The following is a 49,001-nucleotide window of genomic DNA, read 5'->3' as shown; positions in this document are numbered from 1 at the left end:
GTCCTCGAAGGCCTGGATGATCTCCTCGCGGGTGTTCATCACGAACGGGCCGTAGCGGGCGACCGGCTCCCGGATCGGCAGCCCGCCCAGGACCAGCACCTCCCAGCCGTTCTTGCCGGCCAGCGGCTGCGCGTCGGCGGCGCGCAGCAGGATGCCGTCCTGCTCGCCCTGGAAGTGCGAGCCGCCCAGCATCGCGAACTGCCCCTCGCCCAGGCCGATCTCCTCGCGACCGACGACGCCGTCGCCGGACAGCACGTAGACCATCGCGTTGAACTCGCGCGGCCACGGCAGCGCCAGCCGCGCGCCGGGCGCGACGGTGGCGTGCACGTAGTTGATCGGCGTGTGGGTCATGCCGGGGCCCTGGTGCTCGCCCAGCGCACCGGCGATGATCCGGACGACCGACGAGCCGTCCTCGGCGGTGACCAGCGCGACGTCACGCGGGCCGATGTCCTGGTAGCGGGGCTCCAGCCACTTCTTGGAGCGCGGCAGGTTCACCCACAGCTGCACGCCGTGGAACAGGCCGCCCTTGGCGACCAGCTCGGGCGTGGGCTGCTCGATGTGCTGGATGCCGGAGGCGGCCGTCATCCACTGGGTGCCGCCGTCGGTGATCACTCCGCCGCCGCCGGTGGTGTCCTGGTGCTGGAACGCGCCGTCGATCATGTAGGTGACGGTCTCGAAGCCGCGGTGCGGGTGCCAGGGCGTTCCCATGGCCTCGCCGGGCGCGTACTCGACCGCGCCCATGTGGTCCAGCAGCAGGAACGGGTCGGCCAGCGCCAGGCTCGCGGTCGGGAACGGGCGGCGGACCTGGAAGCCCTCGCCCTCCACGTGCCGTTCGGCGGTGACCACCTTGGCGACGCGCCGCCAGCCGGTGGTCGACTCGGGCAGCCGCGGCAGCCGCGGCAGGGTCAGCGGGTTCGCGGTGACGGCGGGCATCGGTGCCTCCTGGGTCTTCGGGGACCGGCCCCCGATCGGGCCGGTCGCCCCGCACAACATTCTTGAAACTTCAACTATTCCCGGAGACGGATCCCCCGTCCGCGACCGGTGTGACCGACTCTAACCCCACATAGTTGAAAGTTCAACAGAAGGCTCTATACTGGGCGACATGACCGAACCGCGCTGGCTCGATGCCACACAGCAACTCCACTGGCGCGCCTTCGTGGACGGTAACATCCGGCTCACCGAACTGCTCGACCGCGACCTCAAATCCAAGCACGGCCTGTCCCTGCCGGAGTACGAGATCCTCGTCCGCCTCTCCGAGGCGCCCGAGCGGCGACTCCGCATGGCCGAACTCGCCGCCAACGCCAGCCAGTCCCGCAGCCGCCTGTCACACACCTGCTCCCGCCTGGAGAGCAAGGGCCTGGTCTTCCGCGGCGGCTGCCCCAGCGACAAGCGCGGCGTCTACGCCCACCTCACCGAGGAGGGCTTCGCCGCCCTCGACCGCGCCGCCCGCGACCACGTCGAGACCGTCCGCGAGTACTTCATCGACGTGATCGACCCCGGCGACCTGGAGGCGATCGGCCGCGCGTTCACCGCCGTGATCAACCGGCTGAACGCCGACTGATCACCACCCCACACCCGTCAGGAACCCGAGCGAGATCAGGGTCAGGAACAGCCACCCGGCCATCATCCCGACCCCGAACGGCCGCCACCCCCCACCGACCTGCCACGCCAGCAGCCCGCCCAGCCCGAACGCCAGCACCAGCAACGTCACCATCTGCGGCAGCAGGCTCCCGCGATCGCTGGACATCAACGGCGCCCACATCATCACCGCGTCCACCAGCAGGAAGGTCGCGAACCCCGCCAGCCCCGCGCCGAACGTCCGCGGCTTCAACTCCGGGACCCGCTCCCAGCGCAGCAACGGCGGCCGCCGCACCGCGGCCTCCTCCACCCGGGACGCCACGGAGAAGATCTCATCCTCCAGGCTGGGCACATCCCGCTCCTGAGGCTCCGCCATACCGGCCCCCAGTGATCGACATCGGGACGGTCCTCCACCGGACACGTCGCTCCACCGCACCGTAGCGAATCCATGTCCAACACGCAGGCCCCCACCCGTGCCATCCTGCTGTTATGCGAGGTAGAGGGCTGAAACACGGCGCCGCGCTCCTGACCGCGTTCACCGCGGCGACCGCCGTCACGACCGGATGCGGCCAGGGCTCCGACGACAAGGGCACCGGCACGGCCACCCCGCCCCGGACCACCACGACGACCACGCCGCCGCCCACCACCACGACCACACCCGCCGTCCAACGCTTCGAGGCCCGCGTCACCAAGGTGACCGCCGCCGACCTCAAGCACTCCTGGCGCGAGGGCTGCCCCGTCCCCCCGTCCGGCCTCCGCATGATCCAGATGACCTACTGGGGCATGGACGAGCGCCCCCACCCCGACGGCCGCCTCGTCGTCAACGCCCAGGCCGCCGACGACCTGGTCAAGGTCTTCCGCAGGCTCTACGACATGCGCTACCCGATCCGCCGCATGGAACCGGTCGACGCCTACAAAGGCAGCGACTTCGACTCGATCGAGGCCAACAACACCTCGGCGTTCAACTGCCGCAACTCCACCGGCGGCACCCGCTGGTCCCAGCACGCCTACGGCCTGGCCGTCGACATCAACCCCTGCGAGAACCCCTACGTCTCCAGCTCAGGAGAGGTCGCCCACAAGGACTGCGTGAAGTTCCGCAACCGCCAGCGCCGCGACCCCGGCGTGATCCACGACGGCGACCGGGTCGTCAAGGCGTTCGCCTCCATCGGCTGGGAATGGGGCGGCCACTGGAGCGGCATCAAGGACTACCAGCACTTCTCCAGCACCGGCCGCTAGACCCGCGACGACCTCGTTCTCCAGCCACAGGGTCTACCCGGCGCGGGCGACCATGCCCCGGACCACCGCAGCGACCTCAGCGGGCCGATCGGCCGGACCGATCTCCTTGCAGGGACCGTCGGCCGGCACACAGATGTGCAGCGGCCCGTTCCAAGGCACAGGGTGGCAGGCAATGCTGAGGCCGTGCACACGGATCTCCGCCAACGAGACCAGCACGCCGGGATCAACCCGCGTGCCACCCCGACCCAGCTCCTCCGACAGACGCTCCAACGCAACCCACTCGGACCTCTTGAACGCCTCAGCCGCGCTCACGAGTGCATCCCTTCAACGCTGTACCAGGTCTCGGCCTCGCGCATCGCGGCCTCCAGGTCCTCCGGGCGGGCACGCTCCAGGACCGGAGCGGTCAGGCCCCGCGCGGGCAGAGCCCAGTAACGGCGGGTCTTCGGGCCCCACCAGACCGTCCACGCCGGATGGTTCCGGTCGAGCAGACGGGCTATGACGCGGCACCGCTCGTCGTCGGCGAGGCCGCCGACCCCCCACTGTCCGATCTCGTAGCTACCCTGCCCACTCCGGACTTCCTCGTTGAGCACCTGTGAGATCGGGTTACCGACGACCAACGAGTCATGCTGTGGCGCCGCCGACAGCCCCCGCTCCTTGCGGGTGGCAGGCTGGTGGAGTCCCTGCTCGCTCATGCCATCGAGTACAGCGATGATCATGATCGGTCGGGAGATGACATCTGGTGACATCGAAAGGGCCGCGATGCCGACGACCGTGACGATCACCGGCACCCGATCCACAGGACACCGCCCCCTCGCCGAGTACCGCGCCATCTTCGAGGAGTACGTACGCCCGTTCGCCACACCGGGCACGCGCTTCTACCTCGGTGGCGCAACCGGCATCGACTCGCTCGCGCTGCTGTGGCTGGCCGGAGAGACCACGGTGAAGCTGACCATCGCGGTCCCGGCCAAGCTCGGCGACCAGCCCGCTGACGCCCGCCGTGCCATCGCCACCACGCAGGACACCGGCCGCGTCGAACTGGTCGAGCTCGGCGGGGAAACCCGTACGCCGGGCTACCACGCCCGTAACCGCTGGATGGTCGATCGCAGCCAGTTCGTCATCGGCTTCCCGCGCGCCGGAACCACCACCAGCGGCACGCACTACACCCTCGGCTACGGAGCAGAGCAGGGAAAACCACGGCTCATAGTGCCGATCTAGAGTGACCAATGGTGTACTGCGAGTATGGACCGGCCGCCGTCCGCCTGCGCACGCACGCTCCGACGCCTACGCACCTCCCGCGGCTGGTCATGGTCCGATCTCGTCGGCCACCTCCAGACCGCCGCGCGAGCCCTGCGCATCACCCGCATCGCCGCCGCGCAGCCGGGCAGCATCCGCCGCACCGTCGCCCGTTGGGAATCCGGCAAGAGCACGCCCGACGAGCAGTACCAGCTACTCCTCGCCTACACGTACGCTCGCACCCCGACCGGTGCCGTCGCGCTCGGGCCCAGCTCGGATCTGGCCGAGCTGCTCGACGGCCTGGCCGCCGCAGGAGTCGAACCGACGCGGCTGGACGAGCTGACCACCACGGTCGCCGCGTCGATCACCAGCCACGGCATGTCGCTGCTGGCGTTCCTCGGCGGCGCGCTCCAGAACGATCTGACCGAGGCGCTCGCCGACCCCACTCGCGTGGATCTCCCCGTCCTGGAGGGGCTGGCCCACGCCAACAATGCCGTGAACGCCCAAATCGGCAGCGTTCCGTTCGTTCGCCTGCATCTCGCACAGGCCGCGATCGTGGACTCCTGCCGCCATCTGCTCCAGGGCACACAGCCGGACATCGTCCGTACGCGGCTGCGCGACGTCGCCAGCCGCTCCTACGCCCTCGCCGCGAGGATTGCATTTGAGACCCGCGACGACGCCGCCGCCCTCCGTCTTCACAGCGATGCCGTGGCCACCGCCGACCCGGCCGCGCCATCGCAGCGGGCGCTGATCCGCACAAGCCAGACGATGGTCGTCTACTACAGCACCGGCGACATCACCCGAGCCCGGCGCATCGCCGACGCCGCCGCGCAGGATGCCCGGCGCGGGCCGAGCGCACTGATGCGTGCCCGCGCGCATGCCCTACAGGCAGAGATGGCCGCCCGCGCCGCGCGGCAGCGCCACGCACAGGCAGCGCTGCACCTGGCGTGGCACGACCTGGAAGGAGATATCGGCGGCGACCCGATGCCGGGCGCGTTCTCGGCCGGGCGGCTGCGTGGGTTCGAGGGCGTCTGTGGAATCTTCCTCGGTGCCGCTGAGGCGGCCGAGCAGCAGCTCACGCAGGCCGCTGGGACGCTGACGCGCACCCGTGAATCCGTGCAGCGGTCCATCGTGCTGGCCGACCGCGCCCTGGCTCGCCTCCACACGCAGGGGGCAGGCGCGGCCGAGACCTCAGCGGAGCAGCTTCACGAATGCGTCGATCTGGTCGCCGCGACCCGCGCCCGCGTGCCCGCGCAGCGGCTCCGCCAAGCCCGCCTGGAACTCCGCCCCTGGAGGAGCGAAGGATTCGTGGGGGATCTGGACGACCACATTCACACAGCGCTGATCGGACTCTAACGACGCTTGGCACCCGTCAGTACCGCCAGGCCGTCGGACTTCATCCTCACGCCGAGCCACCTCCTCGGCGAGGCGTCGTCATGCCAGTCGGGCAGCGTGAGGCGAAGGCTCATCAAACACACGTGCCCTTCCAACAAGGCCCAACGCCGCCCACCTTGCTTAACGACGTTTCCGCAGGTGAGAGGCTATTCAGAGAGAACGTTGCGGGTCAGAGCGGGACCGCGCCGGAGGTCAGACCATCATGAAGGCGATCGCCGCGATGGCGACCACGGCCACGACGGCGACGACACCGATCACCAGCCCCATGTTGACCCCGGAGGTCTTCACGGGCTGCTGCGGAGTCTGCCGGGCGAAGTTCTCGAACTGCTGCGTGGTCCCGGCCGGGTCATTCGGAATCTGCGACATGCGGGTCAGAGTAGCGGACCAAATCCCCCCTCTTCATGCCAAATAGACACGCGCTCTCCGGGCCGGTCCACCCGGGCGCCGCCTGCGATCACGTTGTCGGCGGGCCCGCGTCAACGCCGGTGAACTTCGCGGCCGTGACCCGCTATCGTGGACGTGCTCGTTGGAGGCTTCGCATAGTGGACGAGTGCGCTGGTCTTGAAAACCAGAGAGTCGGTAGCCCCGGCTCCGTGGGTTCGAATCCCACAGCCTCCGCTTCTCGCGGCTCCTTCCGTTCTGTCGGGAGGGGCCGTTTTCGTTAGGGTCCGGGTATGGATCATGAGGAGAAGCTGCCGCGGTACCGGGTGCTGACCGGGCCGGACGACGCGACGTTCTGCTGGCGGGTCAGCGAGATGCTGGATCTGGGGTACGAGCTGCACGGGTCGCCCTCGGTCACCTTCAACGGGGATCGGGTGATCGTGGCGCAGGCTCTCGTCCGTCCGCAGTGACGATCTTGTGGCCGGGGACGGAGGGCCAGCGGACGGTCATCACCGTGGACTCCTCCTCGGCGCGCCAGGAGTGGTCGACCTGGTGCCAGAGGACGTAGTCGCCCTGTTCGGCGAGTTCCACGTCGCCGTCGGGGAACTCCAGGACGAACCGGCCGCTGATGAGGACGAGCAGGGCGGTGCGCTTGTCGTCGGTGGTCCACTCGGCGCGGCGGTCGCCCCTGCGGTGGACGCCCCATTTGATCTCGACCTCGGTGCTGTGGCGGAGGTCGTCCTCGGGTTTGAAGTGTCCGAGGAGCCAGCCGTGGTCGGCCGCGGCGTCCGGTCCCGCCTTGCCCGTGTAGACGTTCTTCACGGGGAGTGAATGTAGTGCGGCCGGTCCCGTCGGGCGAACGGGACCGGCCGTGGTGTCACTACTGGGGGCGCTGGTAGGCGAAGCCGTCGCCGACGTAGGCGGCGAGGGTCAGGTATGCCTCGCGGGTGGGGGAGGCGAGCTGTTCGAGGTCGACTTCGGCGCCTTCTTCGAGGTGGTCGTCGTAGGGGATGCGGACGACGGCGCGGCAGCGGCTCTCGAAGTGGGCCTGGAGTTTGTCCAGGTCGACCTGGCTGCGGGTGCGTTGGCGGACCATGGACAGGACGACGACGCCGTTGCGGACCAGGTGGCCGTGGTCGTGGGCCTCCAGCCAGTCGAGGGTGGCGCTGGCGGAGCGTGCGCCGTCGACGGACGGGGAGCTGACGAGGACGAGCTGGTCGGCGAGGGCGAGGACGCCGGACATGGCGGAGTGGAGCAGGCCGGTGCCGCAGTCGGTGATGCAGATGGAGTAGTGCTGTTCGAGGATCTCGGCGACGGCGGTGTAGTCCTCGGCGCTGAAGGCCTCGCTGACGGCGGGGTCGCGGTCGGAGGCGAGGATCTCCAGGCGGGCGTCGTTCTGTGAGGTGAAGCCGCGGATGTCGGCGTAGCGGCGGGTCCGCTCGGGGTTGTTGAGCAGGTCGCGGACGGTGGCGGCGGTCTCCAGGCGGACCTTGTCGGAGAGGGTGCCGCGGTCGGGGTTGGCGTCCACGGCGATGACGCGGTCGCCGCGCAGGGAGGCCAGCATGGAGCCGAGGCCGGTGGTGGTGGTCGTCTTGCCGACGCCGCCCTTGAGGGACATGACGGCGACGCGGTGGTGGCCGCCGGCGACGGGTCGGCGGGCGCGTTCGATGAGGTCCTTGCGGCGCAGTTCGGCCTGGGACTCGCCGGGGTGGATGTTGCCGCCGGTGGCCTTGTAGACGGCCTTGCGCCAGCCGGAGGAGGGCGCGATGCGGCGTTCGCCGAGGAGGTTCTCGGAGCTGAGGCTCTCGGCGGTCTGGGGCGGGGCTTCGGGGTGCTGAGGGGTGGGGGGCTGCGGGTAGCCGCCGGGGCCCGGCTGCGGGTAGCCGGGCTGTCCGTATCCCGGTTGCGGGTAGCCGGGCTGGGGGCCGTAGCCCTGAGGGGGTGCGTAGCCGTGCGGCTGCTGCGTCGCCGGGCCGTAACCGAGGAACGGGGGCTGGTCGGCGGGCGGCTGCGGCTGCGCGTCGTGCTGGGTCTGGTCGCCGCCTGCGAACGGGGGCTGCTGGTGGTCAGCGGCGGGTGGGAACGGCGCGTTCTCCTGGGGCGGGCCACCGGCGTTGTCGAACGGCGGCGGGGCGGGCGCGAACGGCGCACTCTCCTGCGGAGGCGCGGGCGGGAACGCGGCGTTCTCCTGCTGCGGTGCGCCAGACGGGTCGAACGGCTGCTGGCCAGGCGCGAAAGGCACACCCTGCTGCGGGGGCGCGGGCGGGAAGGCGGCGTTCTCCTGCGGCTGACCGCCAGCCGGATCGAACGGCGGAGCGGACGAGAAGGGCGCGCCTTCCTGCGGGGGCGCGGATGGGAACGGCGCACCCTCCTGGGGCTGGCCACCGGCGTTGTCGAACGGCGGCGGAGCAGGCGCGAACGGCACGTCCTCCTGCTGCGGCGCGGGCGGGAACGCGGCGTTCTCCTGCTGCTGGGCGCCTGCCGGGTCGAACGGCGGCTGGCCGCCGACGGCGAACGGCGGCTGGGCAGGCGCAAACGGCGCGCCTTCCTGCGGCTGGCCGCTGGCGGCATCGAACGGCGGCTGCGCGGGCGCGAAGGGCGCACCCTCCTGCGGAGGTGCGGGTGGGAACGGCGCACCCTCCTGGGGCGAGCCACCGGCGTTGTCGAACGGCGGCGGAGCAGGCGCGAACGGCACGTCCTCCTGCTGCGGCGCGGGCGGGAACGCGGCGCTCTCCTGCTGCGGTGCGCCAGAGGGGTCGAACGGCTGCTGGCCCGGCGGGAAGGGTGAACCCTCCTGGGGCTGGCCACCGGCGGCAGCGTACGGCGGCTGCGCGGGTGTGAAGGGCATGCCCTCCTGCGGAGGTGCGGGTGGGAACGGGTTGCTCCCCTGCGGGGGGTGGCCGTTGGCCGGGTCGATCGGGGGTTGGGCCTGGTTGCCCTCGAACGGCGGGAACTGCTGCGGCGGGAAGCCCTGCGGGTAGGGCGACTCGAACGGCGGCTGCATCGGGGCGCCGCCGTTGTAGGGCTGCTGGGGCAGTTCGAACGGCGGAGGCGCGGAGCTGTACGGCGGCGGGGGCGGGACGTCGCCGGGCTGGAAGGGGGGCGGCGGCTGGTCGAAGTCCTGCGGGGGCGGCGGGGCGGACCAGCCGTCCGGGGCGGGCGGCGGTGGGGCGCCGAACTCCTGGGGCGGGGCGGGCGGGGGCGCGGCCAGCCAGGGGTTGTCCTGGGGTTCGGCCGGCGCGGGGGGCCGTTCCTCCGCGGGAGTCGCGGACGGGCCGGAGGTCTCGCTGTTCATCTTGTCCAGCGAGGCCAGACGTTCTTCCAGGGAACGTCCCTCGTGCTCGTTCCTTGACACCCGTGTCTCCCCTCGGACCCGTGCAAAAAGGTACGGATCGGCCATGGTCCCAGGGCAGGATACCTGCCAATATCATGCGGCCCATCGGTAAAGCCACGTCCAACACTTCGACCTCGCCGGGGGAGGCTGTGGAGCGTCGGAAACCGTCGGGTGAGCGGCGGGTAGCGTGAGGCGTATGCATGCGATCGTGATCCGTGAGCCAGGGGATGCCGACGTTCTGGAGTGGACGGAGGTGCCCGATCCGGAGCCCCGTTCCGGCGAGGTGGTCGTCGAGGTCGTGGCGAGCGCGGTGAACCGGGCCGACGTCATGCAGCGGCTCGGGTTCTATCCGCCGCCGAAGGACGCTCCCCCGTATCCGGGGCTGGAGGTGTCGGGGCGGATCGTCGCGCTCGGTCCGGAGGTCGAGGGCTGGAGCGTCGGCGACGAGGTGTGCGCGCTGCTCGGCGGGGGCGGTTACGCCGAGCGGGTCGCCGTTCCGGCGGGGCAGTTGCTGCCGGTTCCCAAGGGTGTGGAGCTGGTGGACGCGGCCGGGTTGCCGGAGGTCGTCTGCACGGTGTGGTCGAACGTGTTCATGCGCGCCGGGCTGGGCGCCGGGGAGACGTTCCTGGTGCACGGCGGCGGCAGCGGGATCGGGACGATGGCGATCCAGCTGGCGCGGGCGTTCGGGGCGCGGGTGCTGTGCACGGTGGGGTCGGAGCGGAAGGCCGCGTTCTGCCGGGAGCTGGGCGCGGAGCCGGTCAACTACCGCGAGGACGACTTCGTGGCGCACGGCCCCTACGACGTGATCCTCGACAACATGGGCGCGAAGTACCTGGCGCGCAACGTGGAGGCGCTGGCGCCCGGGGGGCGGCTGGTCGTCATCGGGTTGCAGGGCGGGACGAGGGCCGAGCTGGACCTGAACGCGTTGCTGGTCAAGCGGGCCTCGGTGCACGCAACCTCGTTGCGGGCCCGTCCGTTGGAGGAGAAGGCGGAGATCGTCGCCGCCGTCCGTGAGCATGTGTGGCCGCTGGTGGAGTCGGGGGACGTGCGCCCGGTGGTGGACCGGAGGGTCCCGATGGCGCGTGCGGCCGAGGCGCACCGGCTGCTGGAGGACAGCGGCCATATCGGCAAGATCTTGCTGACCGTGTGAGACTGGAGTCACCATGAATGAGCCTCAGCAGCGTTCCGAGCAGGACCCGCAGGTCCTGGTGGTCGGCCCGAACGGCATCGCGATCAGCGGCCCCGGCGGGGGCGGCGGTGACGAGGGCGACCGGGAAGAGAAGTCGGTGGCCGAGATGGTCGAGCAGCCCGCGAAGGTGATGCGCATCGGCGGGATGATCCGGCAGCTTCTGGAGGAGGTGAAGGCGGCCCCGCTGGACGAGGCCAGCCGTGCCCGGCTGCGGGAGATCCACCAGTCCTCGATAAAGGAGCTGGAGGACGGTCTGGCGCCGGAGCTGGTCGAGGAGCTGGAGCGGCTGTCGTTGCCGTTCGCCGAGGGCGCGGTGCCGAGCGAGGCGGAGCTGCGGATCGCCCAGGCCCAGCTGGTCGGCTGGCTGGAGGGGTTGTTCCACGGCATACAGACCACGCTGTTCGCGCAGCAGATGGCGGCGCGGGCGCAGCTGGAGCAGATGCGGCGGGCGTTGCCGGCCGGGCTGGTGCAGCAGGGCGAGGCGGAGCAGCCGTCGCCGCGGCACTCGTCGGGTCCCTACCTGTAGGTCGGGAGGGCGGGTCCTCGGGCGGTCACGGGAAGAGCCGTTCGAGGACCCGTGCCACGCCGTCGTCGTCGTTGCGGTGGGTGGTGTGGGTGACGCAGGCGAGGACGTCGGGGTGGGCGTTGGCGACGCCGTAGGAGGTGCCCGCCCAGGTGAGCATCGGCAGGTCGTTGGGCATGTCGCCGAACGCGACGACGTCGGCGGCGGAGATGCCGTGGTCGGCGCAGAACTCGGCGAGCGCGCTGGCCTTGGTGACGCCGTGGGCGCTCATCTCCAGCAGGCCGCGGCCGGAGGAGTGGGTGACGGTGACCAGGTCCCCGACGGCCTTGGCGGCCTTCTCGGCGAGGGTGTCGGGGTCGGCGGACGGGTGGAACGCCAGGAGTTTCGTGCCGCCGCGGCTGGTGAGCTCCTCGCCGTCCACCGGTCGTCCGCCGAGGGCCGCGGCGTCCCAGCGGCCCAGGTTGTAGCGGGCCTCGAAGACGAACCCGTCGGGGTATTCGACGGCGAACCGCAGTTCCTCGTCGACGGCGCGCAGCCGTTCCACGGTGGTGGCGATGACGTCGGGTTCGATGAGGCGGGCGCGGAGCACCGCCTCGGTGTGCAGGTCGTACAGGACCGCGCCGTTGGCGCAGATGGCGACGCCGTGGTGGTCGACGGCGGTGGCGATCTCGTGCATCCAGCGGGGCGGCCGTCCGGTGACCATGACCAGGATCGCCCCGGCGCGTTCGACCCGGGCCAGTGCCGCCACGGTGCGGGCGGAGACGGTGCCGTCGGAACGCACGATGGTGCCGTCCAGGTCGGTGGCGATCAGTCGGGGCGTGCGAGCGGTCATGTCACCTTCCTGCGTCCCGCCGCGGGCGCGGTCGCGGCGGATCCGAGCTTAGGCGACGGGGTGTCGGTTTCCGACACCCGAGCCCTCGAAGATCCGTTCGCGGGAAGGGGCCGGGGGCCGTCTCCCTTCCCCAAGGAGGCGGCCCCCGGTGTCCGGTCAGCGCTTGACGGGTTCCAGGACCTCCAGGCCCAGGTACTTGCGCAGCGCCTCGGGAACGTGGACCGAGCCGTCGGCCCGCTGGTGGTTCTCCAGGATGGCGACGATCCAGCGGGTCGTGGCCAGGGTGCCGTTCAGCGTCGCCACCGGGCGGCTCCTGCCGTCGGCGTCCTTGAACCGGACCGACAGGCGGCGCGCCTGGAAGTCGGTGCAGTTCGAGGTGGAGGTGACCTCGCGGTAGCGGCCCTGTGTGGGGACCCACGCCTCGCAGTCGTACTTGCGGGCCGCGCTGGCGCCGAGGTCGCCCGCCGCCACGTCGATCACCCGGTAGGGGATCTCAACCTTGGCGAGCATCTCCTTCTCCCAGTTCAGCAGCCGCAGGTGTTCCTCGTGGGCGTCCGCCGGGTCGCAGTAGGAGAACATCTCCACCTTGTCGAACTGGTGGACGCGGATGACGCCGCGGGTGTCCTTGCCGTAGGAGCCGGCCTCCCGGCGGAAGCACGACGACCAGGCGGTGTAGCGCCGCGGCAGGGCGTCGATGATCTCGTTCATGTGGTAGGCGGCCAGCGGGACCTCCGAGGTGCCGACCAGGTACAGGTCGTCCTCGGGGAGCTGGTAGACCTCGGCGGCGTGCGCGCCGAGGAAGCCGGTGCCCTCCATGGCCTCGGGCTTCACCAGGACCGGCGGGTACATGGGGACGAAGCCGTTCTCGACGGCCTGTTCCATGGCGAGGTTCAGCAGCGCGTACTGCAGGCGCGCGCCGACGCCGGTCAGGTAGTAGAAGCGGGCGCCGGAGACCTTGGCGCCGCGTTCCATGTCGATGGCGCCGAGGGTCTCGCCGAGCTCCAGGTGGTCGCGGGGCTCGAAGTCGAACGTCGGCACCTCGCCGACGTGCTCCAGGACGACGTAGTCGTCCTCGCCGCCGGCGGGGGCGCCGTCCTCGATGAGGTTGGGGACGCCCTTCAGCACGGTGTCGAGTTCGGCGCCGAGCCGGTCGGCCTCGGCCTCGGCGTCCTTGACCTGCTGCGCCAGCTCCTTGGCGCGGGTCAGCAGCGTCTGGCGCTCGTCGCCCTGCGCCTTGGAGACGGACTTGCCGAAACTCTTCTGCTCGGCACGCAGGGACTCGAACGAGGACAGCGCGGCGCGGCGCTTGGCGTCGAGTTCCAGCAGCGTGTCGACGACTTTCTCGTCCTCGCCGCGGGCGCGTTGGGAGGCGCGCAGGCGGTCGGGATCCTCTCGAAGAGCTCGCAGGTCAATCACAGTGACGAGGCTACCGGGGCGGGCGGGTCCTTCGCGCGTCTATATCACCGGTTCCCCGGTCATCGGGTGGCGTGGGCGAGCAGGGCGTGGGCGGGCAGCGCGATGCCGCCGTCGGGGGTCGCGTAGCGGCGGGCGAGGCGGTCGTACTCGGCCTTGACGCGGGCGACGGTCTCGGGGGTCTGGCGGCCGACGACGACGCCGTTGGCGCCGACGCGGGCGAGGGCCCCCAGTTCCCACCACTCCTCGGGGTCGACGGTGTGGTGCCAGGTGACGGGGTCGACGGCGGCGTCGGCGAAGCCCGCACCGGCGACCAGGGCGCGGAACGGCTCGGCGCGGCCGTACTCCATGAACGGCGGGGTGGGCAGGTCGTCGGGCCAGGGCACGCCTGCGGCGTCCAGGGCCTCGCGGACCAGGCCGAGCGCGCCGCTGCCGGGCATCTCCCAGCAGGTCAGGGCGAGGCGGCCGGTGGGGCGCAGGACGCGGCGCAGTTCCTTGAGGGCGGTGTGCGGGTCACCGACGTGGTTGATGACGAAGTTGCCGACGACGGCGTCGAAGGACGCGTCGGGGAAGGGGGTCTCGGGCAGGACCGCGACGTGGACGTCCAGGCCGGGGATGTTGCGGCGGGCGGTGGCGGCCATCTCGGGGTCGGCGTCGAGGGCGGTGACGTGGGCGCCGCGCCGGACGGCCTCGGCCGCGACGACGCCGGAGCCGACGCCGACCTCCAGCAGGCGGGTGCCGCCGGTGACGCCCGCCGCGTCGAGGAGCGGGCCGGCGGTGTGGCGGGTGAGGCGGGCGAAGCCCCGCTCGTAGGCGGACGCGCGTCCGGCCCACAGGTCACGCTCGTATGCGTCGAAGTCTGTCGCCATACCTCCGCACGTTAGCGGCGCCGGCGGTGGGTCTCCTGGAAACGGGCGGTCTTGGCGCGGTTGCCGCAGATCTCCATGGAGCACCAGCGGCGGGAGCCGTTCTTGCTGACGTCGTGGAACCACAGGACGCACTCGGGGTTGGCGCACTTGCGGACGCGGTCGGGGCGCTGGGCGTAGAGGCGGACGAGGTCGGCGGCGGCGGTCCAGGCGGGCAGCCACGCCGGGTCGTCGACCAGGGTCTCGACGGCGGGTTCGCCGTCGCGCAGGACGGGGCGGCGGGAGCCGCGGGCGAGGACGGCGTTGAGGGGTTCCTCGTCGCCGGTGAGGGCGGCGCGCACGGCGTCGCGGGTCCGCAGGAGGGGGTCCAGGGCGCCGTCGGCGGCGGGGAGGTCGTGCTCGGCCAGCCAGTTCGGCAGGCCGTCGGGCTCGTCGAACAGGTCGAACCGGCGGCCGTGGTCGATCCAGACGGTGTTGACCAGGTCCAGGGCGAGGGGCTCGCCGGTGAGCGGGCGCGTCATGCCGACAGTCTACTCAACCGGCTAATCGTCCTTGACTGGTTGGAGGGGGCGGGCTATGGTCATCGCACGATCAACCGGCTAAACGTCTTTTGATGGTTGGAGAAGTGATGACTGGAACGCGCCACCGGACCGTCCGCGTCAACGGGCTCGACGTCTTCTACCGGGAGGCCGGGGACCCCTCCGCGCCCACGCTGGTCCTGCTGCACGGCTTCCCGACCTCCTCGGTCGCCTACCGCACGCTGATGGAGGACCTGGCCGACGAGTTCCACCTGGTCGCGCCGGACTACCCGGGCTTCGGCCTCAGCTCAGCGCCCGCCGCGCACGAGTGGGAGTACACCTTCGACCGCCTGGCCGACGTGGTGGACGCCCTGCTGGACGAGCTGGGCGTCACCCGTTACGCGGTCTACGTGCACGACTACGGCGCGCCGGTCGGGTTCCGGCTCGCGCTGCGCCACCCCGAACGGATCACCGGGATCGTCACGCAGAACGGCAACGCCTACGAGGAGGGGCTGACCCCGTTCTGGAAGCCGATCCGCGACTACTGGGCCGACCCCTCCAAGGAGAACGGCGACGCGCTGCGCGGCCTGCTCACCCGGGACGCGACGCACTGGCAGTACACGCACGGCGTCCCGGACGCCTCGCTGGTCGACCCCGCGCTGGAACTCCACGACCAGGCGCTGCTGGACCGGCCCGGCAACCAGGAGATCCAGCTCGCGCTGTTCCTCGACTACGGCACCAACCCGCCCCAGTACTCCCGCTGGCAGGAGTACCTGCGCGCCCACCGGCCGCCGCTGCTGGCGGTGTGGGGCCGCAACGACGAGATCTTCGGCCCGGACGGGGCGCGCGCGTTCGCCCGCGACCTCCCGGACGCCCGGATCCACCTGCTGGACGCCGGCCACTTCCCGCTCACCACCCGGCTGCGGCAGAGCGCGGGCCTGATCCGCGACTTCCTGCGCGGTCTGTCGGACTGAGCACCGCGATGACCGCCACCCTCCCCGAGGCCCCGCGCCCGCCCGCGCGGCCCGCCCTCCCCCTCGCCCTGTGGACCACCCTCGCCGCCACGGCCGGGCTTCTGCTGCTGGCCGGGGTGGGGGCGGCGACCGGGACGCCGCTGTTCGCGCTGCCGTTCGCGGCCAGCGCGGCGATCGTCGCGGTCGCCCCGGGCGCGCCGTTCGCGCAGCCGCGCAGCATCCTGCTGGGACACCTGGCGGCGGGCGCGCTCGCGCTGGCGCTGACCGCCGCCGCCGGCCCGTCGGTGTGGACCGCCGCCGTCGCCGCCGGACTGGCCACCGCCCCGATGCTGCTGCTCCGCGCCCCGCATCCCCCCGCGACCGCGACGGCCGCGTTCATCGGGATGACCGCGCCGGACCCGTGGTTCCTGGTGAGCCCGGTGCTGATCGCCGGCGTCCTCGTCGTGGCGGGCGGCGTGGCGCTGGGACGGCTGCTGCCGGGACGCCGCTATCCGACGTACTGGCGCTGAACGCGGAGAGGCCCGGCGGGCGTCCGCCCGCCGGGCCTCTCCCAGTTCTTCGATCAGCGGATGTCGACGTACATGACGCGGCCGTAGCAGCCCCAGTGGTTCGCGGTCTCGGCGAACCCGGACCGCCAGTCGCCGTCCCTGCTCGCCGTGACCGTCCTGCTGAAGCGGCCCCGGGAGTCGGTCGTGGTCGTCGCCACGGCCTTCCACTTCGTGGAGCCCTTGGCACGGAAGTAGATCGTCACCTTGGCGCCCTTGGCGGCGGGCTTCGGGCCGTTCACGTAGCGTTCGAGGCGGCCGGAGATGGTCAGCTTCCGCTTGTTCAGCGCCCGTTCGGCCCCCAGAAGCTGGGTCTTGTACTTGGCCACGACGCGGCGGGCCGGACTCAGCGCGGCCACGTGGGCGGCGTCGCCCGCGTAACGGAACCGCAGGTACCCGCTGGCGGTCACCGGAACGGTGATCTCGAACCGGCCCTCGCTGGTGGAGTAGAGCTCCCCGGGCACGTCCTTCCAGGTCTTCCCGTCGGTGGAGTGCTGGAGACGCACCACGGGACGGTGGACCGGCTGGGTGGTGCCGTCCTCCACGCGACGCTTGAGCACTCCCGTCACAGTGGTGGTCATCGACTGGTACCGGGGCTCGTATCCGAAGTCCAACCGCTCGAACACGGGCACGTACTTCAACGTCAGCGGGCTCGCGGGCAACATCCGGCGCGCGTCCGCGTAGTCGCCGTCCCGGTGCCGCGTCCCAACGCTCCACTGCCGGTCCCGCCCCGCGACCACCGTGATCGTGTACGTGCCGTCCCCGGCGGTGGTGGCGGTGCTCTCGGCGCCGGTGGTGACGCCGCGCGCGACGATCCCCCGGTCCGCGAGCGGCGTCCAGTTCCCGGCGCGGGTGCGGCGCTTGAGCGTTCCGGTGATCTTCACGGTCTGCCCGACGGTCGTCGGCGTGGGGCTGAACGCCGCGCTGACCTCGGTGGCCTGCCGCTGGAACGGCGCGGGGAGCACACCCCTGGCCCGTCCGTGACGGTCGTTGCCCGCGAAGGACGCGGTCGGCTGGAGCGCGTTCACGGTCACGAGGCGGGTCCGGAACCCCCCGTCCGGACCAGTGGTGATCGTGGTGCCGTTGACGTCGATCTCCAAGCCCCGCAGCGGGGCCCGGTCGGCGGCGGCGACCAGCCGCCCCGTGAACTCGGTCTCGGGAGCCTCGACGTCGGTCGTGGAGGGTGTGACCCTCAGGTCGACGAACTCGGCCTTCTCGCGCTTGCGGACGCTGGGAGCGGCCTTGAAGGACACCCTTCGCTCGTACCGGTCCCCCGCGTCGTTCCAGACGGTGAACCCCACCCAGTAGTCACCGGTCGGTGGGTCCACCGGCCGCGTCGCCTCCAGGGTGATCTCGTGGTGGTCCTGGAACCTGAGCCGCGACGTCTCGGTGAACGCGTCGACCGTGAAGGCCGGAGCGCTCTCTCCCGCACGGTGGTAGCGGGCCTCGACCCGCGCGACCGGCAGCGCGGTCCGGATGACGAGCCGGGGCTTCAGGGGACCGTCGAACAGTTCGTCCGGGGTCCCGTCGCTTCCCGAGAGCACGACCGGGGTGTAGTCGACGAACCCGACTCCGTCCCTGCCGACCCGGTCGCCGGAGGCGGTCACGGCCTCGGCGTCCAGCAGCGTGCGCCCGCGCGGCAGCCGGACGGTGCCCTCCGTCACCCAGGAGCCGTCGGTCGCGCTCCCCGAGGTCAGCTTCAGCTCGGCGCTGCCGTAGGGCTCGCTCTGCCCCTCCCTGCGGAGTTTCACTCTGACGGCCGTGACACCGCCCGGAGCGACGACGGCGACACCGACCCTGGCGTCGCCGGTGGCCTTGTCCGTGACGTTCCCGCCCGCGCTGGGGAAGGTCACGGTCTCGTCGGCGTGGGCGGGGGCGGCCAGCGCGCCCACCGCCAGCAACAGGGCGGCCAGGGCCGCCGTCAAGCGTCGTGTCACTTCACATCCACGTAGTCGTCGGCGCTGGTGGAACCGAGGTAGGAGGAGCCGCCCGCGTAGGCGGCGCGCCAGGTGCCGTCCCTGGACGCCTTGACCGCCTTGCGGAACGCGCCCTTGGCGTCGGTGGTCGTCGTGGTCACGGCCGTCCACTTCGTGGAGCCCTTGGCCCGGAAGTAGAGGGTGACCTTCGCGCCCTTACCGGCGGCCTTCCAGCCGTTGCCCAGGTCACGGACGACGTTCCCCTTGAGAGTGAGGGCACCGCCCTTGCGGACGGGCTCGGGGGTGGCGTTGAAGTCCCGGATCGCCGTGCGGTGACGCACGTCGATCCATTTGGCGGGGCTGACCGCTGCGTCGTCCGGAGTCTGGGACGAGGCGTTGCCGCTGGTGCCGCCCGCGTACCGGACCCGCCAGTACCCGTCCTGGGTGACCTTCGCCTGCATTCCGAAGCGGCCCTGCCCGTGGCTGACGCCGCTGGCCCGGGTGACCCACTTCTTGCCGTCGGTGGAGAACTGGAGGTCGACGAAGCCTCCGATGACCGCCGTGTTCTCACCGCTGCTCTTGGGGCGCGACACCCGGCCGGTGGCGGAGAGCGAAGCGCCCTGGGCGATCGGGCCGGGGCCGAGCGCCACACCCTCGATCACCGTGGGCTGGCGGACGGACCGGGAGGGCGCGGTGGCCGACGTGGCCTTGTACCAGTGGCCGGGGACGGGCTCGGGGTACACCGCCTCCCAGAAGCCGCTGGCCCTGATGGTGGTGTCCAGGCGGTACCGGCCGTCGGCGTCGGTGGTCACCTCGGCGACCAGGTCACGCTGCGGGCCGCCGCTCGGAACGCCGTGGTGGTTGTAGTAGAGGGCGACCGTCTCGCCGCCCAGGGGGACCATGGCGTCGTCGGTGGCACGCTGCCGCTTGAGCTGGCCGGACACCGTGATCTTGTCGCCGACGTGCTCGGCCGACCCGCTCCGCACGGTGATCGCCGTGGGAACACCGCGCACGGTGGCTTTCACCGTGGTCGACGGAGGGGCGTGAACGCCCGTACCCGTGGAGAGCACCTGGGCCGTCCCCTCCCGGTCCAGCCGGACGGTGAGGGAGAAACGGCCGTCGGTGTCCGTCGTCGTCATGAGGTCCGTGTCCCCGCCGGAGTAGATCCGCGCTCCGGCGACGGGGGGCTGGGAGCCGTCCGGGTGCACTCCGACCAGGCGGCCGGTGACGGTGACCTCCCGGCGGTCGGCGTCGATCCAGTCCCGGTCCTGCCGCACGTCGAGCATGCGTGCGCGGTACCGGACGTAAAGCTTGCCGGAGCGGCGTTCCTGCCGGTCGTCCCGGTCGTTCCAGGCGGTGACGGTGAGCTGGTAGTTGCCGGGCGGAGGGTTCAGGGTCCGGGCGGAGGAGTAGACGGAGAAGCCGCCGTCCTGCCGCACCGGGCGGACATCGTCGGCCGTGCCGACCAGCTCGTTGGTCCCGGCCCGGTACAGGCGCATCTCGACGCGCTTGATCGGACGGTCGTGGGTGATCGTGGCCGAGCCCCCGAACGGACCGACGACATAGCCACCCACCTGGCCGTCGGAGGCGGCCTGGACGACCGGGCCGCCGAGCACGAAACGGTCGGCGGGCACGTCGGCGTAGGCCGCCTCCCGCCGCGCGTCACTCTGTCCGGCACCGTCGGTGACCACCACGTCCACGACGGTGCGGCCGTCCTTCAGCCCCATGGTCCCCGGCGTGCCCCACTGGCCCTCGGTCCTGCTCCCCCCGAACAGCTCGGTCGCCTCGGCCGTCGCGTACGGAGCGTCCTCGCCGCGCAGCCGCAGGCCGACGGTGACCTTCGTGATCCCCGCGGGTGAGGCGGCCCGCACCAGAGGACGGACCTCGTTCTCGCCCGGTGTCCGGGCCAGGATCACTTCCAGGATCGCCGCGCCCGACCCAGCGCGGGAGACCCCTTGGAGCAGGGTGAGGGTGAGCAGCAGCGACCCCGCGGCCGCCAGGAGTTTGCGCACGTCGCCTCCGTTGTCGCACGAGCAACAGAGGAGACGCCCGGATGATCGTTCCGGGTTACGCCCGCCGAATCACGTTCCGGTCACGCGTGGCCGGAACGCACCGACGCCAGCCAGGCGGCGGCCTCGGTGAAGTCCTGGTCGTGGGTGCCCCGGCGGATCTCCGGGCGGACCCGGTCGGCGCGCGGGTAGGAGCCCACGAAGCGGACGTCAGCGCACACCCGGCGCAGGCCCATCAGCGCCTCGCCGACGCGGGCGTCGTCGACGTGGCCCTCCAGCTCGATCCAGAACAGGTACGAGCCGAGGCCCGCGCCGGTCGGGCGGGACTGGATCAGCGTCAGGTTGATGCCGCGCATGGAGAACTCGGTGAGGATCTCCAGCAGCGCGCCCGGGTGGTCCTCCCCGATGAACGCCACCACCGTCGTGCGGTCCATGCCGGTCGGGGGCGGGGGCGTGCCGGGGCGGCGCAGCGCGATGAAGCGGGTGACGGCGTCGGCGACGTCGTGGATGTCCTCGGCCAGCACCGACAGGCCGTACCGGGCCGCCGCGAACGAGCCCGCCAGCGCCGCGTCGTAGTGGCCGTCGGCGACGTGCTGGGCGGCCTCGGCGTTGGAGGTGGCGGCGCGCCACTCGGCGTGCGGGACGTTCTCGGCCAGCCAGCGGCGGCACTGCGGCTGGGCGTGCGGGTGGGAGGCGACGGTCTTGATGTCGCCGAGGTCCGTGCCGGGCCGCACCAGCAGGGCGAACGAGACCGGCAGGTGCGCCTCGCCGACGATCTGGAGGGGCTCGCCGGTGGCCAGCTCGTCCAGGGTGGTGGGGACCGAGCCCTCCACGGAGTTCTCCAGCGCCACGACCGCCAGGTCCACCTCGGCGCGGCGCAGCGCGTCCAGCGCGGCCGGGACGGTGGCGTAGGGCAGGTGCTCGGCCTCGTCGGCGCCCGGGAACGAGCGCATGGCGGCTTCGGTGAAGGTGCCCTGCGGACCGAGATAGGCGTAACGCTGCGGCATGTTCGGCTTCACTCCTTCGCCCCCGCAAGGAGCGCACGGTGTCGGGCCCTGAGCGACGGGGCCGCCCCAGAGGGACACGAGTTTACGCGGTCGGCGAAGGAGGCGGTCAGGGCGTGGCGGTCAGGACTTGGCCGAGGGCGCGTGGCCGTTGCCGCCGAAGTCCGGGAGCGGGTCGTCCATGGAGACCACCGGGCCCTTGCCGAGCCGCGCGGCGCGCAGCGCCTGGCTCTCCTCGGGGGACAGCATCTCCCTGGCGTGCCCGTCCTGGACGACCTTGGCGTAGGTCCGGGTCTCGGTGCGCCCGTTGATGGAGGAGACGATCACTCCGTCGCCCGCGGAGTTCAGCAGCGCGAGCGAGAACGACCGGTGCCCCGACATCTCCTTGAGCGCGTCGTAGTGCACGATGGCGAGGTCCCGGAGCGCCTGGTTGTCCACGGGGCCGCCGGCGGCCTGAAGCTGCCGCCGAAGCATCTCGGCGCACTCCTCGACGATCTGGTTCACCCTGTTGTGGGCCACCACGGCGATGGACAGTCCGGCCACCCCGGCGACCAAGCCCGCTATGGCCACCGCGATGAGCATCACGGGGCGAGCGTACCCACCTCCGCCCCGCCGAGAGAAGTTTCCTCATGATCGACTTTGCGGCGCACCCGGTTCACCAGCCAGATCCCCAACACCAAGATCATCATCACGGCGATCAGGCCGAACGCGTCGCGCAGCAGTTGCCCCAGAAAGCGCCAGATCAGGACGGGTGCCTCCCGCGCCGGGGTGACGCCCCACCAGGGCAGCGGGAACAGGAACGCGACCCACACGACCCCCCCGACCAGGCATCTTCGCGCGTCCCGCCCATCACCCACCAAAGCGCCGATCACCGCGATCATCCAGACGAGATGGTGGATCCAGCCCACCGGGGACAGCAGCACCGACAGCAGGCCGGTGATCGCGACGCCCGCCAGCAGCAGGTCGCGGGCGGGCGTCCCGGCGGCCGGGTCGGCGGCGCGCGTCAGGTCGGTGCCGCCGAACGGGGCGGTGACGCGCGCGGCGGCGGTGTCGCCGAGCCGGGTCGCCCGCCGCGCGAACCGGAACCCCACGAACGCCACCACCAGGCTCAACGCCAGCCACACCAGCGTCCGGAGCGGCCCCTCGGGCAGGGCGCGGGCCACCATGCCGTTGAGGGCCTGGTTGGTGGTGCCGTCGACGGCGCCGGTCCGCTCGCCGCCCTCCAGCAGCGCCCCGAACCAGTAGTCCGCCGAGTCGTGCGGCAGCAGCGCGAACGCCGCCAGCGACGCCGCGGCGGCGGTCAGCACGGCGTTGGCCAGCGCGTCGCGCCGCCCGGTGAGCAGGAAGTAGACGAGGAACACCCCCGGCACCAGCTTGATCGCCACGGCGAGGCCGACGAGCGCCCCGCGCGGCCAGTACGCGGTGCGCGCCAGGCAGTCGGCCAGGCACAACGCCATCAGCAGGAACCCGACCTGCCCGAACCGGATCTGGTCGAACGACGACCACACGTACGCCATCGCCCCGAACAGCGCGCCCATCGTGACGGGCGCCCACCGCCCGGTGCGGCGGATCAGGTCGCGGAAGCAGAACCACACCACGACCGCCAGCCCGGTGTAGGACACGGCGATCCAGGCGATCTGCGCGTGCCACCACCTCATCAGCGTGAACGGCACCGCCAGCACCGCCGCGAACGGCGGGTAGGTGAACGGCAGCAGCTGCGGCGGCGGCGTGACCACCTCGTACAGGGGCGCGCCGCGCAGGATCGCCCGCCCGCCGTCCCGGTAGACCTCCAGGTCCACCATCCGCTGGTCGGGCGGGTTGGTCAGCCACTTGGTGACGATCGGGGACACCGCGAGCGCGGCGACGGCGACGCCGAGCAGCACGATGAGCAGCTCGGGCCGTGTCCGCCGGCCCCGGTCCGCCGGGGCGCCGCCCGCCGCCCGCTTGCCTGCACGCATGTCCCCATCCTGGCGTAAGCCGCCCACTAACCTGGTCGCATGGCACAGCGGGGGGCGAAGACCGGCACACTCTGGGCACTGGTCCTGGCGATCGTCCTGGTCCCCCTGGCGGCCCTCGCCGGCGCGGGCGACGCCCGCGCGGCGGCCGGGAGCGCGCCGGGCCCCGGCCGCGTCGTGATCGTCGGGGTGCCGGGCCTGAAGTGGAGCGACGTCACCGAACGCGGCGCCCCCACGCTGTGGCGGCTGACCGGGCAGGGCGCGGTCGGCGGGCTGAGCGTGCGCACGCCGCTGGCCTACACGTGCCCGACCGACGGCTGGCTGACGCTGTCGGCCGGGCAGCGGTCCCGGCTGGCGCACGGCGACTGCGCGCTGCCCGCCGCGCCGCAGGTCACCCCGGACGGCGGCGCGGTCGCGCCCGGCTGGGAGACGATCGGGAAGGACAACGCCGGCGGCTCCTACCACGCGCGGATCGGGCTGCTCGGGCAGGCCGCGGCGGACGCGCGGCAGTGCGCGTTCGCGGTCGGGCCGGGCGCGGTGTTCGGGCTGGCCGACGCGAACGGGCGGGTCGCCCGGTACGCCGAGTCGCCCGACCGGGTCGCGCCCGCCGACTGGGCGCGCTGCCCGCTGACCGCCGTGGACGTCGACGACGTGTTCCGCGCCTACGTGAAGGCCGGAACGGACGCGAAGGGGCGGCCCGTCCCGGTGAGCGACCGGGAGCGCGCCGCCGCCGTGGCCGCCGCCGACCGCCGGGTCGGGCAGGTCGTCGCGGCGCTGCCCGCCGGGACGACGCTGCTGGTCGCGGGCCTGTCGGACACCACCGCCCGGTCCCACCTGCGGGTCGCGCTGGCCACCGGGCCGGGGTTTCCGTCCGGGTTCCTGACCTCCACCGCCACGCGGCAGCCGGGCCTGGTCACGCTGACGGACCTGACGGTGACGGCGATGCGGGTCACCGGGCTGGCCGGGCCGGACGGCGCGGTCGGGTCGCCGTGGACGGCGGAGCCGACGAGGGGCCCGGCCTCCTACAAGCGGGAGGCGCTCGTCGACGAGGACGTGGCCGCGCAGGTGGTCCGCAGGGCGCAGGGCTCGTACTTCTGGGTGCTCGGGGCCGCGCAGATCGCCGTCTACCTGGTGGCCGCGCTGCTGCTGCGCCGCCGCCCCGAGCCGGGGACGCGGCGGCGGGTGCTGGGGGTGACGCGGGTCGTGGCGCTGATGGCGGGGGCCACGCCGGTCGCGTCGTTCCTGGCCGGGCTGGTGCCGTGGTGGCAGGCCCCGCAGCCGACGCCGGTGCTGGTCGTGTCGGTGCTGGCGTTCGGCGCGCTGGTCGCGGGGATCGCGCTGGCCGGGCCGTGGCGGCGGACGGTCCTCGGGCCCGGCCTGGTCGTGGCCGGGGTGACGGCGGTCGTGCTGGCCGCCGACGTGATGCTCGGCTCCACCCTGCAACTGAACTCCCTGATGGGGTACACGGCGGTGGTCGCGGGCCGGTTCTACGGGTTCGGGAACCAGGCGTTCTCGCTGTTCGCGACGGCGTCGGTGCTGACGGCGGCGTGGCTGGCGGCCCGCCCGCTGCGCGCGGGGCGCCCGATGGCGGCGGCGGGCGTCGTCGCGGCCGTCGGGGTGGTCGCGGTGGCCGTGGACGGACTGCCGATGTGGGGCAGCGACTTCGGCGGCGTGCTGGCGATGGTCCCGGTGTTCGCGCTGGTCGGGCTGATGGTGGCCGGGCGGCGCGTGTCGTGGTGGAAGCTCGGGCTGTTCTGCCTGGCCGGGGCCGTGGTGGTGCTGTTCATCTCGTTCCTGAACGCGCGCAGCGCCCACCCCACGCACCTCGGCCGGTTCTGGCAGCAGATCGAGAGCGGCGACGCCTGGGGCGTGGTGGTCCGCAAGTTCCACGCGATGGTCGGCGCGCTGGGGCTGCTGCCGGTCGCGGCCGTGCTGGCGCTGGTCGTGGTCGCCGTGTACTTCGTGCTGGCCGATCCGGCGCGGCGGCGGGCCGGGTGGCTGGCCCGGCTCTACGCGGCCGCGCCGACGACGCGGCCCGCGCTGCTGGGGGCGCTGACGACCGGCGTGATCGGGACGCTGGTCAACGACTCCGGCCTCGTGATCCTGTCGGTGGCGTTCTGCCTGGCCGCGCCGCTCACCCTCGCGGCGCTGCTGCGGACGCTGGAGGAGCGGCCCGGCGACGTTCCGCCAGACACCAGCGCACCAGGTACACCAGCACCCCGGTCAGCAGCACGGGAACGATGACCGACCGCACCACCGACGGCAGGAACCAGCGCAGCGCCTCCGGCAGGTCGACCAGCTTCGGGTCGCGGGCGGGCAGGTAGGCCAGGCTGAACACGGCCGTGCGCACCAGCATGATCTGGTCCATGCGGGAGGCGGGCAGCAGCGCCAGCACCGCCCAGCCGAACCCGTCGTACCAGGGCAGCTCGTAGGGCGCGGCGAACAGCCAGGCCAGCACCAGGGCGGCGGCGACGCGGCGGCCCTCCTGGCGTTCCCGCCCGGCGGCGTCGCCCAGCGGGTCGCGGGGCAGGGCGTGGTAGAGCAGCCAGACCAGCGCCAGCATCAGAGCCACCCAGCCGACCTTGATGACGGCGCGGTTGTGGAGCAGGCTGTCCAGCAGGTGCCAGGGCGTCGCCAGCGACACCATGTTCGAGGCGTCGCGGAGCTGGTCGAAGGCGTGCGGCCCGGCGGGCAGGAACGTCGCGGCGGCGACCGCCCCGGCGGCGGCGAACAGCGCGGCCGGCAGCGGCCACCGCCGCGCGCGCAGCAGGCACCAGGCGGGACCGCCGCCGACCAGCGCGGCGGGCAGCTTGATCGCCGCCGCGGCCCCGACGAGCGCCCCGGCCAGCAGCGTCCGGCCGGGGCCCGCGCGGAACGCCGCCAGCGCCGCGACCATCGGGGCGACGGCCTGGACGTCGTTGTGCGCGCCCGCCATCAGGTGGAACAGCATCAGCGGGTTGCAGGTCCACAGCAGGGCTGCGCGGAGCCGGGCGGTCTCGTCGCGGGCGGTGCGGTGCAGCACCAGCGCGGCGATCGCGAACGCGGCCAGGTTCAGCAGCGACAGCACGAACACCGTCACCTTCACCGAGTCGCCGCCGACCCGGGACGCCAGCGCCTGCCCCGCCGTGGCGATCGGCCCGTAGACCGAGGGGGTGTCCTGCCACTCCTGCACGGCGTTGATCACGGGGTCGTGCGGCAGGTCGGAGGCGCGGGTGGCGTAGGGGTCGTGCCCGGTGGCGGCCATGCGGCCGTAGGCGGCGTAGTTGAGGTGGTCGGTGGACCCGACCGGCGGCAGGAACGCGAACGCCGCCGCCACCAGCAGCCCGGCCCCCACCAGCCGCGACGCCGGAACGCGCCAGCCCCGCCGCAGGGCGGTCAGGCACAGGGCGAGGCCCGCCGCCCCCGCCGCGACGCCCAGCACGACGATGACGACCAGCAGGGTCCCGGGCGGGCGGACGTTCAGGGAGAACGGCGGCGCGCCCGCCGCGCCGGGGAGTTCGGGCACGAACGCCGACGGCCCGAGAACCGCCGTGAGCAGGAACAGCCCCAGGGCGGCGCCGATCGCGGCCAGGCCGCGCGTCCCCGTCCGCCCGGGGGTCACCGGCGTCCGGTGAGGCGGGACAGCCGCCCGGCGACGGCGGGGTCGCGGACGGCGAGGGCGCGGGCCACGTCCCGGAACTGGCGGGCGCGGTGGACCTGGGCGTGCCAGTCGGTGCCGGTCGCGCGGTGGGCGAGGGGGACCTCGACCTCACGGACGCGGAAGCCCTGGCGCAGCAGGTCGATGGTCAGGCCGGTCTCCACGCCGAACCCGGCGGCCAGCGGCAGGGCCGCCTCGAACGCGGCGCGGGTCAGGCAGCGCTGGCCGTTGAGCGGCTGCGTGGCGGCCCAGCCGGTGGCGCGCCGGATGCCGTCGCGCGACAGGCGGACGACGAAGCCGTGCCCGCCGAGCTTCACGGTGGTCGAGAACACGGCGATGGTCATGTCGGCCTCGCCGTCGCGGACGGGCGCGACCAGCGGCGCGGCCTCGCGGGCGGTCTCGGCCAGGTCGGCGTCCAGGAACAGCAGGTGGCGGGGGATGTCGCGGCCCTCGTCCAGCAGCCGCACGGCCTCGGCGCCGGTCTCCATCGCCGCGCCCTTGCCCCGGTTGCGGGCGTGCCGGACGACCTTCGCCCCGGCCTCGCCGGCGACCCGCGCCGTGCCGTCGGAGGAGCCGTCGTCGACCACCACGACCAGGTCGGCGCCGGGCAGTTCCAGGGCGGCCTTGACGGTGGCCGCGATCCGGTCGGCCTCGTCCTTCGCCGGGATGATCACCGCTACTTCCTGCATAGGGGCGATCGTAGTGGGGACGGCGGCGCCGCACCGGCAACCCGGCCCGGACGGCACGACGGCCCGCGGGGGTCACCCCCCGCGGGCCGCGGAACGTGCGCGGACGGGTCCTTTCCGGCGCCGTCAGCCCGCGTGGGGCGCGGGCACCGCGTCGACCACGGTGAACACCGAGTCGAGGCCGGTCACCTGGAGGATCCGCCGGACGGCCGGGCGCGGCGCGGCCAGCTCCAGCGAGCCGCCCCGTTCCTTGAGCCGCTTCATCGCCGACAGCAGGACGTTCATGCCGGTCGAATCGCAGAACTCCACGCCGCTGAGGTCGACCACGATGCGATCCACCTCCTCGCGCAGCAGAACGGCCAGCGCGTTCTGCAGCCGCGGCGCGGTGTACAGGTCCAGTTCGCCGGTCGCTGTGACGACGGCGTGACCTCCCTGAGATGAAGTCGAGACGTTTAGCTCCACGAGCGGCACACTATCGGGCGAACGCCGTGGGAGCCAGACAGTTCGCGAAGACCCGTGTCGTGGGGGCGTCACCGCAGTACACCGGTATGACCGTTACATCCCGTCATCACGCGGGCACTTCGTCCAGACACCTCCCGGAACGTTCCCGGCGGGTGGCCGTCTCCGGTCCGCGGACTGCACGATTCCCCCCTCGTGGCGCCGCCGATTGGGGGACGCTGGACGGGTGCGACGAGAACCGGACGGCCGCGCCGCGCCGTCCGCGGCGGTCATGCATGGGGGGATGCACCGCAGATGAAGGACGAACCTTACGGTCCCGACCCACGGGAGCTCCGGCTGCGCGACCGACTGGAGTCCATCCGGGCCCGCGCCGAGAAGTCCAACTCCTGGCGCACCTCCACCCAGTACCTGTCCCGCCTGGTGAACCGCTCCGGCTTCGTGCCCATCCGCGCCCGGCTGGCCCGCGAGGACCTGACGTTCCTGGCGGGCGCGCGCGACGACGTGCTCGCGTTCGCCGAACTGAGCCTGCGGCTGCTGGACCTGCACCGCCCCCAGGACGCGGGGGGCATCACCAGCGACCCCGACAGCCCGATCCGCCGCTGCCGCGCCTGCATGTGGCGCTGGCCCTGCCCGACGTTCCGCACCATCGACGAGACCGTCGACCGCTGACCCACCCGCGGGGCGGGCCCTCCCGCGTCGGGAAGGGCCCGCCCCGCGGGCGAACGGCCGTCAGTCGCCCAGGATCAGGCCGTACTGGGCGACCTTGCCGCCCACGCCGAACGTGTTCGGGGCCCAGGACGCACCGGAGACCGCACCGGAGCTCGTGCGGAAACCGTACGACCTGCCCTTGGAGCCGAACAGCGCCCCCTCGGTGCCGTTCTCACCGGACGAGCCCACCACCAGGTCGGCGTGTCCGTCCTTCGTGTGGTCCAGGAGGGTCACGCCGGAACCGAACCGGTCGTTCTTCTCCGAGCCGCCCGGAACGCCCGACGTGCTCTGCGAGATCCACTCCGCACCGTGGGAGCCCAGGCCCTTGGCCGAGCCGAACAGCACGAACACGCCGCCCGCGGCGGGCTGGCCGCTGACCTTGTAGCCCGGAACGCCGATGGCGAGGTCGGCCCTGCCGTCCCTGGTGACGTCCCCGGCCGCCAGGTCGGCGCCGAAGCCGTTCCCGGCGGCGCCGGCGCCGGGCAGCTTCAGCTTCTCGATGCTGAGGACGGTCTTCGCGTCGGCGGTGATGCCCGCCGCCGAGCCCTTGTAGACGGTGACCTGGCCGCCGGTGTGACCGGTGTCGCCGGACTGGCCGAGCGCGACGTCGGCGTACCGGTCGCCGTCGAAGTCGCCGACCACGGGACGGCCGGTCTCGGCGTTGACCGTCGCCTTCGGAACCAGGGAGTGGGCGCCGTCCGGCTCCCACACGACGATCGCCTCGCGCTGGACCGGGTCGGTCGCCGCCGGGTTCTTCCAGGTCAACACGACGTTGGCGTGCTTCGACCCGGTGACGTGGCCCTGGGAGACCAGGACGGTCATGGGCGTGGCGGCCGCGGCCCGCGCGTTCCGTCGCGGGCCCGGCGCGGTCATGCGGTGCGGCGTGAACGGCCGGGTGCGGGACACCCGGGCGCCGGTGCCCGGCTCGAACGACAGCCAGCCCCAGAAGCTCGCGCCGCTGTAGGCGAGGTCCGGGTTGCCGCCGCCGTTGAAGTCGCCCGCGGTCATGGAGAGCCCGGCGCGGCCGCCGGAGGGCTGGCCGGGCTCGAACGCCCCGGTCCACGCGTTGGTGTTCAGGCCGGACCTCGTGCCCCAGAAAATGGTGAGGCCGCCGGCGTTGGCCAGGCTGCCCGAGTCCTCGTCGGGAGCGCTGACGGCGAGGTCGGCGTAGCCGTCGCGGTCGAAGTCGGCCGAGGCGACGGCGTGACCGAAGTGGTCGCCGGTCTCGGCGGCCCCGGCGACGCCCCTGGTGTCCTGCGAGAGGATCTGCCGCTTGGACTTGTTCAGGCCCGAGGACGCGCCGTAGACGACCGTGACGAACCCGGCCTGCTTCTTGCTTCCGACGGTGCCGTTCGGGCTGCCGACCGCCAGGTCGCGGTAGCCGTCGCCGTTGAAGTCGTACGGCTTGGCCGGGGTGGCGGCGCCGGCGGCGGGGGCCAGGGCGGCGAGGCCGAGACCGCTCAGGACGGCGGCCGTGGAGAGTGCGGCGGCACGCGGGAACAGACGCTTGCGCAAAGGGGGAAACCTCCAGGTGGGCGCGCGTTTCACGCGCGCGTCACCTGAGAGACGCGTGTGCCGGAGGAAGCGTTTACCCGGATATTGAAATTTTGTGCAATTGGCCGGGGTCAGTGGCCGAGGAGGGTGCCGAGGCGGGGGGTTCGGTTGCGGAGGCCCAGGGTCGCCGGGGTCAGCGTCGCCGCCGTTTTCGGGGTCAGGCCGGTGGTGCCGCCCCGGACCAGCGTGACGCTGCCCTCGCCCTCGTCGGGGGCGCCGATCGTCAGGTCCGCGTGGCCGTCCCGGGTGTGGTCCAGCAGGGAGACCTGCCGGGCGAAGTGCTCGTACGGCCGTGCCGTGCCGGGGACGCCGCCGGTGTTCTGGGTGAGGGCCTGCGCGCCGTTCCCGGTCAGGCCGCGCGGGGAGCCGAGCAGCAGGTAGGCGCGGCCGGTGTCGAACGTGCGGCCGATGTCCGCCTTGGGCGCGCCGACCGCCAGGTCCGCGCGGCCGTCGCCGTTGACGTCGCCGGCGGCCAGGGAGTCGCCGAACAGGTCCTCGTTGACGCCGGTGCCGGGAACGCCGGGAGTGCGCTGGTCCAGCGGGTAGGACCCGGCCAGGCCGAGCCGGCCGCCCCGGTGGACGGTCACCCGGCCGCCCGCCGAGGGGTGGTCGTCGGTGTCGCCGACCGCGATGTCCGCGCGGCGGTCGCCGTCGAAGTCGCCGACCGCGAGGGCGTGGACCGTGGTGTACACGGTCCGGCCCCGGGTGAAGCCGCCGGAGGACGTCCCGTGGAAGACCGAGAAGCCGCGCCGGTGGCCCACCTCGGGGTCATCGTCGTCGTACCAGGCGTAGACGACGTCGCCGCGCCCGTCGCCGTCGACGTCGCCGGAGGCCACCCAGGAGCGGTCCACGTCGCCCGCGCTCCGGGAGCCGACGGCGGGGGTGCCCGACGCGCGGGTCCCGCCGAAGTACAGCCAGGTGTAGGTGCTGGTGCCGGGGATCGTCACGAACACCTCGGGCGATCCGTCGCCCTGGATGTCGCCGGTGGCCAGGGACTCGCCGAACCGGTGCCGGGCGCCGGGGGTCCCGGCCTCGGTGTGGGCGGTGGCGCGGGTCAGCCCGTCGCGGGAGCCCCACAGGATCGTGACGCCGCCCGCGTCGGCGTGGCGGCCGCCGTCCTCGCCGGGCACGCCGACGGCGAGGTCGGCGTAGCCGTCGCGGTCGAGGTCGGCGGAGGCCAGGGCGGAGCCGAAGCGGTCGCCGGGCTCGGCCGCGCCGGGCACCCAGCCGTCGGCCTGGCTGACGACCTTGCGGCGGCGGGTGTCCAGGCCGCCGCGGGAGCCGGGGACGACGGTGACGAAACCCGCGCCGCGCTTGCCGCCCGCGACGCCGCCGGGGCTGCCCACGACCAGGTCGCGGTGGCCGTCGCCGTCGAAGTCGTAGGGGGCGGCGACGCCGCGCGCGGCGGCGGGGACGGCGGTCCCCACCAGCCCGCAGCCGAGCACGGCACTGAGCGCCAGGGCGCCCGCGACCCGCGTACGCACGGTCCACCTCCAGAGTCTTATGAACATCCAGTCCAATGAGCCAGGCGGAACGTTACCCTGCGCAAGCAGTTGCTTATGGTTCGTGACGCGCGCCACAGCGGCCCGCTTCCGGGGAAGGTAATGGCTGGTCAAAGGCTTGGCCGCACCTCGCGCGGGACGGCCCACCTCCTCGGCGCGGCCCCGAGGATGAGGCAGATCACGCCTGAGGCGCTGGTCACAGCGCCCCGCGGTGATCGACTAGGCGACTTGTCGGTTTGTCGACATTTCTAGGCCGACAGCGGCAGCCGGACGGTGAACCGGCAGCCCGGTCCCGCGTTGGCGACCTCGACCGCGCCCCGGTGCGCCTCCACGATCCCCCGGGTGATCGCCAGGCCCAGCCCCGCGCCGCCGCCGGGCGTGCGGGCCGTCTCGCCCCGGAACGCCACGTCGAACACGCGCGGCAGGTCGGGCTCGGGGATGCCGCCGCAGGCGTCGGCCACGGTCACCCGCGCCTCGCCGTCGACGACCTCGCCGCTGACCTCGATCGCGCCGTCGCTGGGGGTGTGCCGGATCGCGTTGACGACGAGGTTGCGCAGGGCGCGGCCCAGCTCGTTCGCGTCCACCTCCAGCGGAACGCCCGCGTGGACGCCGCCGCTCAGCCGGATCCCCTTGGCGCGGGCGAGCGGCTCGGTGCCCGCCACGGCCTCGGCGACCAGGTCGGCCAGCCCGACGCGGCGGCGCGACAGGCGCAGCGCGCCCGCGTGGATGCGCGCCAGCTCGAACAGGTCGTCCACCATCTCCGCCAGGCGGTCGGTCTCGACGCGCATGCGCCCGTGGTAGCGGCGGACCGTCTCGGCGTCGGTCACCACCTCGTCCTCCAGCGCCTCGGCCATCGCGCGCAGGCCCGCCAGCGGGGTGCGCAGGTCGTGGCTGACCCAGGCGACCAGCTCGCGGCGGCTGGCCTCCAGGGCCTGCTCGCGCCGGTGGGCGGCCTCCAGGCGGGCGTGGGCGGCCTCCAGCTCGCGGGACAGCTCGGCCAGCTCGGCGGGCAGGTCCACGGCGGGCGGCCGGAACGGGTCGGCGCGCACCGCGTCCGACAGCGCCCGGTTCGCGGCGACCAGCCGGCGGCCCAGCAGCGCCGACACCACCAGCGCCACCAGGCCCGACGCGGTGACCACCGACAGCGTCACCGCCAGATCGTGCTCGTTGACCAGCATCATCAGCGCGATCACGACGATGCCGGAGACCGTCGCCAGCACCGTCGCCACGCCGACCACCAGCGACTGCGTGGCCACCGACCGGCGGCGCAGCCGGTGCAGCAGCCCCAGCGCCAGCATCGCGACCGTGAACGCCGCCACCGCCGCGTACCAGGCGACCCACAGCAGCTCGTCGAACGCGAGCATCACGCGTCCCCCGCGGGCTCGTAGCGGTAGCCGACGCCCCACACGGTGACGATGCGGCGCGGCGCGGCCGGGTCGTCCTCGATCTTCTCCCGCAGCCGCCGCACGTGCACGGTGACCGTGGAGGAGTCGCCGAACGACCACCCCCACACCCGGTCCAGCAGCTGGTCGCGGGTGAACGCCTGCTGCGGGTTGCGCAGCAGGAACGCCAGCAGGTCGAACTCGCGGGCGGTCAGCGTCAGGCGGCGTCCGGCGCGTTCGGCCTCGTGCGCGACGACGTCCACGACCAGGTCCCCGTCGCGCAGCGGCCCGCCGACGCCCGGCACGACCGCGCCGCGCGCCCGCCGCAGCACCGAGCGGACCCGCAACGCCAGCTCGCGCGGGCTGAACGGCTTGGTCACGTAGTCGTCGGCGCCGCTCTCCAGCCCGACGAGCCGGTCGTTCTCGTCACCGAGCGCCGTCAGCATCACGATCGGCACGGCGGAGGTCGCGCGCAGCCTCCGGCAGACCTCTAGCCCGCTCATGCCGGGCAGCATCAGGTCGAGCACGACCAGGTCGGGCGGCCGGTCCGCCGCCCGCCGCAGCGCCCGCGCGCCGTCGGCGACGCACTCGACCTCGTGCCCGTCCCGTTCCAGGTAGCGGGCGACGACCTCGGCCACGGTCGGGTCGTCGTCCACGACCAGGACCCGCCCGGCGCTCATGACGCGTTCCTCACGAGCTCACGCTACGCGCCGGAACGCCCGAACCGGCAGGCACGTCACCACCTCGTAAGAAGTGAGCGATCCACCCCACTCTTCGCGATCATCGCTTCGATGGGCGGATGTCCGCCCCCTTCCCGCCCCCGAAGACTCAGGGTCGGTGACCCCCGGAAGTCGGGGTCGGGTCGTCCTCCAGGGTGATGACGCCCCCGTCCGGCGCCGCATACGTTGGGGCACATGGGTCGGACAATCCTGACAATCATCGGTGTCATCCTCGCCATCTGGCTCGCCTTCACGGCGCTGGGATGGCTCTTCTCGATGCTGAAGTTCTTCTTCTTCATCGGGATCATCGCCGTCGTCGTCTACCTGGTGGTCACGGTGCTGGCCAAGAGCAAGAAGCGCGTCTGACGCCGGAGGGGCCCCGCCGCCGGGGCCCCTCCCGTCAGCGCCGACCGGTGGCGCGGGGCAGCAGGAACGCCGCCACCGGCACCCCGGCCAGGGTGACCAGGCCCGCCGCCAGGAACGCCGCGTGCAGCCCGGCCAGGCCGCCCCGCGCCCCGGCGAACGCGGCCAGCGCCGCCACGCCCACGGACCCGACGAACTGCGGCGTCTGCGCCAGGCTTCCGGCGACGCCCCGCTCGTCGTCGCGCAGGCCGGAGGTCAGCGCGGTGGTGAACGCCACCACCGCCAGCACGTGCCCGAATCCCAGCGCCGCCGAGGTCCCCAGCAGCAGCGGCAGGTTCCCGTGCGCCGGGAGCAGCGCCATCGCCGCCGTGCCCGCCGCCTGCGTGAGCAGGCCGACGACCAGCACGAACGCCGCGCCGCGCGCGGTGACCAGACGGCCCGCCGCGCCCCCGGCGGCCAGCGCGGCGACGCCCTCGGCCAGCAGGCCGAAACCGGTCCGTAGCGGCGACCAGCCCAGCACCTCCTGGAGGTACAGGCTGAGCAGCAACGTCGCGCCGCCGCACATCCCGAACGTCACCAGCCCGAGCAGCAGGCTCCACTTCACGGTGGGCCGGGCCAGCAGCGGAAGCGGGATCAGCGGCGCGGGGTGCCGGGCCTCGACCAGCAGGAACGCGCCCAGCGCCACCGCCGCGACCGCCGCCCAGCCCGCGTGCGCGCCGGTCGAGACCGCGTAGACCAGGGCGAACAGGCCGCCGCCGGCCAGCACCGCGCCGGGCACGTCCAGCCGGGTCGCGGTCCGGTCGCCGTCGCGCGGCAGCAGCGCCGCGCCCGCCAGCGCGGCGGCCCCGATGAGCACCAGCGGCAACATGGTCCAGCGCCAGTTCAGGCCGGTGGTGACGGCGCCGCCGCCGATCGTCCCGGTGACGAAGCCGAGGGACAGGACCGCGCCGTTCACGCCCAGCGCGCGGGTGCGGCGCGGGCCCTCGGGGAACACGGCGGTCAGCAGCGCGATGGCGGTCGCGCCGATCGCCGCCGCCGCGACGCCCTGGGCGACCCGGGCGGCGACCAGCGTCGCCGGGGAGACGGCCAGCGCGGCCGCCAGCGACGCCGCCGTGAACGCCACCACCCCGCAGGTGAACAGCCGGCGCCGCCCCACCAGGTCCGACAGCCGCCCGCACAGCGGCAGCAGCGCCGCCGTCGGCAGCACGCACGCGGTCGCCACCCACTGCAGGGCGCCCGGCGAGGAGAAGCCCAGGTCACGGCCGATGCTCGGCAGCGCGACGGTGACGATCGAGTAGTCCAGCCCCGTCAGGAACGTCGCGCCGCACAACGTCAGGAGAACCAGCAGGTCACGCGCGCCGAGCCGGTCCGCCGGCGGCGCGTGGGAAGTCGTCGTGCTCATGGCCGACAGCCTGCGGCCGGCCGCCGGACCCACCCAGCCCCCTGCCGTGGATGGTTCCGCGGAGGCCACCCCTGGCAGGTGCAGGCTCGGCCCCCGGCCGATGGGCCATGCTGGAGGGCATGGAGCGAAGCGCTGAACTGGGCGAGTTCCTGCGGACCCGGCGGGCCCGGCTGACCCCGGCCGAGGTGGGGCTGGCCGACTTCGGCGGGCGCCGCCGGGTCCCGGGCCTGCGCCGCGAGGAGCTGGCGCAGCTCGCCGGGGTCAGCGCCGGGTACTACACGCGGCTGGAGCAGGGGCACAGCCCGAACGCCTCCGACGCCGTCCTCGACGCCATCGCCCGCGTGCTGCGGCTGGACCCCGACGAGCGCGCCCACCTGTACGCGCTGGCCCGCCCGGCCAGGCCCGCGGCGCGCCGCCGCCCCCGGCCGGAACGCCTGCGGCCCGCGCTGCGCGCGATGCTGACGGCCGTCGGCGACGTCCCCGCGCTGGTCGTCGGGCGGAGCGCCGACGTGCTCGCCTGGAACCGCATGGCCCACGCGCTGCTGGCCGCCCACCTGGACTTCGACGCCCCCGACCGGCCGGGGGACCGCCCCAACATCGCCCGCCTGGTGTTCCTGGACGCCCACACCCGCGAGCTGTACGCCGACTGGCGCGCCAAGGCCCGCGACACGGTCGCGGACCTGCGGCGCGCGGCGGCCCGGTACCCCGACGACCGGGAGCTGGCCGCGCTGGTCGGGGAGCTGACGATGAAGAGCCGGGACTTCGCGGCGCTGTGGTCGGCGCATCCGGTGCGGGCCTGCGCTCACTACGTGCGCGAGCTGCGCCACCCGACGGTCGGGCCGCTCACTTTGATCAACGAGACGCTGGAGCTGCCCGACGACGACCGGCAGCGGCTCGCACTGTTCTACGCCGAACCCGGCACTCCGGACGAAACCGGCCTGCGGCTGCTCGCCGACCTCACCGGTGACCGGAACTGATCGCGCGTTCCCCTTGCCCGGGTGCGCCCGGCACCGCATGATGCCCAGACAACCAGGTGGCTTCGGCGAAAGGGGCCGTCCGTGCCGGGCTTGTCCGACATCCTGCGCGAGAGAGCACGCCAGCATCCCGACCGCGTCGCCTTCCACGCGGGCGACGTCTCCGTCACCTACCGCGAGTTCGACGAACGCGTGGACCGCGCCGCGGCGGCGCTCGCGGCGGCCGGCGTCGGCCGCGGCGACCGGGTCGCGGTACTCGACAAGAACTCCCTGGAGTACGCCGAGCTGCTGTTCGGCGCGCCCCGGATCGGGGCCGTCCAGGTCCCCATCAACTACCGGCTGGCCCCCGACGAGGTGGCCTACATCGTCAACAACGCCCGGGCCAGGGTGCTGGTGGCGGGGCCGGAGTTCGTCCCGGTCCTCGACGCGATCGCCGACAAGCTGGAGCACACCGAGCTGATCACGGTCGTCGGCGGCGAGGGCCACTCCTACCGCGAGCACCGGGCGTGGGTGGACGGGCACGAGCCCGCGCCGCCCGCGCACGAGGAGGACCCGGACGACGTCTACGTCCAGCTCTACTCGTCGGGCACCACGGGCCTGCCCAAGGGCGTGATGCTCACCCACGCCAACTGGCTGTCGGTGCTGCCGCTCACCCACCAGGTGTGGGACATCGACGACTCGACCGTGCTGATGGTCGCGATGCCGATGTACCACGTGGCGGGCAGCGGCATCACCACGTGCGTGGTCTACGACGGGATCACCGGCGTGATCGTGCGCGAGCCGGACCCGGTGGGCATCGCGAAGGAGATCGAGCGGCACGGCGTCACGCACATCTTCCTGGTCCCGGTCCTGCTCCAGTTCATGCAGCTGATCCCCGAGGTCGTCGCGACCGACCTGTCGAGCCTGCGGCTGGTCCTGTACGGCGCGTCCCCGATCAGCGAGGACGTGCTGCGCGGCGCGATGCGGATGCTGCCGGACACGCGGTTCATGCAGCTGTACGGGCTGACGGAGACCACCGGCGCGATCACGTACCTGCCGCCGGAGGACCACGACCCCGACGGCCCGCACCCGCACCGGCTGCGCGCGGCGGGCATCCCCAATCCCGAGTGCGAGCTGCGGATCGTCGATCCGGCCACGCTGGAGGAGGTCCCCACCGGGCGGGTCGGCGAGATCCTGTGCCGCACCCCGCAGAACATGAAGGGCTACTGGGGGCTCCCGGAGGCCACCGAGGCGGCGCTGCTGCCCGACGGCTTCTTCCGCACCGGCGACGCGGGCTACCTGGACGAGGACGGCTACCTCTACATCCACGACCGCGTCAAGGACATGATCATCTCCGGTGGGGAGAACATCTACCCCGCCGAGGTGGAGAACGTCCTGATGGGCCACCCCAAGGTCGCCGACTGCGCGGTGATCGGCGTGCCCGACGAGAAGTGGGGCGAGACGCCGAAGGCGGTCGTCGTCCTCAGCGAGGAGGTCCCGGAGCGGGAGCTGATCGACTACTGCCGCGACCGGCTGGCCCACTTCAAGTGCCCGACCTCGGTGGAGATCCGCACCGAGATCCCCCGCAACCCGTCGGGCAAGATCCTCAAGCGTGAGCTCCGCGCGCCCTACTGGCAGGGCCAGGACCGTTCGGTCCACTGAGCCGCCGCGCCCCCTCCGCCGCACGCCGGCGAAGGGGGACGCGCGGGTCAGTTGAAGCGGACGACCGCCGAGACCGGGCGGTGGTCGGAGGCGTGCTCGGCCCTGGTGGGAACGGTGCAGGAGATGCTGGCCGACTTCGCCGTGAACAGGTAGTCGGTCTTCTCGGTCGCGTTGCCCGCGCCGTCCTGGGCGGTCCTGCCCCCGCCGCGCTTCTCCGGGCCCTGGTCGCACTCGGCGTAGGAGTGGTACAGCGGGTCCAGCGCCCTGCCCCGGGGCCCCTCGACGAAGTCGCCCGCCAGGATCGTGCGGGCTCCGGCGGCCAGCTCGGCGAGCCTCGCGGTCTGCTTGCGGCGCCACTCCCCGGCCGGGTCGTCGGCCGAGCTGAGCTGGGCGGTGCACAGCCGCGTCTGCCAGGCGTCCACGGTGCCGCACAGCGCGACGCGGCCGTGGGCGGGGGGCGACGGCAGATCGGTCCGGCGGACGTCGCCCACCGCCCCGCGGACGCCGAGCGCGACGCCGAAGCGGCCCTGCCCGTTGGCGCAGGCACGCGGCCTGCCGTTCTGGGTGTGGGCGGCGAACGCCCAGCTCCACCCCTTCAGCGCCGCCGTCTTCTCCAGGGTGGTCACGTGCCCGGAGCACACCTCCTGGAGCAGCAGCGCGTCGGTCTGGACCTTGCGTCCGCCGACGACGGTGCCCTGGGCCTGGGCGGTCAGCCGTCGGGCGAGGTCGGCGGGGCGGGGGCCGAGAGGGCAGCCGGGACCGGCGTCACCGCAGACGTTCCAGGTCACCGTCGCGATCGAGACGGGGGAGGTCTCGCGGGACTGGTCGGCATGGGCGGGACCGAACGACGGGAGCCCGTCGATGGCGGAACCGGCACCGGCGGTGGCGACCACGGCGGCGGCACCGGCAACGGCGAGCAGGGGGATCAGAGCGCGGGGGGCTCGCACACGTTCTCCAGAGATGAGAATGCGGGGATTTCAGGGGAGATCTCACCACAACCAAGATCCCTGCCGCCACCCGAACGCGACCGTGCGATCACGTTCGGGTGGTCACGTTCGGGCGGCGGCGGGACCTCACCGGGGAGGGTTCAGCGGGCGGGCAGTTCCGAGGGTGTCCCCGGAACGTCCGAGAACGTCCCGGTCCGGCGGATCACCTGCCACCGTAGCCGCACACCCAGCATGGCCGTCACCAACGACTGGATCACCACCAGGTACAGCAGCTGCCGGTACACGATCTGCTGGAGCGGCAGCGTCCACAGCGGCCCGATCCTCTCGCCGTCCAGCCACAGCGCGTACCCGCCCGCGGCCACCTGGACGGCGGTGAACGCCAGCCACATCAGCGCCGGGGCCGTCGGGTCCATGAACACGACGCCGTACAGCGCGAACAGGTCCACCGCCGGCGCCAGCAGCGGCAGGATCACCTGGAACACCGTCAGGTAGGTCAGGCTGCGCCGCCCGTACCGCCCGGCCCGGCCGCGTTCCAGCACCGCGCCCCGGTGCTTCCACATCGCCTGGACGGTCCCGTAGCACCAGCGGTACCGCTGCCGCCACAGCTGCCGCAGCGACGCCGGGGCCTCGGTCCAGGCCAGCGCGTTCTCCTCGTACACCACGCGCCATCCGGCCCGGCCGAGCGCCATGGTCAGGTCGGTGTCCTCGGCGAGCGTGTCGTCGTGGACGCCGCCCACCGACACCAGCGCGCGCCGCCGGAACGCGCCGATCGCGCCGGGGATCGTCGGCATGCACCGGAACACGTCGAACATGCGGCGGTCCAGGTTGAAGCCGATCACGTACTCGATGTGCTGCCAGCGCCCCAGCACCCCGCGCCGGTTGGCGACCTTGGCGTTGCCGCTGACCGCGCCGACCTCGGGGTCCCGCAGCGGGAACACCAGGTTCCGCAGGGTGTCGCGCTGGAAGACGGTGTCGCCGTCCACCAGCACGAGGATCTCGGCGCGCGCCGCCGCGATCCCGGCGTTCAGCGCGCTGGGCTTGCCGCCGTTCGGCTTGCGGACCAGCCGCACCCCGGGCAGCGCCAGCGACTCGACGATCTCGGCGGTGCGGTCCGACGACCCGTCGTCCACCACGACCACCTCGACGGGACCCGGATAGTCGTTGTCCAGCAGGGAGCGGACGGTCGCCGCGATCCCCGCCTCCTCGTTGTAGGCCGGGACGACGACCGACACGGGCGGCATCGTCGCGGGGAACACCCGCCGGCGCCGCCGCACCCGCCGCATGTGCACGTGGGCGCACACCAGCAGCACGACCAGCCGAAGCGCGCACAGCACCCCGACGAGCACGAACGCGATCTGGAGCCAGCGGGTGAGCCGGCCGCCGGTCCGCTGCGCCGCGACGAGCGTCTTGCCGATCATCCGGTCGGTGAGCGACGCGGAGGCCTCGGCGCGGGGCAGCCGCAGCGCCTCGGTGACGGTCGTGAACCGGTACCCCTGCGGGGACAGCCGCCGCAGCACCTGCTCGACGGCGGCGACGGTCGGGGTCCGGTCGCCGCCGGAGTCGTGCAGCATCACGATCGCGCCCTCGCCGCGCCGTTCCGCCGCCAGCGACCGCTCGACGATCTTCTCCGCGCCGGGCCGGGCCCAGTCCTCGGTGTCCCGGTCGGTGAGCACGACCACGTATCCGGCGGTCCCGGCCTGGCGGGCGGCGCGCCACTCGGGGTCGGTGAGGCCGTCGGGCCGGGACGAGTACGGCATCCGCAGCAGCCGGGTGTGCACTCCGGCCGTCCCGGCCAGCGCCCGCTGGGTGAGGTCGAGTTCGAGGCGGTTGCGCCAGGCGGGCGCGGTCGCCATGTCGATGTGCGTGTAGGTGTGCGACCCGATCTCGTGTCCCTCCCGCAGGATCCGGCGGGTCAGCTCGGGGTGCTGGGCGATGTGCGTGCCGGTGGCGAAGAACGTGGCGCGCGCGTTGTGCCGCCGCAGCAGGTCCAGCAGCTTCGGCGTCCACCGCGGGTCGGGCCCGTCGTCGAACGTCAGCGCGATCGTCCGCGTGGGCATCCGCAGGCTGCGCGGCCGGTCGCCGTCCAGGCTGACGACCGGGCCGCCGGAGGTGACCTCGGCGGGCGCGGGGGGCCGGGGCGGGGGATCGGTGCGCGGGGCCTCGCCGACCACGCCGCGCGCGAACCCGTCCAGCAGCAGCATCGCGGCCAGCGAGAACGCGCCGAGCAGCAGCAGGAGCCAGTGGCTCCGGGGTTCGGCGCGCTTCACCACCACTTGTTCTTTCCGTTGCCGTTCCCGTTCCCGTTGCCCCGGCCCGGGCGGGTGGGCGTGGGCAGCGGCTCCCCGGGCACCGTGGGAACGGCCGACGTCGGCGCGGACGTCGGCCGCTGGGACGGGCGGCCGGACGGCCGCCCCGACGGCCGGGGCGCGGGGGCGGAGGGCCGCGTCGACGGCGGTGCGGTGGGGGACGGCCCGGAGCCGTCGCCCCGGGGCGCGGGCGGCGCGCCCGGAAGCCGCGGGTCGCCGGTCGGGACGCTGCCCGGGTGGTGCTTGAGCAGGGGCGGGTTCTTCCGCTTGCCGCCGTCGGCCTCGTTCTGCTGGGAGGACCACGGCGTGAACGGCACGTCGGCCCCGGTCGCCACGCTCACCCCCATCGCGACCAGGAACAGCGCCAGCAGCCCCCCGCAGGCCACGCCGGCCTGGCGGACGAGGCGGCGACGGCGGCCGGAGGCGTCCACGAAGACGGGGGCGGCGTCGTCCGGATCGGAGGGTCGGCGGCCCGGGACGGGAGGGGTCAGGGTGACCCGGACCGGCGTCTCCTGGAGGAGGGTGCGCCCGTCCGGCGCGGGCGCTTCCGGTTCCGGCCCAGGGGCGATCGTGTCGTTCATGTCGTTCCAGCGGGAGGGGTGCGGCGGGTGGTCACGACACTCAGCGTCGGAAGGGCCGTGAGTGTCACAGTTGATGATCGAAGTGGCCGATCGTGGCGGAAGGGCCCGGGCAGGGCACGCGGGACTGCACAATGTGGGGGTGAAGGATGCGGTCCCGGTCAGGGATGCGGCCGGGGAGGAGGAACTGACCCGCGCCGTCGCGGCGGCCCGTGACGGCGACGAGGCGGCGTTCCGGCTGCTCTACCGGGACACCCAGCCTCGGCTGCTGCGCTATGTCCGGGCGCTGGTCGGCGAGGACGCCGAGGACGTGACGTCGGAGGCGTGGCTCCAGATCGCGCGGGACCTGCCCCGCTTCCGGGGGGACCTGGACAAGTTCCGCGGCTGGGCGGCGACCGTCGCCCGCAACCGGGCCCTCGACCTGCTGCGCCGCCAGGCGCGCCGCCCGGTCGCCGACCTTCCGGCGGAGGCGCTGGCCGCGCTGGCCGCCGACGGCGACACCGCCTCCCTCGCGCTGGACGGCATGGCCACCGAGGCGGCCCTGACGTTGATCGCCGAACTCCCCCGCGACCAGGCCGAGGCCGTGCTGCTCCGGGTGGTGGTGGGGCTCGACGCCAAGACGGCCGGAAAGGTGCTGGGCAAGCGTCCCGGAGCGGTGCGGACCTCCGCCTACCGGGGACTGCGGCGGCTCGCCTCCCGGCTGTCGGGTGACGAATCGGCGGTCTCCGGCGCTGAAGGGACGAGATGAACGAGCGCGAGGGACTCCCCGACTTCGGGGACCACGCCGGGATGACCCGGCTGCTGGCCGCCGCGACCGCTCCCGCCCGCCCCGAGGAGCTGACCGGCGAGGAGGCCGCCGTGGCGGCGTTCCGTGACGCCCGGGCCGCCGCCCCGGGCCGGCGGGGCCGGACCCGGCTGCTGACCGTCAAGGCCGCCGTCGTGGCGGCCGCACTGCTGGCGGGCGGCGGAGTCGCCTGGGCCGCCAGCACCGGAAACCTTCCCGGGCAGAGCCCGTCCCGGCCCCCGGCGTCGCCGACGCACCGGCCCGCGCCCGGGAGCGGGAACATGGTCCCGGTCGATCCGAACTCCCCGATCCCGCGCACCGTGCCCGGCGACCCGACGTCCTCGGGCACGCCGGCGCCCTCGGGCTCCCCGACGCCGTCCGCCCCGGACGGCAAGGGCCGCGGGCAGGAGGGGAGGCCGCCGTCGAACGGCGATGGAGGCCAGGGCGGGGACAACCGGGACCGGAACAAGAGCAAGCCGCACAAGCCCGGCCAGGGCGGTCAGAACGGCCAGGGCGGCCAAGATGGCCAAGGTGGCCAAGGTGGCCAGAGCGGCCAGGGCGGCCAGGGCCGTAAGGGCGGGAAGGACGCCGGGCAGGAGGACGCCCCCGGCCACCACGATCCGCGGCATCCCCCGAAGCTCCCCCACCGCGACCGGGAGAACCCCCGCCGCTAGAGGACCGGCCCCGGACGCGAAGAGACCGCGGGACGGGTCCCGCGGTCTCTCCTCCCCCTAACCGAGCAGCTCGGTCACCGTTCCGGCGCCGACGGTCCGGCCGCCCTCGCGGATGGCGAACCCGAGGCCCTCGGTCATGGCGACCGGCTTGCCCAGCTCGACCGTCATCTCGACGGTGTCGCCCGGCAACGCCATCCCGCCGTCACCGCCCAGGTCCACCGTGCCCGGCACGTCGGTGGTGCGGAAGTGGAACTGCGGCCGGTAGCCGTGGAGGAACGGCCCGGTCCGGCCGCCCTCCTCGGCGGTCAGCACCCGCACCCGCGCCCGGAACCGGGTGTGCGGCTCGATCGTGCCGGGGGCGGCGACGACCTGGCCGCGCCGCACCTGGTCCCGCTTGACCCCGCGCAGCAGCAGGGCGGCGTTGTCCCCGGCCTCGGCCCGGTCCATGGTCTGCCCGAACGTCTCCAGCCCGGTCGCCACCGACGTCGCCGTCTCGCCGAGCCCGACGACCTCGACGGGCTCGCCGACCCGGATCGCGCCCTGCGCGACCACGCCGGTCACGACGGTGCCGCGCCCGGTGATGGTGAGCACGTTCTCCACCGGCATCAGGAACGGCGCGTCCAGCAGCCGGGACGGGATCGGCACGTAGCCGTCGATCGCGTCGAGCAGGTCGACGATCCGGGCGGTCCAGTACGGGTCGCCCTCCAGCGCCTTCAGTCCCGACACCCGCACGACCGGGACCTCGTCGCCGGGGAACCCGTACTCGGCGAGCAGGTCGCGGACCTCCAGCTCGACCAGGTCGAGCAGCTCGGGGTCGTCGACCGCGTCGGCCTTGTTGAGCGCCACCACGACGTGCCGGACGCCGACCTGGCGGGCCAGCACGACGTGCTCGCGGGTCTGCGGCATGGCGCCGTCGGTCGCCGCGACCACCAGCACGGCGCCGTCGATCTGCGCCGCACCGGTGATCATGTTCTTGACGTAGTCGGCGTGGCCGGGCATGTCCACGTGCGCGTAGTGCCTGGTGGCGGTCTCGTAGTGGACGTGCGCGATGTTGATGGTGATGCCGCGCTCGCGCTCCTCGGGGGCCCGGTCGATGCGCTCGAACGGCACGGCGGACGCCATCCCGCGCTCGGCGAGCACCTTGGTGATCGCGGCGGTGAGGGTGGTCTTGCCGTGGTCGACGTGGCCCATCGTGCCGATGTTGAGGTGTGGCTTGCCCCGCTCGTAGAGCTGCTTGGCCATGGTGATCTCGTCCTCACTGGATTCCGAGGGAAAGGGCGAGAACCGCCGCGCGCGGGCGTTGGCCCGTGTCACGGTCCTGCGAGTTCCACCCCTCTCCGCTGGTTCTCCGGAAGGGGACGGAGAGGGGTCAGCGTCGCGCGCCGTCGAGGGCGTCCGCTGCCGCGTCCAGGAAGGAGGCAGCCGACACCGCGCTCAGCAGAGTGACCTCTGCGAGCAGGCGGGTGTCGGCTGCGAAGAACATGGGACGAGCGTACGGAGCGCCCACCCCGCCCGTCGAACGATTTATCGCCCCGAAAGGCGGCGATCTACACTCGGTGTAATGGAGAGCACTCGGCAGGGGACGAAGGCGCACGGGCATCGGGTCACCAGCGAGGTCGGGCGGCTGCGAACGGTGCTGCTGCACCGGCCGGGCGCGGAGCTCAAGCGGCTCACCCCGCGCAACAACGACAAGCTCCTGTTCGACGGCATCCCGTGGGTGGGACGCGCGCAGGAGGAGCACGACGCGTTCGCGCAGGCGCTGCGGGACCGCGACGTCGAGGTGCTGTACGTGACCGAGCTCCTCCAGCAGGTGCTGGAGTACGAGGGGGCGCGGGCGCGGGCCATCGCCGACACGATCGACGACAACCGCTGGGGCGACCAGCTACGGCGGGTGGTGCGCGGCTACCTGGAGGACCTGGACCCCGAGGACCTGGCGCAGGTGCTGGTGGCGGGGCTGGCGCACGAGGAGCTGAAGACCGCGCACGGCCTGGTGTACCGGCTGATGGACCGGCTGGACTTCATCATCGACCCGCTGCCGAACCTGCTGTTCATGCGGGACAACAGCGCCTGGATCGGGGACCGGGTCGCGGTGACGAGCCTGGCGATGCCCGCGCGCCGCCGCGAGTCGACGCTGACCGGGCTGATCTACGCCTGGCACCCCCGGTTCGCGGGCGTCGAGCCGGTGTACGACCCGTCGCTGGAGCACGTGGAGGGCGGCGACGTCCTGCTGCTGTGCCCCGGCGTGATCGCGGTCGGTACCGGGGAGCGGACCACCCCGGCGGGCGTGGAGCGGCTGGCCCGCAAGGTGTTCGACGCGGGCCTGGCGCACACGGTGCTGGCCGTTCCGATCATGCAGGAGCGCGCGACGATGCACCTGGACACCGTCTGCACGATGGTGGACGTCGACACGGTCGTGATGTACCCGCCGATCGCGCACTCGCTGACCGCCCACACCGTCACCGCGGCCAACGGCGACCTGCGGGTGGAGGGGCCGCGGCCGTTCCTGGAGGCCGCCGCCGAGGCGATGGGGCTGGACCGGCTCAAGGTGATCGACACCGGGCTGGACCCGGTGACCGCCGAGCGCGAGCAGTGGGACGACGGCAACAACACCCTGGCCGTCGCGCCGCGCCTCGCCGTCGCCTACGAGCGCAACATCGAGACGAACGCGCACCTGGAGGCGGCCGGGATCGAGGTCATCCGGATCGGCGGCAGCGAGCTGGGCAGCGGACGCGGCGGGCCGCGCTGCATGTCCTGCCCGATCCTGCGCGACGATCCCCGCTGAAACGACGTGACCCCGGGGGCCGGGCGGCCTCCGGGGTCACGGACGTTGGATGGCTCGGGCGGTGTCGACGGGGGCACGACAGCGCCCGAGCTTGAAGAGGACCATACAAGGTGCGGGCATGGTCCGCTAGCCGGGGTATGCCCGAGTTTGCGGTATCCCATGCCGGGGACCGTGGCGCAGATCCTCGTCGGGGTGGCCCGCCTCCTCCGGAAGCTCCACGAGACCGGGGATCGCGGCGTGGACCGAGCCCGCGGGCACGGCCCCGTTGCGGCCCGCCCCCGTCCGGACGGTCCGCGGCGCGCGCAGCACGGCCCAGACGGTGGTGACGCCGCCCTCCTCGTGCCGGACCCCCCAGTTCTCCGACAGCGCCTCGACGATGCCGAGACCGCGTCCCCCGAGGGAGGACAGCGTTCCCGGGCCCCGGCGCGGCTGGGTGGTCGCGCCGCCGTCGCTGACGGAGAGCTCCAGTTCGTCCCCCTGGCGGCTCCAGGCGAGCCGGACCTGCCCCCCGGGCAGCGGGCGCGCGTGCCGCAGGGCGTTGCTGAGCAGCTCGCTGACGATGACGTTGACGTCGTCGACGACCGACTCGCTCACGCCCACGGCCGCCAGTTCCGAACCGAGGCGCCGCCGAGCGGCCGCGACACTGGTCGGCGCGTGTGGCAGCAGTACGACGCTCGACGCCCTCACCTCCCCGTGGATCCGCTGGATCCGTCTTCCCGGATGCACCCCGCCGCCCGTATTCCGGTAAGACCGAAATGCCCAGTACGACTTGGACTGAAACCGGACGGCACGTCCACGCCACCGGCCCCTCGACGCGACCGCTCTGTCGCCCACCGTGCGACCACCTCTCCCGTCACGGCGATCACCCCCCGCACGGCGCCAGGCCGGGACCCCCTCACGAACGAAAGTCAACAAAGGATCTATCCAGCCACGGACTGATTACTCCTCACGCGCACGTTTCGTCCGTCACACCCTCGGGACACCACTCTTTTCCACGGAGACACGAGTGGTCTTCCCGCATGATCACGGCGAGGGGCCGGTTCCGGTGACCGCATCCGGCCGCCCGATCCGGCCGCCGCCTTATGGCACCGCCCCAAACCCCGGAACGCCGCAGGTCAAAACCGGGTCATGTTGAGTCGGCGCGCCTCAGCACCAGGCGCATGCAGGTGCCCGGTCCCGGCTCCGGGCTTTCGGCGGCGTCGCCGGGCGGTCGCCAGCCGAGCGGTCCGGCGCCGATCCGCTGGTGCTCCGGAACGCCCGAGTACGGCCGCCCGCCCATGGCCGGGGCCTGCGGCCGCTCACCGGGGACCGGCCGGGGGGCCTGCGGCGCCGACCGGCGCGCGGCCGGATGCGCGGAGATCGTCCCGCCCTGCGCCTCGGTGAGCCGCCGGACGATGTACAGGCCGAGGCCGATGCCGCCGAACCGCCGCCGGTCCCCGGCCTCGCCCTGCACGAACCGCTCGAAGATCCGTTCATGGTCGCCGGGCGCGATCCCGATCCCCTCGTCCTCGACGGTGACGAGCAGGTCGTCGCCCTCCGCCCAGGCCCGCACCCGGACCGTCCCGCCGTCCGGGGAGTACTTGAAGGCGTTCTCCAGCAGCTGCCCCAGCACGATGTCGGTGGCCATCGCGTCGCCGCGCGCCTCCGGCAGGTCCGGCGCGACGTCCAGCTCGACGCGGTGCAGCGGCGACAGCGACTCGAAGCCCGCCACGACGCCCGCCAGCACCCGCGCCAGATCGAACGCCTCGATCGTCACCGGCAGCTCGTCGGCGCCGGCCCGCGACCCCAGCAGCAGGTGCTCGACCAGGCGGCCCAGGGAGCGGGCGCGTTCGGCGATGGTGGCGACGGCGGAGCGGCGCGCGTCGTCGGCGAGCTCGTCCCAGCGGTTGACCAGGGTGGCGGCGAACCCCTGCACGACCGTGATCGGGGTGCGCAGCTCGTGGCTGGTGGTGGCCAGGAACAGGTCCTTGGCCTCCTCCAGGGCCTTGGCCTCCGACACGTCGCGGAAGTCGACCACCAGCTCGCCGGTCTCGGGGATCTCGGCGGTCAGCACGTTCAGCCAGCGGCCGGACGGCAGCGGGAACGTCGACTCCCGGCCCGGCTCGGGGGTCGGGAACGGCGGCTCGCGCCCGATCGCCTCCGCCGGCGGGATCCCGGTGAGGGTGTGCGCGGCGGGGTTCCACTGGCGGACGGTCCCGTCGGGGCCGAGCACCGCGATGCCGTCGGCGGAGGCGTCGATGACGGCGCGTTCGTGGGCGCGCTGCCGGACGACCTCGGCGTAGGCGACGGCGTTGCCGACCGCGACCCCGGCGTGCCCGGCGAGCAGTTCCAGCAGCTCCAGCTCGGTGTGGCCGACCTTGCGGCCGCAGAACAGGGCGTACAGGGCGCCGTAGGGCTCGTTCTGCACGTAGCTCAGGCTCAGCGCGATGGTGTGCAGCCCCGGCAGCTCCGACCAGATCAGGTCGCCGAGCCGCTGCTCGCCGCTGGCCAGCTTGACGCTGCGGCCCGAGCGCAGCAGCTCCCCGACCAGGCTGTCGCGCAGGTCGGCGGTGCTGCCGCGCAGGTGGGCGGGCAGGCCGTGCATGCTGACCAGCCGCAGCCGCCGGCCGTCCTCGATCCGCACGAACCCGCCCGCGTCCGCGCCGGTCAGCTCGATCAGCGCGGTGGTGATGCGGTCCAGCACCTCGGCCAGGTCCAGTTCGGTGCCGAGGTCGGCGACGACGTGGTTGAGGCGGCGGACCAGGCGGGCGCGCTCGGCCATGTGGTGCGCGGCGACCTCGTCCTCCTCGACCGGGTGGTACACCCCGACCCAGCCGAGCTGCTCGCCGGTGGCGTCCCGCAGCAGGCTGGTGTCGATCCGCACGTCGATCAGCCGCCCGTCGCGGTGGAACCGGCGGGTGGCGATGGAGATCTGGCCTCCGCCGTCGCCCCGCGTGAGCAGGCGTTCCTGCACGGCGTTGTGCTCGGCCTTCAGCTCGTCGGGGACGATCGGCGGGACGCGG

At 73.3% G+C, this 49,001-nt stretch carries 46 protein-coding genes and 1 tRNA gene (1 of these 47 cut by a window edge); 18 read left to right on the top strand and 29 right to left on the bottom strand.

The annotated features are described in order from the left end of the window. The coding region (locus AKI01S_RS05135; RefSeq protein ID WP_067812577.1) for a pirin family protein at positions 1-933 on the bottom strand (933 nt) is incomplete at its 3' end. Positions 934-1,102: 169 nt separating this feature from the next. On the opposite strand from AKI01S_RS05135, the gene AKI01S_RS05130 reads away from it, so the two are divergent. Beyond that, positions 1,103-1,561, top strand: a complete 459-nt coding sequence (locus tag AKI01S_RS05130) for a MarR family winged helix-turn-helix transcriptional regulator (protein ID WP_067812576.1) — start codon at positions 1,103-1,105, stop codon at positions 1,559-1,561. Here AKI01S_RS05130 and AKI01S_RS05125 read toward each other — a convergent pair whose 3' ends face one another. Further along, positions 1,562-1,930, bottom strand: a complete 369-nt coding sequence (locus AKI01S_RS05125; RefSeq protein WP_245681480.1) for a hypothetical protein — start codon at positions 1,928-1,930, stop codon at positions 1,562-1,564. A 137-nt stretch (positions 1,931-2,067) separates the two neighbouring features. Here AKI01S_RS05125 and AKI01S_RS05120 point away from each other — a divergent pair, with 137 nt between their 5' ends. After that, on the top strand, positions 2,068-2,814 hold the full coding sequence (locus tag AKI01S_RS05120; RefSeq protein WP_067812574.1) for a M15 family metallopeptidase: 747 nt from the start codon (positions 2,068-2,070) through the stop codon (positions 2,812-2,814). 308 nt (positions 2,815-3,122) lie between these two features. Here the strand turns inward: AKI01S_RS05120 and AKI01S_RS05110 are convergent, their stop codons facing one another. Beyond that, positions 3,123-3,596, bottom strand: coding sequence for a hypothetical protein (locus AKI01S_RS05110; protein ID WP_169813902.1), 474 nt, complete (start codon positions 3,594-3,596; stop codon positions 3,123-3,125). Between AKI01S_RS05110 and AKI01S_RS05105 the strand changes: the two genes are divergently transcribed. Both AKI01S_RS05105 and AKI01S_RS05100 read left to right on the top strand, forming a co-directional pair. Beyond that, positions 3,574-4,029, top strand: a complete 456-nt coding sequence (locus tag AKI01S_RS05105) for a hypothetical protein (RefSeq protein ID WP_218009553.1) — start codon at positions 3,574-3,576, stop codon at positions 4,027-4,029. The two genes, AKI01S_RS05110 and AKI01S_RS05105, sit on opposite strands and share 23 nt — an antisense overlap. Positions 4,030-4,053: 24 nt before the next feature. Beyond that, complete coding sequence (locus AKI01S_RS05100) at positions 4,054-5,403, top strand: NsdA family TPR-like regulatory protein (RefSeq protein WP_083998914.1); 1,350 nt, start codon at positions 4,054-4,056, stop codon at positions 5,401-5,403. Between the two features lie 231 nt (positions 5,404-5,634). Here AKI01S_RS05100 and AKI01S_RS51590 read toward each other — a convergent pair whose 3' ends face one another. After that, positions 5,635-5,808, bottom strand: coding sequence for a hypothetical protein (locus AKI01S_RS51590; protein ID WP_169813906.1), 174 nt, complete (start codon positions 5,806-5,808; stop codon positions 5,635-5,637). Between the two features lie 162 nt (positions 5,809-5,970). Between AKI01S_RS51590 and AKI01S_RS05095 the strand changes: the two genes are divergently transcribed. Together AKI01S_RS05095 and AKI01S_RS48795 are read left to right on the top strand one after the other, a co-directional pair. After that, positions 5,971-6,060, top strand: a tRNA-Ser gene (locus AKI01S_RS05095). A gap of 56 nt (positions 6,061-6,116) precedes the next feature. Beyond that, complete coding sequence (locus AKI01S_RS48795) at positions 6,117-6,293, top strand: DUF1737 domain-containing protein (protein ID WP_083998912.1); 177 nt, start codon at positions 6,117-6,119, stop codon at positions 6,291-6,293. On the opposite strand, the gene AKI01S_RS05090 is transcribed toward AKI01S_RS48795, so the two are convergent. After that, positions 6,244-6,645, bottom strand: a complete 402-nt coding sequence (locus tag AKI01S_RS05090; RefSeq protein WP_067812571.1) for a cupin domain-containing protein — start codon at positions 6,643-6,645, stop codon at positions 6,244-6,246. The genes AKI01S_RS48795 and AKI01S_RS05090 overlap by 50 nt on opposite strands. A gap of 58 nt (positions 6,646-6,703) precedes the next feature. Next, positions 6,704-9,178: a MinD/ParA family ATP-binding protein gene (locus AKI01S_RS54590; RefSeq protein WP_369688702.1), complete on the bottom strand. Its 2,475-nt coding sequence runs from the start codon at positions 9,176-9,178 to the stop codon at positions 6,704-6,706. A 175-nt stretch (positions 9,179-9,353) separates the two neighbouring features. Between AKI01S_RS54590 and AKI01S_RS05080 the strand changes: the two genes are divergently transcribed. Both AKI01S_RS05080 and AKI01S_RS05075 read left to right on the top strand, forming a co-directional pair. Then, positions 9,354-10,307 carry an NAD(P)H-quinone oxidoreductase gene (locus AKI01S_RS05080; RefSeq protein ID WP_067812570.1) on the top strand — a complete coding sequence of 318 codons (954 nt, stop codon included), beginning with the start codon at positions 9,354-9,356 and terminating at the stop codon, positions 10,305-10,307. Positions 10,308-10,320: 13 nt separating this feature from the next. Then, positions 10,321-10,872: a bacterial proteasome activator family protein gene (locus tag AKI01S_RS05075; protein ID WP_067812569.1), complete on the top strand. Its 552-nt coding sequence runs from the start codon at positions 10,321-10,323 to the stop codon at positions 10,870-10,872. Between the two features lie 25 nt (positions 10,873-10,897). On the opposite strand, the gene AKI01S_RS05070 is transcribed toward AKI01S_RS05075, so the two are convergent. The 4 genes from AKI01S_RS05070 to AKI01S_RS05055 all read right to left on the bottom strand — a co-directional run bounded on the left by AKI01S_RS05070 (position 10,898) and on the right by AKI01S_RS05055 (position 14,501). Further along, positions 10,898-11,701 (bottom strand): HAD family hydrolase, encoded by an 804-nt coding sequence (locus tag AKI01S_RS05070; protein WP_067812568.1) that lies wholly within the window; start codon positions 11,699-11,701, stop codon positions 10,898-10,900. Positions 11,702-11,857: 156 nt separating this feature from the next. After that, on the bottom strand, positions 11,858-13,117 hold the full coding sequence (gene serS / locus AKI01S_RS05065; RefSeq protein WP_067812567.1) for a serine--tRNA ligase: 1,260 nt from the start codon (positions 13,115-13,117) through the stop codon (positions 11,858-11,860). Between the two features lie 59 nt (positions 13,118-13,176). Then, positions 13,177-13,983, bottom strand: coding sequence for a class I SAM-dependent methyltransferase (locus AKI01S_RS05060; RefSeq protein WP_067812566.1), 807 nt, complete (start codon positions 13,981-13,983; stop codon positions 13,177-13,179). A gap of 11 nt (positions 13,984-13,994) precedes the next feature. Then, entirely contained in the window at positions 13,995-14,501 is a 507-nt protein-coding gene (locus tag AKI01S_RS05055) for a CGNR zinc finger domain-containing protein (protein WP_067812565.1), read from the bottom strand. Between the two features lie 107 nt (positions 14,502-14,608). Here AKI01S_RS05055 and AKI01S_RS05050 point away from each other — a divergent pair, with 107 nt between their 5' ends. After that, entirely contained in the window at positions 14,609-15,472 is an 864-nt protein-coding gene (locus AKI01S_RS05050; RefSeq protein WP_067812564.1) for an alpha/beta fold hydrolase, read from the top strand. 8 nt (positions 15,473-15,480) lie between these two features. Continuing rightward, positions 15,481-15,981, top strand: a complete 501-nt coding sequence (locus AKI01S_RS05045; RefSeq protein WP_067812563.1) for an HPP family protein — start codon at positions 15,481-15,483, stop codon at positions 15,979-15,981. A 53-nt stretch (positions 15,982-16,034) separates the two neighbouring features. On the opposite strand, the gene AKI01S_RS05040 is transcribed toward AKI01S_RS05045, so the two are convergent. The 5 genes from AKI01S_RS05040 to AKI01S_RS05020 form a co-directional block, all read right to left on the bottom strand. After that, positions 16,035-17,954, bottom strand: coding sequence for a hypothetical protein (locus AKI01S_RS05040; protein ID WP_157419667.1), 1,920 nt, complete (start codon positions 17,952-17,954; stop codon positions 16,035-16,037). Next, complete coding sequence (locus AKI01S_RS05035) at positions 17,951-19,945, bottom strand: hypothetical protein (protein ID WP_067812561.1); 1,995 nt, start codon at positions 19,943-19,945, stop codon at positions 17,951-17,953. Before AKI01S_RS05035 ends, AKI01S_RS05040 begins: the two co-directional genes overlap by 4 nt. A gap of 80 nt (positions 19,946-20,025) precedes the next feature. Continuing rightward, positions 20,026-20,949 (bottom strand): prephenate dehydratase, encoded by a 924-nt coding sequence (pheA, locus tag AKI01S_RS05030; protein WP_067812560.1) that lies wholly within the window; start codon positions 20,947-20,949, stop codon positions 20,026-20,028. 120 nt (positions 20,950-21,069) lie between these two features. Continuing rightward, entirely contained in the window at positions 21,070-21,528 is a 459-nt protein-coding gene (locus AKI01S_RS05025; RefSeq protein WP_083998911.1) for a DUF4446 family protein, read from the bottom strand. Then, complete coding sequence (locus AKI01S_RS05020; protein ID WP_083998910.1) at positions 21,528-22,904, bottom strand: glycosyltransferase 87 family protein; 1,377 nt, start codon at positions 22,902-22,904, stop codon at positions 21,528-21,530. Before AKI01S_RS05020 ends, AKI01S_RS05025 begins: the two co-directional genes overlap by 1 nt. Positions 22,905-22,943: 39 nt before the next feature. Between AKI01S_RS05020 and AKI01S_RS05015 the strand changes: the two genes are divergently transcribed. Beyond that, the gene (locus tag AKI01S_RS05015) at positions 22,944-25,145 is read left to right on the top strand and encodes a hypothetical protein (RefSeq protein WP_067812558.1); all 2,202 of its coding nucleotides are present in this window, start codon (positions 22,944-22,946) and stop codon (positions 25,143-25,145) included. On the opposite strand, the gene mptB is transcribed toward AKI01S_RS05015, so the two are convergent. The 3 genes from mptB to AKI01S_RS05000 all read right to left on the bottom strand — a co-directional run bounded on the left by mptB (position 25,036) and on the right by AKI01S_RS05000 (position 27,686). Beyond that, positions 25,036-26,502 (bottom strand): polyprenol phosphomannose-dependent alpha 1,6 mannosyltransferase MptB, encoded by a 1,467-nt coding sequence (mptB, locus tag AKI01S_RS05010; protein ID WP_067812557.1) that lies wholly within the window; start codon positions 26,500-26,502, stop codon positions 25,036-25,038. The two genes, AKI01S_RS05015 and mptB, sit on opposite strands and share 110 nt — an antisense overlap. Beyond that, entirely contained in the window at positions 26,499-27,227 is a 729-nt protein-coding gene (locus AKI01S_RS05005; RefSeq protein WP_067812556.1) for a glycosyltransferase family 2 protein, read from the bottom strand. The genes mptB and AKI01S_RS05005 overlap by 4 nt, the downstream gene beginning before the upstream one ends. A gap of 123 nt (positions 27,228-27,350) precedes the next feature. Further along, positions 27,351-27,686, bottom strand: a complete 336-nt coding sequence (locus AKI01S_RS05000; RefSeq protein WP_067812555.1) for an STAS domain-containing protein — start codon at positions 27,684-27,686, stop codon at positions 27,351-27,353. Between the two features lie 291 nt (positions 27,687-27,977). On the opposite strand from AKI01S_RS05000, the gene AKI01S_RS04995 reads away from it, so the two are divergent. Beyond that, positions 27,978-28,352, top strand: coding sequence for a hypothetical protein (locus AKI01S_RS04995; protein WP_067812554.1), 375 nt, complete (start codon positions 27,978-27,980; stop codon positions 28,350-28,352). Positions 28,353-28,412: 60 nt separating this feature from the next. Here the strand turns inward: AKI01S_RS04995 and AKI01S_RS04990 are convergent, their stop codons facing one another. From AKI01S_RS04990 to AKI01S_RS04975, 4 genes are all read right to left on the bottom strand, one after another. Continuing rightward, on the bottom strand, positions 28,413-29,906 hold the full coding sequence (locus AKI01S_RS04990) for a VCBS repeat-containing protein (RefSeq protein ID WP_157419666.1): 1,494 nt from the start codon (positions 29,904-29,906) through the stop codon (positions 28,413-28,415). A gap of 110 nt (positions 29,907-30,016) precedes the next feature. Next, positions 30,017-31,429, bottom strand: a complete 1,413-nt coding sequence (locus tag AKI01S_RS04985) for an FG-GAP-like repeat-containing protein (RefSeq protein WP_083998906.1) — start codon at positions 31,427-31,429, stop codon at positions 30,017-30,019. Between the two features lie 266 nt (positions 31,430-31,695). Further along, positions 31,696-32,811, bottom strand: coding sequence for a sensor histidine kinase (locus tag AKI01S_RS04980; RefSeq protein ID WP_067812553.1), 1,116 nt, complete (start codon positions 32,809-32,811; stop codon positions 31,696-31,698). Continuing rightward, the gene (locus AKI01S_RS04975; RefSeq protein ID WP_067812552.1) at positions 32,811-33,509 is read right to left on the bottom strand and encodes a response regulator; all 699 of its coding nucleotides are present in this window, start codon (positions 33,507-33,509) and stop codon (positions 32,811-32,813) included. Before AKI01S_RS04975 ends, AKI01S_RS04980 begins: the two co-directional genes overlap by 1 nt. 234 nt (positions 33,510-33,743) lie before the next feature. On the opposite strand from AKI01S_RS04975, the gene AKI01S_RS51585 reads away from it, so the two are divergent. Then, positions 33,744-33,914 carry a hypothetical protein gene (locus tag AKI01S_RS51585; RefSeq protein ID WP_169813905.1) on the top strand — a complete coding sequence of 57 codons (171 nt, stop codon included), beginning with the start codon at positions 33,744-33,746 and terminating at the stop codon, positions 33,912-33,914. Positions 33,915-33,948: 34 nt separating this feature from the next. Here the strand turns inward: AKI01S_RS51585 and AKI01S_RS04970 are convergent, their stop codons facing one another. Further along, positions 33,949-35,313 carry an MFS transporter gene (locus tag AKI01S_RS04970; RefSeq protein ID WP_067812586.1) on the bottom strand — a complete coding sequence of 455 codons (1,365 nt, stop codon included), beginning with the start codon at positions 35,311-35,313 and terminating at the stop codon, positions 33,949-33,951. 119 nt (positions 35,314-35,432) lie between these two features. Between AKI01S_RS04970 and AKI01S_RS04965 the strand changes: the two genes are divergently transcribed. After that, positions 35,433-36,290, top strand: coding sequence for a helix-turn-helix domain-containing protein (locus AKI01S_RS04965; protein WP_067812585.1), 858 nt, complete (start codon positions 35,433-35,435; stop codon positions 36,288-36,290). An 81-nt stretch (positions 36,291-36,371) separates the two neighbouring features. Beyond that, on the top strand, positions 36,372-37,928 hold the full coding sequence (locus AKI01S_RS04960) for a long-chain-fatty-acid--CoA ligase (RefSeq protein ID WP_067812551.1): 1,557 nt from the start codon (positions 36,372-36,374) through the stop codon (positions 37,926-37,928). Positions 37,929-37,975: 47 nt separating this feature from the next. Here AKI01S_RS04960 and AKI01S_RS04955 read toward each other — a convergent pair whose 3' ends face one another. From AKI01S_RS04955 to AKI01S_RS04945, 3 genes are all read right to left on the bottom strand, one after another. Next, entirely contained in the window at positions 37,976-38,875 is a 900-nt protein-coding gene (locus tag AKI01S_RS04955) for an endonuclease/exonuclease/phosphatase family protein (RefSeq protein WP_067812550.1), read from the bottom strand. Between the two features lie 140 nt (positions 38,876-39,015). Further along, positions 39,016-41,148: a bifunctional polysaccharide deacetylase/glycosyltransferase family 2 protein gene (locus AKI01S_RS04950; protein ID WP_067812549.1), complete on the bottom strand. Its 2,133-nt coding sequence runs from the start codon at positions 41,146-41,148 to the stop codon at positions 39,016-39,018. Then, a complete protein-coding gene (locus tag AKI01S_RS04945; protein ID WP_067812548.1) occupies positions 41,139-41,762 on the bottom strand; it encodes a superantigen-like protein SSL4 in 624 nt (207 codons plus the stop codon). The genes AKI01S_RS04950 and AKI01S_RS04945 overlap by 10 nt, the downstream gene beginning before the upstream one ends. Positions 41,763-41,901: 139 nt before the next feature. Here AKI01S_RS04945 and AKI01S_RS04940 point away from each other — a divergent pair, with 139 nt between their 5' ends. Continuing rightward, positions 41,902-42,507: an RNA polymerase sigma factor gene (locus AKI01S_RS04940; protein WP_245681479.1), complete on the top strand. Its 606-nt coding sequence runs from the start codon at positions 41,902-41,904 to the stop codon at positions 42,505-42,507. After that, the gene (locus tag AKI01S_RS04935) at positions 42,504-43,217 is read left to right on the top strand and encodes a hypothetical protein (RefSeq protein WP_067812547.1); all 714 of its coding nucleotides are present in this window, start codon (positions 42,504-42,506) and stop codon (positions 43,215-43,217) included. Before AKI01S_RS04940 ends, AKI01S_RS04935 begins: the two co-directional genes overlap by 4 nt. Positions 43,218-43,274: 57 nt before the next feature. On the opposite strand, the gene tuf is transcribed toward AKI01S_RS04935, so the two are convergent. Next, on the bottom strand, positions 43,275-44,459 hold the full coding sequence (gene tuf, locus AKI01S_RS04930) for an elongation factor Tu (protein ID WP_067812546.1): 1,185 nt from the start codon (positions 44,457-44,459) through the stop codon (positions 43,275-43,277). Positions 44,460-44,778: 319 nt separating this feature from the next. Here tuf and AKI01S_RS04925 point away from each other — a divergent pair, with 319 nt between their 5' ends. Next, positions 44,779-45,999: an arginine deiminase gene (locus AKI01S_RS04925; protein WP_067812545.1), complete on the top strand. Its 1,221-nt coding sequence runs from the start codon at positions 44,779-44,781 to the stop codon at positions 45,997-45,999. Positions 46,000-46,125: 126 nt separating this feature from the next. Here AKI01S_RS04925 and AKI01S_RS04920 read toward each other — a convergent pair whose 3' ends face one another. Continuing rightward, entirely contained in the window at positions 46,126-46,599 is a 474-nt protein-coding gene (locus AKI01S_RS04920; RefSeq protein WP_245681478.1) for an ATP-binding protein, read from the bottom strand. Positions 46,600-47,125: 526 nt separating this feature from the next. After that, positions 47,126-49,001, bottom strand: the 3' portion of a protein-coding gene (locus AKI01S_RS04915) for a sensor histidine kinase (RefSeq protein WP_083998902.1). It continues 158 nt past the right edge of the window; 1,876 of the gene's 2,034 nt are visible here — the last part of the coding sequence; the start codon falls outside the window, past its right edge; its stop codon occupies positions 47,126-47,128.

The sequence above is a fragment of the Actinomadura kijaniata NBRC 14229 genome, assembly GCF_001552175.1.
GTDB classification, from domain to species: Bacteria; Actinomycetota; Actinomycetes; order Streptosporangiales; family Streptosporangiaceae; genus Spirillospora; species Spirillospora kijaniata.
The sequence above is the reverse complement of the archived record's forward strand: the minus strand, read 5'-3'. Positions and strand labels throughout refer to the sequence as shown.

Bases quoted from the DNA above. Each gene is read 5' to 3' on its own strand.
- AKI01S_RS05075 (WP_067812569.1), top strand. From the start codon at position 10,321: ATGAATGAGCCTCAGCAGCGTTCCGAGCAGGACCCGCAGGTCCTGGTG.
- AKI01S_RS05080 (WP_067812570.1), top strand. From the start codon at position 9,354: ATGCATGCGATCGTGATCCGTGAGCCAGGGGATGCCGACGTTCTGGAG.
- AKI01S_RS04935 (WP_067812547.1), top strand. From the start codon at position 42,504: ATGAACGAGCGCGAGGGACTCCCCGACTTCGGGGACCACGCCGGGATG.
- AKI01S_RS05025 (WP_083998911.1), bottom strand. From the start codon at position 21,528: ATGCTCATCGCGGTGGCCATAGCGGGCTTGGTCGCCGGGGTGGCCGGA.
- AKI01S_RS51585 (WP_169813905.1), top strand. From the start codon at position 33,744: ATGGGTCGGACAATCCTGACAATCATCGGTGTCATCCTCGCCATCTGG.
- AKI01S_RS05045 (WP_067812563.1), top strand. From the start codon at position 15,481: ATGACCGCCACCCTCCCCGAGGCCCCGCGCCCGCCCGCGCGGCCCGCC.
- AKI01S_RS05060 (WP_067812566.1), bottom strand. From the start codon at position 13,983: ATGGCGACAGACTTCGACGCATACGAGCGTGACCTGTGGGCCGGACGC.
- AKI01S_RS04980 (WP_067812553.1), bottom strand. From the start codon at position 32,811: ATGCTCGCGTTCGACGAGCTGCTGTGGGTCGCCTGGTACGCGGCGGTG.
- AKI01S_RS04975 (WP_067812552.1), bottom strand. From the start codon at position 33,509: ATGAGCGCCGGGCGGGTCCTGGTCGTGGACGACGACCCGACCGTGGCC.
- AKI01S_RS05070 (WP_067812568.1), bottom strand. From the start codon at position 11,701: ATGACCGCTCGCACGCCCCGACTGATCGCCACCGACCTGGACGGCACC.
- AKI01S_RS51590 (WP_169813906.1), bottom strand. From the start codon at position 5,808: ATGTCGCAGATTCCGAATGACCCGGCCGGGACCACGCAGCAGTTCGAG.
- AKI01S_RS05105 (WP_218009553.1), top strand. From the start codon at position 3,574: ATGCCGACGACCGTGACGATCACCGGCACCCGATCCACAGGACACCGC.
- AKI01S_RS05005 (WP_067812556.1), bottom strand. From the start codon at position 27,227: ATGCAGGAAGTAGCGGTGATCATCCCGGCGAAGGACGAGGCCGACCGG.
- AKI01S_RS04970 (WP_067812586.1), bottom strand. From the start codon at position 35,313: ATGAGCACGACGACTTCCCACGCGCCGCCGGCGGACCGGCTCGGCGCG.
- AKI01S_RS05015 (WP_067812558.1), top strand. From the start codon at position 22,944: ATGGCACAGCGGGGGGCGAAGACCGGCACACTCTGGGCACTGGTCCTG.
- AKI01S_RS05130 (WP_067812576.1), top strand. From the start codon at position 1,103: ATGACCGAACCGCGCTGGCTCGATGCCACACAGCAACTCCACTGGCGC.
- AKI01S_RS04995 (WP_067812554.1), top strand. From the start codon at position 27,978: ATGAAGGACGAACCTTACGGTCCCGACCCACGGGAGCTCCGGCTGCGC.
- AKI01S_RS48795 (WP_083998912.1), top strand. From the start codon at position 6,117: ATGGATCATGAGGAGAAGCTGCCGCGGTACCGGGTGCTGACCGGGCCG.
- tuf (WP_067812546.1), bottom strand. From the start codon at position 44,459: ATGGCCAAGCAGCTCTACGAGCGGGGCAAGCCACACCTCAACATCGGC.
- AKI01S_RS05020 (WP_083998910.1), bottom strand. From the start codon at position 22,904: ATGCGTGCAGGCAAGCGGGCGGCGGGCGGCGCCCCGGCGGACCGGGGC.
- AKI01S_RS04925 (WP_067812545.1), top strand. From the start codon at position 44,779: ATGGAGAGCACTCGGCAGGGGACGAAGGCGCACGGGCATCGGGTCACC.
- AKI01S_RS05120 (WP_067812574.1), top strand. From the start codon at position 2,068: ATGCGAGGTAGAGGGCTGAAACACGGCGCCGCGCTCCTGACCGCGTTC.
- AKI01S_RS05055 (WP_067812565.1), bottom strand. From the start codon at position 14,501: ATGACGCGCCCGCTCACCGGCGAGCCCCTCGCCCTGGACCTGGTCAAC.
- AKI01S_RS04945 (WP_067812548.1), bottom strand. From the start codon at position 41,762: ATGAACGACACGATCGCCCCTGGGCCGGAACCGGAAGCGCCCGCGCCG.
- AKI01S_RS05050 (WP_067812564.1), top strand. From the start codon at position 14,609: ATGACTGGAACGCGCCACCGGACCGTCCGCGTCAACGGGCTCGACGTC.
- AKI01S_RS05100 (WP_083998914.1), top strand. From the start codon at position 4,054: ATGGACCGGCCGCCGTCCGCCTGCGCACGCACGCTCCGACGCCTACGC.
- AKI01S_RS04965 (WP_067812585.1), top strand. From the start codon at position 35,433: ATGGAGCGAAGCGCTGAACTGGGCGAGTTCCTGCGGACCCGGCGGGCC.
- pheA (WP_067812560.1), bottom strand. From the start codon at position 20,949: ATGCCGCAGCGTTACGCCTATCTCGGTCCGCAGGGCACCTTCACCGAA.